Genomic DNA, 57671 nt, shown 5'->3' on the forward strand with positions numbered 1-57671 from the left:
TATTTTAGGAACTTGGCATAGAGATAGAGAAATGTCATTGTTTTTTATGAATATGAGTCAAGATGCACAATATATTGAGCGAAAACTTACTTTCGAATTGGAAAATCAAAAAGAAACATTGCTTAAGGAAAAACGAAATCTTAGTGACTTAGAAAATGACCTTTACTATCAAAAACAGAATCTAGCAAAGGAGGTCAATTCATGAGTTTGAATATGTATCTAGGGGAAGTACATACGCAAACACAAAGCATGAACGCTGTATGTACCGCTACCATTCAAGGTATGGAACAAGCTATTCAGTCGATTGATGCTTTTGCAATTGATACTGTTCTACAAGGGCAAACATATAGCAGTGCAAAAGCATTCTTTGCACAAACCTTTCGTCCATTAGCACAAGGAATCATTTACTTGTGTGAAGAACTAATCCGTCAGAATGATGCCTTTCCAAGTCAATTTCAATCACAGGTAGCTTCAACAGATGTCATCGAACAAGAAATACTAGAACAAATTCGAGGGATTGACCGAATGAAAGCAAGTATGGAAGCCATTACTCAAACTATGCCAATACCAGGTATGGACGCTATGGCGAATCTTTTTACTGTCATGAGACATAAACTTCAAGAAAAATTAAATCACCTATATGAATTTAATCAAACATCCAGTAATAACTACAGCACGGCCCTTCAACTAGCATCTAGTATTGCTACTGGTCTTGCCGAAGTTCAAAGTGGAAAAGGATTTAGTCCTGCAAGTGGCACGTTTAGTACACAAGGATTGAATATGGAGTGGACAACTTCTATCCAAGCGATTACAGAAGAAAAAAAACATCATTCTGAAGAAACCAGTATTATAGAAGAATCGTTGTTCGATAAACTTAAAGATACTGTTGAAAATAACGTAGAAGCGATGGATCAGTTGTACGAAAAATTTATTCGCCAGATAGAAAATACTCCTATTATCGGGCAATATCATAACTACAAAAAAGGGCAAAATGAAGCGGTTTTAGATGAACTTAAAGGAATATTAAACACAATTTTACATCCAATAGATAGTGTTGAGGGTGCTGTGTATGCTCTTTCTCACATCGACGAAACATTTGCTGCTGTAGAACAAGCTATTTCTGATTCGTGGGATCAAGATGTTGTAAATGGAGATTGGAATAGCAGAGCTAAATGGGTTGGAAATGTAGAGATGCAAGTTAAATTAGCAATTGCCGAATTATTTGTAGGAACAAAAGGTGCAGATAAAATTTCAACATTAGGTAAAGTATCAAAGTCAGGCAGAACCTCAAAACTTAGTGAAAGTGTAAACTTTATACAAGGTACTAAAAACGTAATAACTTTAGATAAGTATAAGCAAAGCGTTGACATGTTGAATAATATTCTAATGCCCAAAAATCAATTTGCTTATGCAGGTGGAAATAACATACGATCTAAATTTGATACACCCGACTTTGGAAAAGCTAAAGATACTTTCTTATTCTTTAATTCGTTTAAATCTCATCCTAATTCTATTTATAAAAACAATGGTACCGTTGAACATATATTTCACGGGAATATAAATAAAGTAGGAGCGGCAGGAGGATATCATCATAAAAGTATGATGGGAAAAGGTGAAATTTTACATATTATTGATCCTCCTGATGCAAACGGAGTATATAGGGCAAAAGTCAAAGTTGGTGATCAAGCAAAAGGAGCGCCGTCCACATTTTTTCCAGATGACTGGAGTCGAATACAAGTCTTAAAAGCTATTGAAGAAGCTTATGGAAATGCTAGATTTCAAACTGGCTCAAGTAATGCATATATTGGGGTAACTTCAAATGGAATGAAAATCAAAATGTTTCTTACTCCAAATAGAAAAATTATATCGGCATTTCCAATTTATAAAAGATAGGAGCAAGAAAAATGAAATATAATTATGAATTTATTGTTGGCCCATATGATACATTATTAATAAAATTACCTTCAGAAATATCTATAGTTGCAGATTTTTTAGCTTCTGATATACAAGGCGGGACCGCGGAACCATGGATTACAGAAATCGATCAAGTGTTAAACGGGAAGGAGGAATCCTCCAAATTCGGAGGGAATGCCTGTGACTTAGAAATAAAACCAGATTTCACACATATCTCAAATCGTTATGTTGAAGATGAAGATTATTCATGTACAATTGAAACTTCTGAGTTAAGAGAATTAATTTTAATATGGGAAGCAAAGAATCTAAAGTATGAAAAATAAGCCAATTCTTATGAATTGGCTTATTTTAGCTTCGTTTACTGTTACATAGTATGTTTTTCAACGTCAAGAAGCATTAGAAAAAGCAGGACAATAATATTAAATTGGCTGCTATTCGCAGGAATTTAAGCCTTGCACTTATGACTATTTGGGTGAGTAATCGATATGTTGTGCTGAAACATCAATATATCTTAAAAAGAATATTGAAATTGTCGAAAATAGAACAATTGCATTTAATAAAGCTAAAGACTTAGCTGGTATTCCTAAATCACAACAACCTACACGCCAATGGCAAGTAGGAGATGATATATCTAAAAAAGGGTATGAATCTAAGAACTTTGAATATAGTGCTAATCACACTCACCATGGGCGTTATTATGAATATGATACCCCTCAAGGTAAACGAGTTATTGTTGAGCATATTAATGATGGCGTATTACATACACATGCAGGTAAACCAAAAGATGGCGCTAATCCGTATACTTATGATTTTAAGAAGGAAAGATACTCTAACATTTACGGGTCTAATAACGATCATCACATTTATTATAACAAATGAGAGGCAGGAAAATTATGATATATCAAAATGAGAAGATTCGTAGAAAAAAAGCATTAATCAGTGCCAAAAAAGTCTTTAGCCGATTTTCAAATTTAGAACTTATTGAATTTGAAAATCCCGATTCTGAATGGATAAAACTGTTCGACACAGCATTGAAACAGTTTCGTAATATAGACTCTAATCCAACATTTCACATTCCTATTGGTGATGTTAAAAGTAAGTATATTTTATGGATTGAAAGTTCTTTAGGTTCTTTAAGTTTTTCAAATCATAAAACAGAATATTTTATATTAGTTCCTAATTGTTTAGAGCCGGTATGGGCAAATGTTAGAATATTGAATTTCACAAAATCTATCGAGGAACTTTGGGACATTTCTGAAACTAATGAATTTATAATTGCTGATAAGAGTACAGGGCAAATTGCACAAATATTTTCTGAAGAAGAATGTTATGAAATTCACTTTAAGCGCTGCAACACAGACCTAATTGACTCTTAAAAAAATTAATTTGTAAATTAATATTAGTATTAGGAATTTAAGCCTTGATTAGCTAAATGTTTTTCAAACTTTCTGAATAGATGAGTATAGCAACTTGTGTAAAGTGATTGAGCAAGCAGTAAAAAATATATTATACAAAAGAGCACCCCTTAATTAGTGAGTGCTCTTTTGTAACTCCTACTTCACATATACAAAGGCTTCATTTGCAGTACATAGTATGCCCTGACAGTTATTTAAGGTACTCGTACCACCAGTTTTTCTCATCCATCCAAGCTGTAATCTTATCAAGTTCACCGTTTGGCAATACTTCAGTTTGTAAATACGCTAGGCCAGTTAATGGATCAGAAACAACTTTCCCTTTCGTTCCACGCGCGTTCATAACGTTTGCGACTTCTTGAACCATTGAGATGCCAAACCCACCTGATTTAACGTATTGATAGCCACCGTTATTACTTACGTTACCACCAGATTTATTAGAAGTGCCTGATACTGATTGTCCAGTTAAAGCGAAAACGATTGAATTAGCAATCTTATCTACATCCCATTTGGCCATATCAGATTCGTTATCGATGAATCCAAGCTCAATAAGAATGGCAGGTGCTTTAGTGTTAGCCAATACATATAGCTCTTTTCGTTCTTTAGCACCTCGATTGCTCCATCCAATGTCTTTAGACAGTTGAGTTGAAACTTTAGAAGCAAGAGATTGCTGATCATAATAGCAAACCTCTACACCGTTAGCTGTGCCATTAAATGCGTTTAAGTGAAATGAAATAACAAGATCCACATCATGAGAGTTACAATTACGAACGATGTTTGATAAGTTTTGCGCTTGAGTTGCTCCTGCTTCGTCTGTATCATCATAAACTGTGTGTCCTAAAGAGCGTAATTTTGTAACAACTGCATCCTTCACCTGACGATCCATAATATGTTCTTTTCTATTTCCGTAGTTAGCACCTTGTACAATACTGTTATGTCCACCATGTAAACTATATTTAGCCATTACTCAACCTCTCCTTTTTTAACTTCATGTTTTTGTTTACCACCTAATATTTCAACTGCATTTGTTAAAGCTGAAGGTAATTTAATTCCCATACGACCAGCGTTTTCTAAAAGTGATAGCAATTCATTACCCATGAAGAAAAAGATAGTCGCTTCACGGATTGCGCTATTACTTCCAAATGCTGTATCTAACTGTGCTGCCACTCCAATCAAAAGAAAAAGCACCACCTTTTTGGCGATGCCTTTGAAACCTACTTTACTTTTTAATTCACCGTTATATCCTGCTGCAATTACGCCTGTGAGGTAATCAATCGCTGCCATAGTTACTAATATTTGCAACATTGCATCCCATCCTCCCAAGAAATACCCACAGAAGCCACCAAAGGTAGCTATAAACATTTTTATGAATACGTCGATACGTTCCACTTGTTTGCCTCCTTTTTTATACTAAATAATTGATTGAAAAATGAATAGTTTTGTCAGTAGTGATGTTGTATATTTTTACATTACCGCCAGTTTCTACGTTAAATTCACATATAGAATAAGGTGGACCGGCAATAATAACAACATCTGTTATTTGTTGGGCTGGTCGCAATGCAGTTGGAACATTGAATACAACTTGCCCTTCTTTTATATTCTTTAAAGAACCTATAACAGAAACTTGGTCGCCACTTCGTTTCGCTCTAGTAACTTGTCTTCCTTCAACGTTGGAAGCATTAGCTGTGTTGATTGACATCTGAATCCAATCCGTATCGGTAGTTCGTTTAAATCCTTGTACAGTAAAATCCCATCCCACAAAATCTTCTTTTGTGACATGATTTGTCCACCCTGTCCACCCGTTATTTCCGTTTAGATAATTTGTATAAAATCCACCTACACTATCTTTAGCGATTACAAAGCCAATATTATTCTGATTAAAATAAGAAATTCCCCTCCAAGGTTTGCCCGATGGGATTGTGTTTTGCACACCTGTAGCACAATAAATTGTATTCATCCCGGCACCTTTCGCGGCTATTTCATCAAGAATATTCTTTGTGGCATCACTAACAGAAATAGTTTGACCACCTGATTCAGTTGTGATCTTTGGTACTTGAACATCTTTAGCATTAATTAATGTTGTTAACTCTACAAATTTGTTGTTTGTATCTGTAATTTTCTTATTTGTATCATCAATTTCTTTTCGATATCCTTCCACATTTTCGAGTGCTTTATCAAACTCTGAAATATAGTTTTCTATTTTAATATTTCCTTCTCGTACATCTCTTTTTAAAGAAATCCGAATATCTGGCGTAGTCATTCGCTCTAAATCGTTTTTTTCTAAAACGAAATAAGCTGTCCAATCACCAGCCATCGAAACTGCTTCTTCTGACAATGTGTACTCAAAAGCTCCGTTATCTGCATCAATTATTTTTGCGTCATCTCTAATCAATTGTCCTAAATGATTCGTGGCTTCATATTTAACTGAATATCCCGTCAAATTTACTTTTTGCCCATTTCCCTTTAAATAAACAACAATTCTCAAACCATTTTTATCATTCTGGCGAGAACGTATTGTTTTTGTGAAAACTGGATCAGCTAAATCTATAGAAATTACCTCATCTCTCATGTGACCCATCTCCTTTCTCGAATCATCTCTTAATGCGATTAGGGGCCCGTTTAACACGTTTTGTTCTCACTCTATGTCTTACGTTACCTTTGGGTTGTATCGGCTCTAATTCTTTAATTCTAGCATCTGTTTTTGTAACGTATTCTTGGAAAGCCTTGGTCACCTGTGAAATCATCCCATATAAGCCTACACCTGTTTCTTCGGATTCGTTTGGAATGACAATACCATAATGAGTTGGAATGTCATTTGTCGTTAAAGTAGGTTCTCCTTCTCTACGATCCATCCGCATTTCATATAGTTTTGCCATATCTAATTTGAGGTTATATTGTTTTATATCCCAGTCCATTACTTTTTCTAACGCATCAAATTTAATTTCACGTATGTTCGTCTTATATTGAGCTTGCGAAGATACTTTAAAATCCCCTGCAATTATTCCACCATAGAATGAACCTGTACCAGATTTAACTTGAAGATACCCATTCTCATAATCCGAATTACGCAACATACAATATTGCATGATAATATCCGTGTCTCCACCAGAAGAAGTATCAAAAGATAATATTCTTTTACCGTTTTTATAGTAATAAAACTTTTGCCCAGCAGTGAAATGCATATTTCCATTTGTGGCTTCAGCGATAAAATCATTTTTTGCTTTTGCTCCAAAGTTTGTACCAGCTTGTAGGTTCATATATGACAATTGAGATTCAAGTTGCAAATATTCTTCTGCTTTTACGTTCATATCGCCATTTTGACCAAATTTAATAATGGCAGGAAAATATAAGTCTGTATTACTTCCACCAATATAACCTCGTGTAATTCCTATCCCTGCTGCTTTAGGATAAATATTTGAATACTGATAAAGTGCAAGGGCTCCTTGTGAAGCTGTATTGTCATTGTCTCCACCTATAAGTAAAGTGGGTTGTAATTCATTCCTCGAATTTTTGTAATATCCTAAAAACATACGAGTTATATCATTTTCCATAATTCGCATGAATTGTTTAGATATACTTACATAGTTTTTGGTATCATCCGATCTTAAAGTAGTACCACTAATCTCTCCGCCTTTAACTAAATTACCTCTAAGTGTTCCAGCTGTTATAAAATCAGCGACAATTCGCCCATCATATGTAATGGCAGTTTCATATGGGCCATATACTCCCCAAGGGGAATATCCTAATCCATTGATGTTCCACTGCCAAACCTTTGAAGCGGTCATTTCGGATTTTGTGTCCATTATCAAAATACGATCAGGATAAACCCTAACATGTCCCCCGAATCCAGAGTTAATAAGATTCGTCGCATTTTCTTTTGCTGCATCTAATATAGAACCAGGCATATCCTTTAATTCATCATGCATTTGATCCACTTTACCTGACATATCAGTGAAATTTTCTTTAAAGTTACCGATTGTTAAATTTATATATTCCTTCTTTATTGGATCATATTTATAAGAAATAACTTTAGCCTGAATATCGATATTGTCTTCCACATGCTTGACAGTAACGATATCCCCCATATATACACGTTGTAAAATAGCATAATCCTTATACTCTTCTGTTTGAGATAGTTCTTGAAATTCAACTTTATATGTCGCTTTAGGTTGGTCAACCTTTTGAACTTCAAACATATCATATGCTGCCCTACGCAAAAGTTTATAAGCTTCCTCTAAAGGAACTGCATCATCATTTGCGTTCTCACCAAGAGCTGCTTTTATATCTTTGAATTCCACGACTCTTATCTTTGGATGAGGATACTTATTTATAAGTGGACTGTTTACATACTTTTCTGGTAAAAATAATCCGTCAAATCCTTGTGGCATAATTTTAGTAATCGGGCTCTTCCAATCCACATCACCCTCATAGCCTAGTAAATCCTTTTTGTGTTGAATAACAACACCACGATCCATACCACGACTTTTGAGCATTTTAACATCAAAATTATCTCGTTTTAATTCTCCGCCCCACCGATTGATAAAAGAATTATCTAAGCTCGTATCTAACATTGCTTCAACTGGATTTTTCCTTACAATACGTGCACTTGCTATTGTTGGAATATCAGAGTAAAAAGTAAAAGGATGTTTATATTGGCATCCTGTTGATAAACGGCTCATTGCAGCATTACCGTTTGTGGTTTGAATGAAGATATCTTCTATTAAATTCTCTGTTAGATCATAAAAGATGTGATAACACTGTACAGTTAGCTCTCCCATACTCGGTTTAGGGTTCACAACACGGAATAACTGGTCACCATCTGGCGTGGGAACCTTAACGATACTCATACCATCGATATCTATTCCATATGGAGCGAATAACGGATAACTAAATGTAAATGCAAATAAACCGTTGAGCTCTTCCTCAACAGTTGCATTGTAAATATTCTTATCCAGAATACCGATTCCATTATGTGTGAAATCAGTCTCATTTGGTTTATATAACGTAATCATACATATCGCCACCTTGGCTCAATTAAAATTCTACTTACATTTCCAGACCATTCAATTGAATTTTCACCAACTTTAAATAGTGGAAACTCCCCTACTGTTTTCATAGGCAATGTTCCTTTATAAGCTATTAACAAATCAGAATCTACAATAACCGAATCGGTTACTCCTTTTATTTGGAATGTAACTTCATTTATCATAATTCTCAAGTCACCATTACCGAATACCTCTAACTTCGGAAAAGATTCAATATTACCAGGGTTTAAGATAGTTTCTGATTTTGATAATAGAAAAGGAACTGTTGGAACATATTCAAATGAATCTAGCGTAAATTCCACTTCAAACTCTCCATGTTCTTCAATATCATTAGTGATATCCCCGATTTTCACATGTTTTATTTTTCGATACACATCATCATCAGTAAAAAACAGTGTTTTTCCATTAATAAATAATGACTTAACACGTCTTATTAATGGTTTTATGTTTTCGTTTTCAAGCAAGTTAAATTTGACTTTAAAAGGGACATTTTTATAAGCCCCTTTCTTTGTAAGTGAACCGTGTCTACCAGGAACGATTATATGCTCTACTTCTTGTTCGGCGGTTGGAATAACTGGACGACCTACCATATATACTCCGAAACTACTTACTAATTCATTGTCAATTCCCATGTCCAGCAATTTAATTCCTCCCTATCCCTATTTTTGCATTACGTCCCCGTTGAGCAAGAACACTATCAATCTCTTCACCCATTAGTTTAATATCCCTATCATTCCTTACAACTGGATTATTAATATTGATAATTGTTGGCTCTTTTGACATAGTTGCTGCAATACCTTCACCGATTGCACCTAATGTCTTTGCATTTAAAGGTAAAGCTGCTTCTGGTCCTGCTTCTCCTGCTCCTTGGAGACGACCACCATTCATACCGAAAATAGTAGGACGTGTAAAAATACCACCTTTTGCACGCCACTGTACATCGAAACCAGTTGGATACTTAATTTCTTTTCCCATAATGGTCTTTGTGTCTGTTGTTAAACTAAAATGCGGAAGTTTAGGCATTTCAGGTTTAGGGATTTTCAGCTTCAAATTATCAAAGAATCCTTTGATTTTATCCATAAACTTTTCTACCTGATTCACAGCATCTTTTATTGGATCAATAATAAATCGTTTTGCAGCTTCAAACTTTTCTTGCGCTGCACTTTTCACAGAATCAAATTTTTCTCTCGCGGAATTATATAAGTCGGTAAATTTTTGCTTGGCTTGATTATACGTTTCAGTTACCGGATCAATCACATATTTTTTCACCAAATTCCAAGCTGAAAGTGTATAAGATTTTATTTTTTCCCAATTTCCTAATATCCAATTTGCTAAATCATTAAGCTTTTCTTTCGCTGTATTATAAGCTTCTTGAATCGGTTGTATAATATATTGCTTGCATAAAGCCCAGGCAATTTGTGTTACTAACTTCACCATTTCCCATTTTTCACTTAACCAGTTAACCAATTCGCCAATTTGCTTACTCATCCAGTCATACATTTCTCTCATGGGATCAATAATATATTTAGATATTAAAGCCCAGGCAATTTGCGCCCCTGCCTGTATTAATAACCACCCTGCTTCTAAAATGGTAGCAATCGCCGAGATAATTGGATCTAAGATTGTAAGAATGGTATTCCATGTATTAGACCATGCTTGAGTCAGTTGACCCCACAATTCAGAAGCTGTCGTAACAAGACTCGACCACCATGAAGATGCTGTTTCGACAATTCCAGACCATAAATCACTAAAGAATTGAGCAAATGGATCAAAGAAACTATGTGCCATTTCTAAAAATGACGACCATGCATCGGAAAAGAATGAAACTGTGGAAGACCAAGCATCTTGACATGTTTGAACCATACCAGACCACAATTCACCAAACCAATCTTTAAATTGTGACCACTTTTCTGAAAGCCAATCGGTTATAGCGCCCCAGTTCTGACATACTAAAATAATTGCTGTTATAACTGCTGCAAGACCTAAGATAATACCGATTATAGGTAGCAAAGCAACATCTAACGCCATAAATGAAATTGCTAATGCTGCTACAATAGGTGTTAGTATAAGGAATGCAACACTTAACCCTCCGAGTATCCCAACAAATAGCTGGATTGGTTCTGGTAATTTTGTAAACCAATCTATTAATGATTTAATCCCTTCAACTATTGGTGGTAAAACATCTTTAGCAAGTTCAGCCATCTTCTTTCCAAGTGGTTCTAAAGCTGCTTGCGTTTCCCTTAATGCTTTCTGAAATTGTTGCCCCAAAGATTCTTCTTGAAGCTTTTTCATTTCATCCATACGACCATTTACATCTCCAAGACCACCATTCACATCATTTAAACTTAGTACAGCTTCTGCTCCCATGTCTTCAAATTTTGTCCCCATGAGTGCTACCCCGATTTGATTCGCTTTGACTTTATCATCCATACCACGCAAATCGCCCAAAACAGCATTAAATACATCTGCTGCGGTTGCTTTCCCTTCGTTAAACGCCTTCCATACATTTTGTGTCTCTTTTGATAAGTCACCAAATCCATCAGAAACACCTTTAGATCCATCTTGTACACGGATACCGAACTCTTTCACAAGATCGTTAATGTAATCAAGGTTATAACTACCACTTGCCGTCCCATTCGCAAGAATGGTAAACATTTCATCAGCACTAAAACCAGCTTGCTTGAAGAGTGGTGCATATTCTGAAAGATTATCAAATAATTCATCAGAATAATTCAAACCACTTTGAGCACCTGCGGCAAGTAAATCGAATGTTTCTTGGGTCGATAGACCAAATTGAGACATTAATTGTCCTGCACCACGAGTGGCCTCATTTAAATCCACATCATAGAGCTTTGCAAGTGTTAAAACATTCTCCGATGCACCTTGAAGTTCTTCATGTGGAACATCTCTCATATTTTGATAGACTTTTATCAGCGCATTATCTACTTCTTCAAGATTTTCACCAAAACCCTTTTTCCAAGTATCGACTGCAATTTTTTGAAGGTTTTCTGCACCTTTTCCAGTCAATCCTAATGAAGCTTGAATTTTTCTTTGTGACCCATCAAATTCTATAGCGACACCTACAACAGATTTACCAAGTTCAATCAATTTCTCTGACATCCCTTGGAGTATGTCACTAGCTTCCAAGAGATTGTTTAAATCCATCTTCTTGTTTAACTCAGCCATACCATCCGCTGCTTGATCTCCACTCCGACCAACACTTTGTAACGAGTTCTCAAATTGCTTCAATGTAGTTTTAGCTTGATTTAATTTAGTTTCAAGTTGCTGTACTTCTGTTGAGTTCTCACCATATACACGCTTTGCTGCACTTAATTGCTGTTCTAAATTGTGGACGACTCTATCCGTCATTTCCATCTGCTGACGTAGTTGTTTCTGTGCTAATTCCAATTTATCTGCTTCACTAGCATTTTGACCCAATTCAGCATTTTGAAGCTTAAATGAACTTGTTAATCTCTTTTGCTCTGCTTCAAGTTTCTTAGAATTCTCTTGTAAATCAAGCAAAGTTCCACGTGCTTCTCTTGCTTCAGTTGCTTGCTCTGAAAGACCTTCGTTAACTCTTTTCATCGCATTATTAAGTGAAGTTTCAGCACGTTCCGCATCAAGCAATTTACCGTACATTTTATTGAGTTGTTCAGCGGTGGTATTAGTATCCTTAGACATTGCTTCAAATTCAGCACGTAACATCGATGTACGTTTCTTAGCTGCTTCCATTTGGATTTCTAACTTTTTCTTTTCAGCTGCTAATTTATCAGTCATTGTCGCATCTTGACCCATTGCTGCAATATGATTTTTATATTCTTTTGCTGCATTATTCATAACCATGTTAATTTGCTTCAATGTCTGAGCATACTGAACCTGACCATCCATCTTGAAATTAAGAACAACATTTCTTTCTTTATTCCCTGGCATTTTTTCACCTCATTCCTCAATAAAATGGTGTCTGATCTAACGTATAGACCTGTTTTGGTTTCTCTTCAACTAATGCATCCGGATTGTTATACCTAAGATGCATAATGTATTGTTTTAAAAAATGATTAGGAGTGATTTTCCAAAAGTCATCCATACTTAAACCCAGCAATGTGTTACCAACATAAAAATAAAAATCCCAGTCTAATTCAGACTGAGATTCCTTGGTAAACACATTCTTTACTTTTTTTCATCCTTCTTTAACTTCTCCATATCATCAACTTGGAAGTTCTGGCCGTTAAAGATATCCCATACTACTTGGAAGATACCAGGTACATCGTAAAGCGGAATTGCGTGCTTAATTTCCATAGGTGTACACTCTGTTCCACCACTTCGAACCATTGCATAAATTAAAGAGCGCATCAGTTTAGCTTCTTTTTCACCTAAAGAAAAGTTACCCTTCCCTACCATTTCATTCATTTCTTTTTCGAACTCATGATACGGTTTCCCATAAGATTCTTCCACATAAGGGAATGATTCAAACGAAAAAATAACAGGGATTTCTACACCCTGTACTTTGATTTTATTTATATTTATTTCAACATTAACTAAATCACTTAAACGTGCCATTTACATTCTCCCCCTACTGTCCTGTACTTGTTCCCAATGTATTTAATTGAGATTCATCACAAATAACTTGTTTCATAAAGTCTTTAATTTTAACGCCTGTTGCGGAATCACGAACTTCTGAAAAATCGACTTCCGTTACATCATTGAATAATAACGGGGTTGCTTCCATTACTAACGATTGGTCTTTAACCTCTGCTTCTTCAGTTGTTGTCGAGAACTTTTCTTCTGCTGGTGTAATTTGAACACGAGGATACCAACGACCAACACGAGAACCATCCGATAATGGAGCAACAAACCCTAAAGCGAACATTGGGAATTCTTTTACTGTTGCTTTATTAAATACCACACCTTTTTTTGCAACATATCCATAAATTGCATCTTTAACAACCTGTGGTAATGCTGCAAAACTTAAAGACAATGTGTATTTACTATTTTTACTTGCATTTACAAATAATTTATTACTTGCCCATTTTTGAACTGTCGTACTATTTCCTGCAATCCCAAGTTCAGTAATGATGTCCATTATATAAATATCTTTTTCGTATGTTGGAATTGCGAGATTTGTATCTTTTCCACCAGTCATCATTGCAATATATAATGATTCAATCCCCACTGGATATAATAAATCCTGCGCTTTTGTTGTCGTTGCCATTTATATCATCCTTCCATCTTATCTATTATTTTTTCTGCTAAAATATCGGCTACTTTGTCACCCTCTGTATCAAATGTGTTTTGAGAAAAGTGTAAGCCTTTCACACGACCTCTTCCATTCGCTTTTTTATGACCATGTTCAGCTAAATACCAATACCAAGCTCTATCTTCAAATTCCACAGAAACACGATCATTTTTTATAACGACTTTCAAGCTATTTTTTAAATGAGTTCTTTTGTTCTTGTTTGAGAGTTTAATATTTGCTTTTAATTTTGATGCAAAATATTTAGCTGCTTCCTCTAATACATCCATTTCTACTTGCTTATTAACTCTAAGCAACGTATTAATATCTTCTAAAGCATCAGCAAATCCATTATTGTTAGCAGCCATTAATTAATACACCTCACCGATGTTATGAATTGCGTTACAGTGTCATCATAGGGAATGCCAAAAAATGAAGCATATTCAACTCCATTTTCATTAAAAATTGCTGTTAATGGTTCATAATCTTTTTCAGTACCATTTGTAATTACTGCAATTTGATATAAAGGCATTGATTTAAGAACTTTAGATGATGCACGTTTATGCGTTTCATTCACGAATTCATACACAATGTAAGGATAATCTGTCTTTGTTGGGGCATTATCACGATAAACAGGAATTCCTGACTGTTTCATGAGATTTCTTAATTGCTGAAAATTAATTTGCATATGACAAATTCAACTCCATGATTCGTTCATCTTCACGAACATAAATTCTTTCAATGTTATAAATCGTATCTTTAATTTTGATACGGTAATCTTTCTGGTTTTCTTCAATTTCCCGATCTAAACGGATTTCAATCTTTTTCATGACTTCATTTCCATCTTGACGACTAAAGTGTTTGTCCGTAACTGTTACACCAATATTGTTATATTTGATGTTTCTCTCAAATGGATATCCCATTACAACACGGTCCGAATCTGGATCGATTATTTCACCAATTTTTAATAAATCAGCTAACCATTTTAATTTATTTATCTGTCTCTTCGGCATTGTAAACCTCCTGAATAAAGAAAGGTGTCATTGCATCAAGTGCCTGTCCTAGTTCCCTTTCAGCAATACGATATTCATAAAAAATACCTGCACACATAATAACAAGATATTCTTCTTGCTTACCTGTTGCATTTTGAACATATCTTTGACCTTGTTTTATATAAAAAGGGAGCATGGATTCTTCCATGCCCTCTTCCCAATGAATATGTTCTTTTAATTTATTTACTAAAGAATATTCCATATTAAACACCTATCTTTTAAACTTTTTTCAGACCAACTTCATAACGGTAAACAGCTGGTTCAAATGGAGAATATACTAATTGTCCATCTAATAAGTTATAAATTTGGAAACCAATTTTATTTTGTTTAGAGTATAGTTCGACTTTCTTCTCTAACTCCATCGCTCCAATAACATCTTGAATATGGAATGCTTTGAAATCACCAAAATAGAATACTGGTTTAGTTGGATCAGTACCATTTGCTGCATCAGTAAAATCTACATTATGTCCTAGTAATTTGTAACCAACGCCATCTGGGGCTTGGTATAGCATTGGACGACCTGTTGTATCTGTCATACCCTCTAAAACTGTTAATGCTGCACGGTTGATTAACCACATTGATTTTTTAAAACCTCTGTAACTGGTTGTCCTTTTAATTTAACTAACTGTTGGTATAGTTTTTGAGAATAACCCGCTACATTAGTATCAATGACTTCTGATTCATAATATTTCACAGATTTTTTAGCTAATGCACCTGGATTTTCATTGCCTGCATCATTTCCGTTGAACATATAGTTTGTTTCTTTACGAACATACGCCTTTTTCAACTCTTCAATAACGATATTTTCCACATTAATACCAGACATCTTCATTAATTTTTTCGTAACTGTCGCTAGAGCATCAAATTCTGCTGGATCAAGTAGGATTTCATCAAATTCGATATCAGTTTCAGGGATTTCATTACCAGAACCACGTTCGTGCTTGTTTACATTTGCGTTAGCTTTTTTAACTAAGACAGGATATTTAACATTACCATTCGTTTTATGACGGGTACCATATTTACGTAATAAATTTTCTTCTTGAGCATAAGTAATAATTTCAGAAGCAATTACTTCTGGAATAGTTACAGAACCATTTCCAGCTTCAATACCAAGTGAACGTGCTTCTACTTCACTAATTCGCCCAACTACAAAATTAGCAAAGGCTGAACGAATTTCTTCTTCTTTGATTTTAGTAGATTTATGACCTTTAGTAGAGAGTCCCGTTGCAATAGATGTCATTATGACTGAACGTTGTTCTTCTGAGATTTCAGTTGTTGCATTAGGATTTTCTTTTACCGCTGGATCTTCTTTTTTCTCTTCTTTAACTTCGTTCTTTTTCTCTGGATCTTCTTCTTTCTCTGCTTCTTCTAATTTAACTAATTCATCAGCAAGAGTTTGCGCTTCTTGGGTTAATAATTCTACTTCTGCCTTTACTTCTGCTAATTCTTCTGAACGAAATTCACCCTTCTCTACTTTCCCTTGTAATTCTTCCAAACGAGCTTTATTTCGTGCTTGAGATGCTTTTAAGATTTCTTTTAATTTCATGTTACATTTCCTCCAAAACATTTTTTATTTGTTTGATAAGATTATTTCTTTCTTCTTTTTCATCTTCCACAACTGTTTTTATAGCTGCTTCCTCACTTCTCATTTCAACCATAGCTGTATTTTCGCCCCTGGTTTCAATTGAAGTTGCAACATAGGCTGGTGTCATATCTAAAATAGAAACTTCTAAAAGCTCTAATTCTTCAATGGATCGTTTTTGAATGCCAGATTCTCCATCTTCCCAGGAATCTTTTTCAGAAACAAAACCAAATGACCAACCACGCAATTCTTTATTTTTTGCCTTCTCAATCACCTGTTCATCTGTAACTGTAGCAATGGCTCTTAAACCAATATTGTCTTCATACAATTCCAGGTTTCCATTTTCAATAGAACCAAGCTTTCTATTTTTGTTGTGATTAAAAAGCAAGTCCACATTTTTTGCTTTCTTCAATGCTTTTTCAAATGTTTTAGGAACAATTCTTTCTTTGAAATATCCTCTTGGAGAAGGAAGCATCCGACTTTCTCTATCCACAACATTTACATAGCCATCAAGTATAACTTGATCTCCTCGGACCTCAATTTTCATTTTCTTCACCTCCTCCTAATGAACCATCTGTTGCCTCTTTCTTACCGATTTCAGTTAAGTCATTTGAAATATAAATAGCTTGTGATTCCTTTGTATTTTGTTTAGGGAATCCAAGCATATCGGCAACATTATCAGGCGAAGTAATGGCTGTACGCACAAGGTTGTAACCAATATTTGTCTTGTTGCTATAAGTGACAAAATCAAGAATATTAATCTTGAATTTAATACGCTTGTCCGAATTTCGACCATAAAAAAGAAGACTCAAATGGTCTTCAAAATTTTTCATTATTGGTCTCACTGCTTTGTTGTGTATATACATCATTGCTTTTTCAATATCTTCTTTTATTAACTCTGTGTATGTATCCACATTTATGCCTAAAAACTTACCTAAATCCTTTTTATATACATTCAGATATGCAAGTGTCTTTTCATCGTCTAATGGACTTTTAAGCGTTTCGATCTCGTACCCTTTTCCCAAAGGAATCATCTTAACAGACCTTGCATCATCAATTGCTTCCAACTGATCTAAAATAGCATTAATGAGTTTAGACTGCGCTGCATTTTGTGGATTGATATGAGCATCTAACTTTAGTAGGAATGCTAACAGTCCACCTTTTTTATACTTATCAGTCAAAGTTTTCTCCGCTGACATAACACCTTCGAGTGTATCTCTTCCTAAATCAAGGATACCCTTCCCCCTTAAATGATCTGCACCAATATTTTTCACATGACGAATCATAAATGAAGGAATTTCTTCTCCACCGATATTAAAATGTTCTACTAAGTTAGTATCTAACTCTGTATAAACATTTGAAGCTAAATGTATTTGATCGCCATTTAATATCGGGAACGTTTCTCCCTCAAGTAAATAGGTGTTTGTCATTAATTTAATAAATTCAGATTGTGTTAGATAATTGTTAGGATTCCTTAAGATTTGAAGTGCAATATCATCTTTGATTTCATTACCATCTTTATCTTCCACAACGATATCAGCCAATAGCATTTGATTACTGATATCTTGTAACAACTCATAAACATCGCTAGATTCCAAGATATTTGAATCTGTTACATATACGCCACCATAACGAATACTTTTACCTAAAACATCATCAAAATAGCCACGTTTTTCAGCTTGTCGATATATATAATTTGAAAACCTATCCCTTAAACTCAATTTCTCACCGCCTTTCTATCTATAAATTTCACCAATTAACTTATCCATACCATGTTCATCTATATCATCCATTTGCATCATAGTTTCTTTATGAGCAACTAAAAAAGCAACAAATCCATCAATCTTCTTTTTGGACTGTCGCTTACTTGGCGCTTTCATTCCGTTAATATTTGTAACTACTACAACATTAAGTGCGCAATAAACAAATAAAGGATTGTCGGTAATCAAACGCTTTTCATAAATTAGTATTTCTGAATCATCAAGCATCGCATTCATAACATTTGGATACTGATTTACAGCAATACATTCAAGACCAAGATTCTCAAGTTTTTCAATTAACTTTTGAGACATCGCTGGATCATAGTTTATTTGTTGCACATCGTATAAATCCATACATTCAACGATATATTCCATAACTTGATCCTGGTCAATCATCTTTCCATCACAAAACGTAGCAAAACCACGTTCAACCATATCAGTATATGGCACATTATCTTCTTTTTCTTTAAAATCAATATTTTCATTAGGAAGGAAATACATCTGTTTTACTTTCAGAATCGACATTCCTTCATCATCATGTGAAGGGAAGTTTAAACTTACACATGTTAAATCTGTTGTTTTAGATAAATCCAATCCTAAATAACAAGTTTCACCTGTAAGATCACCCAAATCTTCTACAAGAACATGCTGTACTTGGTCATGCTCAAAATAATTATCAGCACCATTTACGAATACATTTAAATGTTTAGAAAGAAATTCAGCTTTTGAATGTGCGGATTGCTTTGCCTTTTTGAATTCAATTTCAAGTTGTTCCATTGTAACGGAAACACCAATATTCGGGTTAACCATTTCCCAAACTTTACGATCTTCCCAATCATAATTTTTATTTGGCTCCCAAATTGCAACAAACAAAGAATCATCATCATCATTTTCAAGAACAAGTTTCGCATATTTATAAACACGCATACCTACAGATGAAGCACCTTTACCAGCCGTTGAAATATTAAGCATCATTGGTTGTTCACGAGAAATCTGTGCTGACTTCAAATTATCGTACATGTCCATATTTTCTTGTGCATGGAGCTCGTCATTCAACACAAAATAAGGGTTCTTTCCTTCAAGACCCTTAGTGTTTTTCGTTAATACTTTGAATTTATTTTGATATGCAATTCCATCGATGCTATATCGATACATAGCACCACTGACAGTACCATTAACACCTTTATAAATTTGCGTGGGACTTGCCAAAGGTTCGGAGTTTTCTATCGCTTGTGCAATTGGTTCGGCTGCATTTTGTGCTTGTTCATAGTCTGATGCTGCACAATAACAATCCGCTCCAAGTTCAAGTTCTCCGTACATAGCATAGAGCAATGCACCTGCTGCAATAATTGTTTTTCCGTTCTTCTTTGGTAATTGAACATATGATTCACGAATAACACGGACTGTTTTTCCTTTTTCGTTTTTATGATACCAACCATACATATTCGCAAAAATAAACATTTCCCAAAGCTCTAATTCCATCAATTGACCTGCAAGTGGCCCTTTAACATGACGGATGAACGACTGAACGAAATCCAACATTTCATTTGCTCGATCTACATCAAACCAAATATCTTTACGCTTTTTCCACTTCTTATAACGCTCTACAGCAAGAATGATCGATTTCGGGTATTTCTTTTTATTACGCATGACGTTATTTGCATACTTATCAGCATAGTTAACGCCTGGTGTAATAATCATTTAGATTTCCGCCATTTATTCCGATGAGCTGCCAATTCATCTTTTGGTTCACTAGATTGATTATTCTCTGCACTTTTAGGCGTTTTTTGTACACTTTTCCCTTTATTCGTCATTCCTAGAGCATCTAGCATTTTATTCTTTTTATCATTCCAAGTTTCAACTTGTTGAGCAAGTGGGTGTTTCATTTCATTTGTTGCTCCTGCCTTGTTCTTATGCGTTTTTATAGCTGCAAAACCATCTAATTTCCATTCATCAAACATAGATTTATAAATAATAAAAGCATCTAAATAATTATCAATTAATGGTTCTAAAGAAGGTGTGAAAAGTTCTTCTGCAGTCAATAATTTTATGATTCTATTTCGCTCTTCATCCCTTGCAACATCTAGCATTTCCAGCTTTTTCTTCTTTGACATTCGAGCCATTTTCACACCCCCCTTCATTTTTAAAAAATGGTGCAACTATTGATGTGCCCCCTACGCTACCTATCCTCCCCAGAGGAGAAATTTTAATTTTTGATAGGGGGGCTTCCGAAATAACTTGGAAAAACTTTTTTTGGTTTATCTTCATTTTCTTCGATTGTATGACAAACTGGACAAAGTAATCTCAAGTTATTCTCTTCTAATTTAAGAGTTGGATCTTCTTTGATTGGTATTACATGATGAACATGAGCACGCCTACCAAAGACGAACCTTCCACATCGTTGACAGCAGCCGTTCTCTCTTTCGTATACCTTTGACCTAACATACTTCCATGCATCAGTACGATAAAATGGTTTGTTCTCATGATGATAGATATTCTTCTTGTCCTTCTTTTTCCTTGGTGGCTTATTGCGTTTATGCTCTTCACAATATCTTCCCTTACTTATCTTGTTACGGCAGCCGTTAAAGTCACAGTACTTCATGATAGTAATTCAATGATGTCTTCTTTCTTTTTAACATCGGCTGGAATCTCAATGTCTAACTCATCAGCATACTCACGTAACTCTTTCACAGTCTTGTTACTCAAGATAAGTTCAGTACCTGATTCACCAATTACTTGTCCCTCATTGTTTGCAGTGTAATATCCACCTGTTGCTAATTCTTTATCAGCAATCATACTCTCAGGATTAACAGTTACTTCGAATCCTGGTTCTTCACCAGTCGGAACAAATAGACTCTTCTTCTTTTCATTATCCCAATACTCTGTACCTGATATTGTTTTTCTGATTTCAGTAATCATTTACATTCTCTCTCCTGTTTATTTTAAATAGCCTTTTCATATCTTACAAAATAACCCTATTTTTGAAAATTAATTAAATCCATAAAGATTTTATATACTCATAGTGCAATAATAAAAGATAGAAAGGAGGTGACATCGTGCATGCTATTAACAATTTATTCATGCGTTCAGTTCACTTCTTTTATGAACATTTTATCTTATACTTAATCGCCCTAGCTCTTAATGCAACATTCAGTGTTATGCTCATGGATTTTACTCATGATATCCCTACTAGTAAAGGAGCAATTGGCTACCTATTTACTAATCCTGAATATATTATCACCTCAATCCTACTTTCATCTAGTATTGGATTGGTATGGATAATACTTTCGTTTTTACCACTTGCGATTGCTTATGATAGTACAGATAAACTTGCTAAATTGGTTAGAATTTTTCTGGTGGCTATTGGAGTTGCTTTAACAATTACAGGATTCATGTTTATTTGCCGAGCAATCAGCTTTTTCGGTCTCTTAATTATTGGTGGTCTTATGGTATTCTTTGCCCTAAAAGCGATATCAGAAGATTAATAATCATCTTATTCAAAAATACTCAAAAGTAATTTATTCCTTATAATACCTTTTGGGTATTTCTTTTTATCTACCGCCTATGTAATTTTCACATAATAAAGATTTATAGATTAACAATTTGTTCTAGCTCTTATTAATCTAATTCCTTAACTTCCTTCGCTTTGATGAATTGAATCATAAGCAGTAAACAAATTGTCACTCCTACACAATATCCAATGAAGCAACCTAACCAAAACATTCAATCACTCCTTACTTTCCTTAGCTACCTTCAAGAACTCTTTCAATCCATCCACGACTTCTTTGTTATTCTCTACAAGCTCACCTTTAACGTAGATATCTCCATTACTTTTCAAGGATACAATCTCTTGCTCACCAACTTTTAAAATGATACTGTCATGCGTTGTATCTCTTGCCAACTTATTCAATTCTCCATCATGCAACGTTAGATTCATCTCTACACCACCTATGTAATTTGTGCATAATAAAAAGCACTCCATAGGGAATGCTTTAATACATAACTATTAAACTTATAATCCTAACTTTTCACCAAAAATTTCTTTTAAATATTCTTCTAAAATATTCGTGTCAAATTTTCTTTCCGACTTTGTACTATACGGTTCTCCATCTCTAACAATAATTTGTTCTATCATTCCAGAATTTCTTTTAATGTCTAAAGTATTACTTTCTATATTTACACTGATTTCAAAGCACGTATCATCTATAGTGATTGATACCGTTTCCCCAGACATAATAATAAATTGATATTTTGGATTCTTCACAGTTCCAATTTCTTGTTTAATCTCATAGAAAAAATCAAAAAGCTCTTTATGTGCATCTATAATAATTTTTTCATCCAAATCTTCTCCTAGATATACCTTTGCTCGTTTTGCAAATTCAGTTTTAAAACTCATGCTCTCAACAACCCTTCTACAATTAATATTGGAATTATAAACCAATATAATTGTAGCATAAGTAGAATGTGGCTTCCTATTAAAACTATTAATAAAAGAGCAACCATGCATCAGTTGCCCTTTCGTCAAAATCTTATGTTATTACTATAATTACGGTAAATGAATTTTTACACCTCTTTCAATCGCCGATAATACACCACTCTCCTGTAGTTGCTTACCTTTATCTCAGAGTCAGCGATTGAAAGAAGAGCAAAAACTCTTCCTAATAACGGTATCATTCAATCAGTACCATCTGCTGGTTTCGGATTTTATCTGCCATCATTATAGATCGTTTAGACAAAATATAAAGGAATCTTTGTGAGTTGTGTTTTCCGCCACTTCTCACAATACAAATATATCACGTTAACTCCAAAACAACCGGCACATTTACTGCCAAAAAGCGGTCACGACTCTGCCATGTTTTTAATTAATTGTTGCTTTAATTCTGTTTAATAATTTTTGGTATAATTCGTTTTCTGTTGACCACTTAATATGACTAAATTGTCTAGTATCAAAATGAATATCTTTAAAATCGTCATCTTTACATGTCCATATAACAGTCTTACCTAGTCCCATCGCATAACCAGCTTCGAAATAAACTCCACCTCTGTGTCCGGTAAAATCTGCAATTACAAATTTACTTTGTCTTATTTTGACTATAATTTCATCAGTTATGTCATTATTATGTTCCGCTTCTTCAATTCTGATAGGCTGGTATCCTGCCTCTTTTATAGCTTTTGTGATTGCATTCTTATATGGACTATCCATTTTTGGACTAAACGACATCGCGACAAATGCCTGCTTAGTATCCGCTTCTCTTCCTTTTTCTAATTCTGCAATACGATTCCACCCTTTCGCTGTAACTGTAATATGTGCAGGGAAATCTGCTGCCGATAGCTTAGATATCTCAATCAGTTCGTCCTGAAATAGTTGGTTCGCTATATATTTCATTTCCAACAAGTGAACACTCTGTACAAAAAATAGAGATTTATCTGATTCACGAATATATACTGGGTCACCTGGAAATTTGGACAATTTAGCTAAGTTTATTAATGACTCATCCAACCTATCAGAAGCACTATCTGGATATTCACTTAATAGATCCTCTAAAAGATAAATAGGATACGGAAATTCTGAAAGATTTTTATCTGGTCGATTAAGAAAAATCATTATTTTTCCCATCCCTCTAATGGCTCTCTTTCTTAAAATTGCAGAAAGTTTTCTCTTCTGCTCTACATTTAATTCAAATCTCGCTTCTTCAGCCATGGAAAATGTACCACAATTCTCACATTTATATTGCTCTACACGTCCTCCTCCCACTCCCACTAATCGTTGTTCCTCAATAGAGTTTTGACAAACCGGACATCTTTCACTCATCACAATCACTACTTTCTTTTTTATAGCATAATCTTAACATATAAATAATTGACTTACCCATATCTTATATTTTGTGTAACTGCCCCTATCGCTGAATCGCTTGATATTCATAGCTTCATAATACTTTCCCTTTTGAGTTACACAACGCATAAAAAATGGGTAATTATAAAAACAAAAAAATAAAAAGGACGTTGCTATATTTTAAATCGCGTCATAGCTTTATCCATTGCATCTTGGTTTACACCAATATATCTTAATGTAACTTTCTCTGATGAATGATTGAATATCTCCATCAATAAAGCGATATTCTTTGTTTGCATGTACATATGGTAACCGAATGTTTTTCGTAATGTATGAGTGCCTATTTCCTTCAATCCAAACTCTTCTGCCGTGCTTCTGAGTATCTTATAAGCCATGCTGCGTCCAATTGGTCTATTCGTACCTTCACGACTTTTAATTGCATACTCACTGTCATCTCGTTCTTCAATGTACCAACGTAATTCTCTTTTTAACGCTGGAGTTAATTGAATCCGTTTCTGCTTGCCTGTCTTTTTTTCTCTCATTGAGATATGGTTACCTTTCAAATCGCCTATCCTCAATTTGAGAATGTCACTAATACGTAAGCCTGTATTAATTCCCGTTACAAATAAAATATAATTACGTTCATTGTTTTCCTTCAAATACTCTTTAATCTGCCGTATTTGTTCTAGATCTCGAATAGGCTGGACAAAATTCATTGTTCGTTCCCTCCATTACACTCTTCTGTTTCATATACTTCTAATCTAAGAGCAAAAGCTAAGTTGTAAAATGCTCTGGATTTCCAGCGGCGATAAGTACGTTCAGCCATTCCAATCTCGTTATAAACCATATAATCACATACGTCTTCTTCCTCTAAATAACGTTTATTAATAATATCCTTCTGAATATTTCCTGCACGTCCATTCCCTAAGCGATTTAAAAATTGATCAATACGGAATGACATGTTTTTAAGATATTGCTCACGTTTACTACGTTCTATATTCTCTAATGCTACATCTTCTAATGGATTCCCTACGGTATTTGTAGGGCCATGATATCGCACCCCATATGAAGGAGTTACTTTCATTTCTTCCCGAACCATTCCGAACTGTTTATAAATACGTACTTCTTCAAGTAATCTTTCTAGCTTTGATTGAGTAGCTGCACGATCTATTTTAGATAAGAAAGTTAATTGATCCATATATAAACGCTCCATGTCTATTTTTTAAATAAAAAAGCGGACACCAAACTACAGAGCAATACTGCTAATGCTCTTATAGTTCGGTGTCCGCTGGTTCTTCCAGTAGGACTATATATTCTATATGATTATTCAACTCATCCAAACGAAAAAGTAACGACCTTTTCATTTATTCAAAATTACTTTATAATGTAAGTGCTAATTAAAAGGATTATTCCTTTATTATTCACATCTTCTTATCGTCTAATTAAGAAGATGTTTTTTTATGCACAAAACGCTTCTTTTAGTTTGTCTAAAAGATATAATTGTCCTTTTCCTGTTAAAAGTGTTGTGGTCCTCGTTAAATCACCATCAATTGTATGAACAATACTTTCTTTTAATTGGAAAAATCCTCTGTCAATATAAACCTGCTGCGGATTATTTTTCTCTCTCCCTCTTTTAATCAGATACCCTTGCTCTCTAAGCCAATTAAACAATCTATTTCTGCCAATTCTTATGCCTGTATTAGCAAGAATCTTAGAAAACTCTCCAATGGTAATACTGTCACTAGAATGAGCAATTGATTTTGCGAAATTAGTATACGGTCTATCAACTTGAATTTGATTTTCTAAATGAATTCTTCTTTCACGCTCTTCTTTTAAATTAGTTGCTAGTTTAATAAGTGTATCTGGATCTAACAGTACCTCTTCAATCTTTTCAGCTGTTAAAAATCCGCCATGCTTACGAATTGAAGGTACCACTTCGATTGATAACTAATCTTGGAATGCTTCTGCAGCATCGTTACTCGCTTTAAACGCTAACTTGTAAACAAGTGATTCTGGTATTAAATCGCCTTTCCCAACATCTTGGGAAAGATATTTTTGTAAGTAGTTATTCACTGTTGTCCATCTAATATACGTTTTATCGCCTTTCACTTGGGTAAACCCCAAACTTTTAGCGACTTGTTCTACATCAAATAATACCTCTCCATTCTCAAGTTTAACCCCAACTTCAAATAAATTATTTTTAAATGTCTTTAGCATATCCCTTATCCTCCCTTTTCTGATTTTCAATCCTTAATACTTTTTGGTTGAACCATAAAATACTTAAATATAAATATTAAAAACGCAAAAAAGCGGACACCAAACTACAGAGCAATATTACTAATGCTCTTCATAGTTCAGTGTCCGCTGGTTCTTCCAGTAGGACTAAATGTGTAATTGGAATTATTATATCATCTTTTCATATTTTAGTAACTTTTTATTAACAAAGGATTATTTTGTTGAATTCTCTTCGTATTCGTGGATGCAAGCATCACACATCTCTGATACTTCATCGATCCAATCTGTTTCTTCTAAACAATTACTGCAGTGTTTCATTTCCCTCTTCCTCCCTTGAATAAAATTCAATATTTCGTCAATACTGTAGATAAGCCAGTCTCCAATTCCCCTGGAGTCGAGCAGTTAGTGAAAACTCACTGCTCTTTTTGTTTGTCTGAATAAAATTATAAATCCCGGTCATTCTATAGATAGGCTGTTAAACAGCTATAATCGATTTGTAGAAACCAAACTCTTTCCCTCTTTCCTTGGAGGCGAGCAGTTAGCTTTTGCTAGCTGCTCTTTTGTTTGAGATTAAAATAGCGTTTTGGTTTAAAATGATGCCCTATTCATTTGGACACATTTACCAGTATTTTTACCAAAAAATTCATGATATCGTTAATTAGTCGAGTACGTCATTACTTGACGATTACCCTTAGGAACCCCGCAGACAATCGGGGTTTCTTTTATTTAAATAACGATTTTGTTACACTTTTGTAACCCCTATGGTTAAATGCGTGTGTTAGAATTTATAAGAATTTGCAAATTTCCCTTTGCAAACCCATATATCTTCTGCCCTTGTGACCCCATAATACAAGGGCAGTTTTTAATAAAAAATAAGGATTTTATTTAAATTTCATAAAACCTATCTTTGCCTAAATAGGTTCAAAATTATCTATTTAGCATATATAATACTTTTAAGCAATTTAAATTCTATACATAAGTAATGGAGGCATTAAAATGGGGAGTGTCCCAAATTTACCATCACAACAATCAATCTCCAAAAAACAAATTAATCCTAACAAGAACCTACAAACGAATAAAAAGCTAAGACGTCGTCTTTTATTAGCGCTTGCTTTTATGCTACCTATGGTTATTTCCATTCAAATTTCCATTTATAAGCAAGAACAAATGATTCAAGAAAAACAAATTACACTTAATAAAGAAAAGAAAAGATTATCTGAATTAGAAATTACAGGACGTTATTTTGAAAACGATATTAAAACTTTAACAGAGAGTGAAGAAGGTATTTTAAAGTTCGCAAGGAAATTGTATGGATTCTCCAGACCTGATGAAACTATATTTCAAATAACTGAATAGCTTTTCAATACATAAGCGATTATCATTAATCATGGAACGATTTAATGATAATCGCTTTTTAACAAAATTCTATTAAATAACGCTTTTATATAAAATTCGTACACATTTTTGACACATCGAACATCACAATTACTTGAAAATTCGTGATAATATTAATTTGTCGAATACGCCAAATTTCGACACAGTACGACAATAGCCTCTCCCCTCCGAAATCCTTGCCCCCGCAGGGATTTCTCCTTATATTCATTAATTGTTCACTGAGTCTTCATCCTGAACAAAATTCAAGGTTTATTATTACCCCAATTTCCAACTTGTTTAAAAAAATAAAAGCTAGGCTAAATCAACTCTGATTCTCGTTTTTCAATACGAATTACTTTTTTATTCTTGTATATCAAGGACTGCTCACCATGACCACTTATCGGCGGCTCTATTTGACGAACTTGTCCATCTTTCACGATATAAACCATATTTTCAGCTAAAGAAATTTCCGCTCTCATTTCTGCAATATCTTCTTTAATAATCGCCACATTCACCACTCCCATGATATAATTACTTTGTCGAAAGTAGTCGGGAGTATTCTCGGCTTTTTTATTTGCTTATAAATACTGCACAACATTCTCCGGAACAAACGATTGTTCCAAGGATAGATGAAGCCGTATTGGAATCGGCTCTTTGCTATCCCTTGCTCGCTTACATATCTCTTCAGCTTCTTCCCAATCAAACTGTTTATCCTCCACTCGCTTATAACGCCAAATCCCAATTGTGTAATCCTCAAATAATTCGTAACGATCATCTGGCGCTGTCGTTGGTTTTAATTCGTCAATCGCCTTTGCTTGGCGTGGTATTTGTACAACAACGTCAGCAAAACGTAGTTTAGAATTTAACCGATGAACATGAGCCTTCTTAGGATCAAATGACACAACTCGTTCAACATCAAAAATTGTTAGCTGCTTTGTCATCGCTTGTTCCCTCCAATACCTGCAAGCTTGCAATTAAGATTCCTTCAAGCTGCGTTAATGTTAGTTGATCTAATGTTTGCCCATTAATTTCCGATAGTCCTAATCCCAATAATTTACGAATGATTGCTAGTTTTCTACGCTCTACTTCCTGACGTAACAACATGATTAGGCCTCCTGTTGGTGACTGAACTTCCGCTCTAAATTTACAAACTTACTAAACTCTTTAATGAATGCTAGTTCAACAACACCAACTGGACCGTTTCTCTGTTTCGCTAAAATGATTTCTGTTATGTTTTTATTTTCTGTTTCACGGTCGTAATAATCTTCACGATATAAGAATGCAATCAAGTCCGCATCTTGCTCAATTTGACCATTTTCACGTAAGTCTGAGAGTAACGGCCTTTTATCTTGTCTACTTTCAACAGCACGGCTTAACTGTGATAATGCAACCACACATACATTTAGCTCTCTTGCCATAAGTTTTAGCTTACGACTAATCTCACCAATCTCTTGCATACGATTTCCTTTGTGCTTTGGGTCACCTACAATAAGCTGCAAGTAATCAATTGCGACTAACACCTTTTTGTCTGGGTATTTGCGCTTTAGTTTCCTAGTCTTTGCGTAAATCTCTTGCATCGTTACATTGGCTTTATCGTATATTTCTAGTGGTAAATCATTTATCAAGCCCATAGCCTGACTAATCTTTTCCCAATCCTTTAAATTACATAGCTTTTTAGGGTTTTTTAATTTCGTAGCATCTATATTTCCAGTACTTGAGATCATACGCTTAAGTAACTGTTCTTCTCCCATCTCTAGCGAAAAGACTCCTGTTGCTGTATGAGCACTCGCTGCATGGAAAGCAATGTTTAATACAAATGCTGTTTTCCCCATCGAAGGACGGGCACCGACAATAATTAAATCGCCTTCTTGTAGTCCAGCTGTCATTCTGTTCAAATCATCGTAGCCAGTATTTATTCCCGTTAAATCTCCAACATCAACTTGCATTTTTTTATATAAATCAACGAGTGTTTCCTTTAGGTTAAAATCATCTGAATAACCTGTTTCTTCAATTGCGCTTAATTCATCAATCGATGTACTAATAGCGCTCATATCTCTTTCTTGCTGAAGACGATTATATAAATTACCAGCAACCTCTTGAGCATGTCTCATTTTCCAAGCTTCGATAATTAAACCTTCGTGATACGAAAAGTTTTTCGTCGTTGGAACAACTTCGGTTAAGTTTACAAAGAACGCAATACCACCAATTTGATTCATAAAACTGTCTTCGAATTTCCCCATGAGAGCAACAAGATCTATTGGGACTTCTGCATCCTCTAGTTCTCTCATCGCTTTAAAAATCGCTTGATGTGTTGGATTAGAAAACTGCTTTGGCTTTAGTTGGCAATCTTTAATTAAATCGCCTTCTTGGATAATGCTACCTAAAACACTTTGTTCGGCTTCTGCGTTACGAATCATATCGTTACTCATTGAACAGCCCACCCATTTTGTTGATTAAATGCTGCAAGTTCTGCATCCGTTGGAATGTTCTGTTCCCATGCTTGTTGCTGCTGTATTACGTTCTTAGTAGATTCTGATAAGCCTTTTTGTTGATAAGGAGCTTGCGTCGGCTGTTGCACCTTTGCTAATCGTTGAGTACGGAATGCTTTATCAGCTGCTTCAACATCTGCTACTGTTTTCAATCCTTTAAGATGCCAATCTCGTAAAATTGTATTTACGTAATTCATGTTTCTCGTATTCTTCTCTAAAGCAATTTCCATAGCTTTCACAACGAGCTCTGCATTTAAATCATCTATCCAAGCGTGAATACCATCTGCGATAAAAGGTGTAATGAATCCGAAGTTTTGCTCGTAAAAAGAAATTGGATTAACCTCAACAACTTCTTCCGCGTTTGCGCGTTCTTCTTGTTGTTGTTCTTTTTCTTTTTCTTCTTCTTTTTCTTCTTCCTTGCTAGGGTCTTGGAAGCCCCTTATAAGCCCCTCCAAACGTGCTGATAAATACTCCTTAATTCTTGGAATCTTAAAGTCTTGTTGCATTTCTAATTCCAAGCAAGTTTCATAGAAATCAACTAAAAAATCCTTATCCTTCACAGATTGAATTTCTTTTAAAACGCACTTTTCAATGTTCACATTTTTAATCGGATTGAATTTCAACCAGTTGATTAAGAACAATTCTTTTGTTTTTTGGTTGTAATTAATTTTCCCGTACTCTGCAAAGCGTTCTAATAACTTCATAACAGTTTCGCGGTTGTACCCTGTATCAGTTTCAATGATACGAAGTGGAAGCTCATAGATTCCTGATTGAGACGTCTTACTGTTTGTCATCAAATATAAGTAGAAATACTTTTCCTCCGGTGTAAGATCTAAAACAAATGAATCCTGCCAAAATGAAACATGTACTGGTCTATAAACTGCCATATTATTCATCCTCCCGTTTACATATCGCAAATCCGTCCTCTACACGTAATAAGCGATAATTCTCGTATCCTGTTTTGAGATATTGTTTTACTAAATAATTTAGGTGTTGCTCTGTTACCGCTTGCTGAAATACCTTAGGATTCAGCAACACTCTATGTAAGGTTTTGTCTAGAATCATGCAACACGCTCCGTTGTTATACGAATGCTAATTTGATATAATTAATCCTAAGATCTTTTGCAAAACCATTTATCTATCACTCTGCCAAGTGATAGATTTTTTATTTTCTACGTGTTACTAATGAGGCGTTAACTCCTCTTGCTCTTAAATCTTTAATCACTACACGATAACTCATCGATGCCTCATGTTCTTCTTTTGCATCACGAAGCATTTTAAATTCTTTCATACATCGTTCCAGTTCTTCTTCCCAATGATTTGATTCTTCGGCTGATTTTGCATAAAACATGTTATGAATACATGCAACCATACAGTTATGAACTTTATTCGCAAATGAAAAGTCTCCTGGGAGAACTAGATCATGAAGACGATCGTATTTATGTGTCATGAATTACATCTCCTTTCTATTTGAGTTGATGCTGTACGCATCGTTACAACCAGAAAGGAGCATTGTAGGGGATGGAGGAACAATCCCTTTCTGGTCATAACGACAAGCACAGTGGCTTGTCCAAATAATGAATAAAATGTTATAATTGCTTTGTAGAATTTATTGTTAGCTACTGTTCTCAGGCGGTAGCTTTTTCTTTTGCCCATTTATGTTTTAAAATGAATGATGCTTCGATAATTTTGATTCGAATCCCCACTAACTTCTTCTCTTGCTTTAACTCAACTGACTTTGAATCCTCACCTAGTATTTTCGCTATTTTTATTTCACCAGTTAACTTTGCATCATAACGAATTAGTTCCTTATATTCTCTTAAACTTGGTTTCTTGTAATCTACTGTCATTTTTCTTCCTCCTTTACAGCATCTTTGTTAAAGTCATTAAGCTATCCACCGATTGAATAATAACGTTCTCCGCCATAGCCTTTTGCAACCAACTTCTTTGTGTTTGCTCTATAATGCCAAAATGTACTTGTTCCAAAGCTTGTACTACACATTGAGTAGCTTGGATTGTATCGAAGATTTCTTTTGCATGAACTGCGTATTCATGTTTCTTTTTTTCATCAAGCTTCCATGACCTTGTTGCAACTTGTAAGTTCATGATTTCCTTTGCTGCTATAATCCCCTCTTCAGCCTGTTTAATGTAGTTGATCAATTGTAAATTCACATCTTGAGTTAAACGTGGATCTGTAGGTGGTAAGCCAACACCATAAATATGTTTAATCGCTTGTTGATTTAACTTTGCTCCTGTTGCATGACACCAATCCATCGCAAGCTCAAATTCTGGTTTAGAAAGTCCAGATTCAATACGAGTTAAGCGTTCATGTGTAATGCCAAGGTACTTAGATAGTCCTTTTTTCGTTTTCAGCTGAACATTATCACAACATTCTCTAGCATTCTGTAATAATTCCCCTATTGCTGAATTGCAGTATATGCTTGTTCCCATATCTGTTCGCCTCCATATTTAGTTTTCAAATGGTTACAATGAATTTAGTACATATGTAACTTGTCTATTTTTCATGTAAAAAGAGAGGAACTATTCCTCAATGTTTTCTTTCACTTGCATTTCTTTGATGATGGCCCAACCAGCCTTGTAATATGCTTGAAGGAGTTTATCAATATCCTTTTGCGATTTTGGCTCAGGAGCCACAACATGGACTTTCGTTTTTCCAAATTCATAAGTCGCTGCATATTCTTCCTGTTGGCTCATGGTGTCACCTCTTGAAGTGCTTTTTATATGTTTATGCGACGGATCTGTTGGTACTGCCATTTGAGTTGATGACATTTTCTCACCCCTTTGTACACTATGGTTTACATTTTAGTTAAAAAAGATCCTCTACACGCTTATTTAAAACTTTAGCGATTCTAATAGCAGCCCCGACACTAGGTTGTACTTTCAAATTTTCAATATTAGATAAATATGGCCTTGATACCTTCGCCTTTTTAGAAAGTAAGTCTTGAGACATATTCAATTGTTTACGAATTTTTGCTACATGGTTCATTCAATCACCACCTATGTATTCATTTGATTACAAAATAAATTGTACTCCATTGAATACACCTCGTCAACCATGAAGTACATTATTTTTTTAGCTTTTTTGTAAACGATAGATTACAATTGTATTCAAGGAGGGACAAGATATGAAAACATTAGGCATGATAATACGTGAATACCGTCAAGAACGTAACCTTTCATTAAGAGAATTTGCTACACGTTGCCAACTAAGCCATTCTTATATAGATAAATTAGAAAAGGGTATAGACCCTCGAAATGGAAAACCTGTTGAGCCAACATTAGCTGTCATTGAGCAAATTGCTAAAGCTATAAATAAAGATAAGACAAATTTATTAGAGGAAATTGGTTATCTTAATAGACCAAACGATATTAAATTATCTCCTAAAGATGAACGTGATATTGCACGTGACTTAGAAAAAACATTAAAGGATTTAGAAAACAGTGATGAAGCGTTAATGTTTGATGGAGAACCAATAGACGACCATACAAAAGAAATGATTCGTATTTCTCTGGAGAACTCAATGCGCATGGCAAAACAATTAGCAAAACAAAAATTCACTCCAAACAAGTATAAAAAAGATTGAACGGAGCGAGAAATGGAAATTAAAGAATACGCACTCAAAATCGTAGAAAAACATGAAACAACAAATCCATTTGAAATTGCTAGACGAAAAAATATTATAGTGTTGTTTGAAGACCTTGGGAATACTCTTGGTTTTTACAACACATACAAACGCTTTAAATTCATTCATATTAATAATCAAATCGACGAAACCACTCAACGTTTTGTGTGTGCTCATGAACTTGGACATGCTCTATTACACCCAAAAGCAAATACTCCATTTTTAAGAAATAAAACTCTATACTCTGTAGATCGATTAGAAATTGAAGCAAATACATTTGCAGTCGAACTTCTATTATCTGATGAAATGATTTCTGAATATCAGAATACTAATCTATCAATTCAAGAAATAGCAGAAATTCATGGCGTTCCAAGGGATTTTGCTCGTTTAAAAAATTTGTTACTGTACAATAATCATTTACGTTGAAATTATTACTTAATCGATACGATAGTTATTAAGTACAGGTATATCAGGTCATTTATACAAGCAATTACTAGATTTATATCGTAACTCTAAATCAAAAACTTAAGGAGTTGTGAAATTACTATGGATAAATTTATTGGACCAATTATTACTTTACTAATTGCCCTGATAACTAATGCTATTGCATTCTATCAATTTCGCATTAAATTTAAAACTTTCAACGAATTTGACAAATTGTTCCTGAATAAATCTGAGCAAAAAAAACTTACTGATTTTCAATTCCTTTCCGATTGGTTTCTATTGTTCTTTGCAATGTATTTAATGCCATTAATTGCATTCTGTCAATTTGAAAAACCATCCCATAATTGGAGTTTATACCTAGGGACGTTTGGGCTGCTATTTATGATGATTTCTATATGCTGTTTCGTACCCGTTTTTATTTACGCTTTTCAAAAAGACTTGCCGGTACAAAAATATTCTAAAGCCCGCAAATGGGGATTGGCGAATATGATATTAAGTTTAATTTGGTTCTATCCTATTTCTTATTTAGTGGTTACTAGTAAGAGTTGGCTGGCAATGCCTGCTATAATTTTATTTGCTCTTTTGTATAGTTTATTTTTAAACTTAGTTGCAAATCAAACAAAAAAGAAACCTTCTACTAAAGAATATCTAGTAGATATTCTCACTGAAGAAGAATTAAAACAAACTCCATTAATCCACGCTTATATTATCGATGATAAAAAATCAGTTTTATATCATGGTGGGGACCTCTCTAGAAAAACTTTTTATGTTTGCGATTTTTCTTCAAAAATATATTTAAAGTATACTCCATTTCAAGAACTCGATATAAACACAAATGAATTGAGAACAGAGAACGTTTCCCAGTGATCCAAAAACAACTTATACACAATAATTAACATAAAAATAAAAGGTGCGCCTCCCTTAAGAGGCCTTTCTTTTATTAATTATCATATTTATTTCTTCACAATGTTTGTTGTTCATATAATACATATTATTGAGGAGGTACTACTATGAAAACCGCAATCTACCTAAGAAAATCCCGTGCCGATCTCGAAGCCGAAGCACGTGGCGAAGGCGAAACGTTAGCAAAGCATCGCACTACCTTGCTAAAAATAGCGAAGGAAATGAACTTAAATGTTTTGTCTGTCCGTGAGGAAATCGTTTCTGGTGAGAGCTTAGTGAAACGCCCTGAAATGTTGGCGCTACTTGAAGAAATTGAAGATAACAAATATGATGCTGTTCTTTGCATGGATATGGACCGTTTAGGTCGTGGAGGTATGAAAGAGCAAGGAATCATTTTAGAGACGTTTAAACGCTCGAATACGAAGATTATGACACCTAGAAAGACTTATGACCTTAATGATGAGTGGGACGAAGAATACAGCGAATTTGAAGCGTTTATGGCACGTAAGGAGTTAAAGATTATTACACGCCGTATGCAACACGGCCGTGTCGCAAGTGTAGAGGCTGGAAATTACCTTGGCACACATGCACCATTCGGATATGATATCCATCGTTTAAATAAGCGAGAGCGTACTTTAACGATCAATTCAGAAGAAGCTTCTGTTGTAAGAATGATATTTGATTGGTATGCAAATGAGGATATGGGTGCTAACGCAATCAGAAGCAAGTTAAATGATCTTGGCTACAAAAGTAAGTTAGGTAATGAATGGAATCCCTACAGCATCTTGGATATATTGAAGAATAATGTGTACATCGGAAAAGTAACGTGGCAAAAACGAAAAGAAGTAAAACGTCCTGATGCTGTAAAAAGAAGTTGTGCACGCCAAGATAAGTCAGATTGGATTATTGCTGATGGCAAGCATGAGCCTATTATCTCAGAAAGTTTGTTTGAACAAGTACAGGAAAAATTAAATTCAAGATATCATGTCCCTTACAATACAAACGGAATTAAAAATCCACTGGCTGGTATTATTAAATGCGGTAAATGTGGTTACAGTATGGTCCAACGTTACCCGAAAAACCGAAAGGAAGCTATGGATTGTAAACACCGTGGCTGCGAAAACAAATCAAGCTATACTGAATTAATCGAGAAGCGTTTACTCGAGGCTTTAAAAGAATGGTATATCGATTATAAAGCTGATTTTGAAAAACATAAGCAAGATGACAAATTGAAAGAAACGCAAGTTATTCAAATGAATGAGGTTGCATTACGAAAGCTTGAAAAAGAATTAGTGGATGTCCAAAAACAAAAAAATAATTTACATGATTTATTAGAACGTGGCGTTTATACAGTCGATATGTTTTTAGAACGTTCGAATGTAGTTTCTGATCGCATGAATGAGATTACCGAAACGATGGAGAAGTTAAAGAAAGAAATTAAAACAGAAATTAAGAAGGAAAAAGTGAAAAAAGATACAATTCCTCAAGTGGAGCATGTTCTTGATCTGTACTTTAAAACAGATGATCCCAAAAAGAAAAACAGCCTCCTAAAGTCGGTTTTAGAAAAGGCTGTTTATAAGAAAGAAAAGTGGCAAAGACTCGATGATTTCGAACTTGTGCTTTATCCTAAGCTCCCTCAAGATGGCGACATATAAGCGTTCGTGCCTTGTCGTCACCTTGTTGGTGTAATTAGATTTACTCCATTAAGCCCTAAAGCATCATTCGTCGAAACAGCCAATACGACAGGCTTCCCATTTCTAAGCGTCGCTTTTGCTGCCATTAATACTGGAGAGTCTGTCATTGCATTTGCAAATTTACTCATCGAATTCCCTGTTAGTGGTGCAATCACCATGCAATCTAGTGGAATTTTCGGTCCTAGTGGCTCTGCGCCAACGATTGAATTAATTGCCTTAAAACCGGTTATTTCTTCGATCTTTTTAATCCATTCTTCCCCTTCGCCAAATCTAGTATTTGTTGATTGGACAGTATAAGAAACAACGGGACGTACTTCTGCACCTTCTGCAATTAACTTCTCTAAATGTGGCATAACTTCTTCATACGTACAATGTGACCCTGTAAATCCGAAACCAATTCGTTTTCCCTTCAAACTCATTTCTCATCATCCTCCTTTGCGATTGCATCTGCTATTAATAACTGAGAAAGAACATTCGCTAATATTTGTCCTGCTGTTTTCGGTGCAACAATCCCAGGAAGACCAGGTGCTAATAGTGCCTTCACTCCACGCTTCTCCGCATAGCGAAAGTCCGTGCCACCTGGCTTAGAAGCTAAATCAATAACTAGCGTATGAGCTGGCATTTTTGAAAGAACATTCGCTGTCACAACAAGATGCGGAATTGTATTAATAACAATATCGATATTACCTACTTCTTTCTCTATGTCTTGCATATGAAAAGGAGAAAACATCATTTCTGTAATACGAGCAATATGTTCCGAACGTCTCGCTCCAACTTTGACATGTGCTCCTAATGATTGAAAGGCTCTTGCAACACTCATACCAGTTCTACCAAATCCTAAAACCATTACATTCGATCCATGAATTGTGTAATCAGTATGTTGAATAACCATCATTAGTGTACCTTCTACGGTCGGAATAGAGTTATAGATTGCAACATCATCACGATCAAATAATTTTACAAGTTTGCGATTTGTAGTAGCTACGAGATTTTCCAAGTAAGGTGTACCAATACCTGAATATATAGTGAAGTTTTCTGGCGTCTTTTCAATTTGTTCTTTCGTTATGGAAACTTTCTCATTTGAAAAAATAGTATCTACTTCTCCTCTGGCATTCGTCCCTGCAACCGGCAAAATAATTGCATCTAAAGAAGTGAAATTTAAATCTTGTATACTTTCCTTTGCTGCCCCTGTGAAGCCATGATCTAACTGTTCAAACCCTATTAATGAAAGTTTCGCGTCCAGTTCGACTAACTTGCGAATTACTTCTAGCTGCCGTGCATCTCCTCCTATGACAGCAATATGCATCTCAGTCAACATTCCCTAATTCACCTTCTTTTTCTTTCATTTATAAGAAAAATGCCTACTTTTTCTTTTTCCTCCACATCATATGTAATGTACGAGTTTGAGGTGATTGAAAAACAAAAAGCACACGTGATTTATCTTCTTTATATAAAGATAAAAAAAAGACAACCAAAATGGTCATCTTTCACTATGATCTTGAATGGTTCGTAAGATCGCAAAGTATCATATCATTTCCAACCTTCTTTATTTTGCTCCATTCTACTCTCACTTCTTGCTGTTCTCTTTTAAAACCTCCCCATTTCCCAGCAGGTATAATAAGCGCTTGTATTTTTCCATCTCTCTCATCAATTTCTAAATCTGCATGACCTAAAACTCCCATTTTTTCTGCTCTTTCTAAATCCACAATCTCTTTGCCACTTAATTCACTTAAACGCATTAAATCTCCCCCTATCCTACTTTTTATGAAGGTTATCCTATAATAAGTACCTATTCTGCACATATAAAAAAAATAACCGTATCTCATATAAAAGAGATACAGTTATTTCCGAAAGCGAATGAATTACAAGATCGATTAAAGTTTCATTCCTTTTGGCAGTTTTCCATCTGGACTAATAAGTGCCGCAGAGAATTCATCGGTAAACATATTGCGAATTAACTCGTCTACATTTTGCTTTGTTACAGTGTTTACACTTTCAATAATCTCATCAAGAGAACGATGTTTACGAAGAAGCAATTCGTTTTTACCATTACGGCTCATACGACTATTCGTACTTTCTAAACTTAACATTAAGTTTCCTTTTAATTGTTCTTTACTGTTAACAAGCTCTTTTTCTGTAATACCTGTATTTTTCAACGTATTTAACGTTTCTTGCATTGTTTCATACAGTGTATCTAATTGTTTACTACCTGTTCCACCGTAAAGTGTTAACATTCCTGTATCTTCATAAGAAGAGTGATAAGAGAACACTGAGTACGCCAATCCACGTTGCTCACGTACTTCTTGGAATAAACGGCTACTCATACTACCGCCTAAAACATTATTTAATACAATTAAGTTATAAATATCTTCGTGTCCCATTTGCAAGCCTTTATATCCTAAACATAAATGAGCTTGTTCTGTTTCCTTCTTACGTGCTACTTTATTGAAATGGAAGATTGGGCTATGTACTTGTTCACGATTTGTTGTCCCTTCGTAACTACCGAAATATTGCTCTACAGTTTGTAAAAATGCTTCATCAATATTCCCTGCAATTGATACAACAACATTTTCAGGTGTGTAATGATCTTTCATATATTGACGTAACGTATCACCTGTAAATGTTTCAAGCGTTTCTTCTGTTCCTAAAATAGGATATCCAAGCGGATGCGTTTCATATGTTGCTTTCGTTAACATATCATGCACAATATCATCTGGCGCATCTTCGTACATTTTTATTTCTTCACATACAACATTCTTCTCTTTTTTCAGTTCTTCCTCATCAAATGTTGAATTAAAGAACATATCTGCTAAAACATCTAATGCATATTTAGCATGCTCATCTAGCACTTTCGCATAGTAACATGTATATTCTTTTGAAGTAAAAGCATTTACTTGTCCACCAATGCTATCAAATGATTCTGCAATCTCTCTTGCACTTCGCGTTTCTGTCCCTTTAAAGAACATATGTTCCAAAAAGTGCGAAACCCCATTATTTTTTTCATTTTCATTTCTTGAACCTGCGTGGATCCATATACCAATCGCAACCGAGCGTACAGTTGGTATATTCTCCATAACAATTCTTACACCATTTTTACACGTATATTTTTTAATCAAAAACTTTCCTCCTAATGCCAGTTTCTCTAAATAATTGCTATTATTTAATGATAACAAGTTTAGAGATGAATGTCATGCAAATGTATTTAATCCACACGTTTTTCATCTAGTAATTCTGTAATATTCCCCACTTTATATCCTTGTTCCTTTAAATTTTTAATCATAGTATCTAGCGCTTCTGTTGTAGATGAAGTAGGATGCATTAGCACAATAGCACCTGGATGTATTTTTCGCATTACTCTCTGCAATAGCACACCCGGTTCTGGCCGCTTCCAATCAATTGTATCTACAGTCCACATAATCGTCCCCATTTGGAAATCATCCGCTATTTTTACTACCTCATCCCGAAAGCTTCCACTTGGCGGAGCAAACCATCTCACTTTCTGATTTGTAGCTGCTTCTATCATTCGATTCGTTTTTTGTAATTGATCTCGTATTTCATCTGTAGACAGCGTTTTCATATTAGGGTGTGTGTAAGAATGATTTCCTACTTCTTGATTTGCATCGACAATCATTTTGGCAAATCGTAAGTTTTCTTTCACCCAGCGTCCTTCTAAAAAGAAAGTCGCCTTCACATCATGTTTTTTCAATATCTCTAATATACGTGGCAAATACTCATTACCCCAGGCCACATTAATTGTTAATCCCACCATCTTTTTATTTGGATGTCCTCGATAAATGGGAGCTGGTGGTAAATCTTCTAAGTGAACACTCGGTGATACTTCCTTAAATTCAAGTTGTTTTTGATCAAACTTCTTGATTTTCTTCATATTATTATAGGACGCTTCTATATCCACTTGTTTTCCATTATACCCAGGCGTCGCCTTCCAAATCTTATCAATCATCGCATTTTGCGGCATAATCTCGTACTGTTTTACATGCTTTTGAATCTCTTCATGCAAGTTATCCTGCGCAAAAACGGAATAAGAGCCACAACCCATATATAAAGAAAATATAAATATGTACGCTAATATACGAGCTTTCATATAAACCCTCCCATTAACTATAAAAAAGAAACCATTTTCTTCTTATCTTTGTTAATTTGAGCGTTATGATGAAAACTATACCTATACTCACATAAAAATCTAAATAAATCACATTTTTTACATAACAAAAAAAGCCAGCTAAACTGGCTTTCACTTATTGTTGCTCTTGTGCGTTTTCTTCTTTAGCTGCTTCTTCTTTAGCTGCTTCTTTTTCTTGCTCTTCTTTTAGCAATACTTTTCTAGATAAGTTTACACGACCTTGTTTGTCAATCTCGATAACTTTAACTGAAATCTCATCACCGATTTTCACAACGTCTTCTACCTTACCTACACGCTCAAGTGCAAGTTCAGAAATGTGAACAAGTCCATCTTTACCGCTAAATAATTCAACGAACGCACCGAATTTTTCAACGCGTTTAACTTTTCCTAAGTAGATTTCGCCTACTTGTACTTCGCGAACGATATCTTCGATAATTTTCTTCGCTTTTTCATTCATCTCTTGATTAATTGATGAAATGAATACTGTACCATCTTGCTCGATGTCAATTTTAACGCCAGTTTCTTCAATGATTTTATTGATTTGTTTACCACTTGGTCCAATAACATCACGAATTTTATCTGGGTTAATTGCCATTGTAATAATCTTCGGAGCATACGCAGATAACTCAATGCGAGGTTCAGCGATAACAGATAACATGTGATTTAGAATGTGCATACGACCAACTTTCGCTTGTTGTAATGCTTCTTCTAAAATCTCACGAGATAAACCATCGATTTTAATGTCCATTTGTAGTGCAGTTACACCTTTTGCAGTACCTGCTACTTTAAAGTCCATATCACCTAAATGGTCTTCCATTCCTTGAATATCTGTTAAAATTGTGTAATGCTCACCAGATTTCACTAGACCCATTGCAATACCAGCAACTGGTGCTTTAAGTGGTACACCCGCATCCATCATCGCTAATGTACTACCGCAAATACTCGCTTGTGAAGTAGAACCATTTGACTCTAATACTTCAGATACAAGACGAACTGTATATGGGAAATCCTTTTCAGATGGAAGTACAGGTTCAAGAGCACGTTCTCCTAGTGCTCCGTGACCAATTTCACGACGACCTGGTCCACGCATTGGTCTTGTTTCACCAACACTAAATGAAGGGAAATTATAATGGTGCATAAAGCGTTTTGACTCTTCTACACCTAGACCATCTAAAATTTGCACATCGCCTAATGCACCTAATGTACAAATACTTAATGCTTGCGTTTGTCCACGTGTGAATAGACCAGAACCATGTGTACGAGATAAAATGCCAACCTCTGATGCTAAAGGACGAATTTCGTCACCTTTACGACCATCTGGGCGGATTTTTTCAACTGTAATAAGACGACGTACTTCTTCTTTTACAATTTTATATAAAATCTCACTTACTTGTCCTAATGTATCAGCATCAGCTTCCTCAGCTTCGTAATGCTCAATTACACGCTTTTTCACTACGCTAATTGCATCTTCACGTGCATGTTTTTCGTGCACTTGAATTGCAGAATGCATATCTGTCTCAGCCATTTCACGTACAGCTTGGTTCAAATCAGCATCCACTTCATAAAGTTTCACTGCTGTTTTCTCTTTACCGACAGCTTGTACAATCTCTTCTTGGAATGCAATTAGACGTTTAATTTCATCGTGTCCAAACATAATTGCTTCTAACATTGTTTCTTCAGGTACTTGATCCGCTCCTGCTTCAACCATGTTAATTGCATCTTTCGTACCAGCTACAACAAGGTGCATATCACTTTGTTCTTGCTGTTCTACTGTTGGATTAATAACGAACTCGCCATTAATACGACCAACTGTCGCACCTGCGATTGGACCTTCAAATGGAATATCTGAAATAGATAATGCTAATGAAGAACCAAGCATAGCTGCCATCTCAGAAGAACAGTCTTGATCAACACTCATTACGATGCTGACAACTTGTACTTCATTACGGAAACCATCTGCGAAAAGTGGACGGATTGGACGGTCAATTAAACGACTTGCTAAAATTGCTTTTTCACTTGGACGGCCTTCGCGCTTAATAAAACCGCCTGGGATTTTTCCAACTGCATATAAACGCTCTTCATAGTTTACTGTAAGCGGGAAGAAATCTACATTTTTTGGCTCTTTTGATGCAGTTGCTGTAGATAGAACTGCTGTGTCGCCGTATCTTACTAATACTGCTCCGTTTGCTTGTTTTGCAAGCTGACTTGTTTCAATTGTTAGCTGACGACCAGCTAAATCTATCGAGAAGACTTGCTTTTCCTGACTCATTTAAGTACCCCTCTCAATTTAAAATATTCAATTCTTCTATGTAAATGGATAGTATATCACAATATTCTTTCCTCTAGTATTGCCGAAAATTAAGTAAGCTATAAAGAGTAGAAGATATATTTTTACCTAACAAAAAAGCGGGAATATTCCCGCTTCTTTGACTATCGACGTAAGCCAAGCTTTGTGATTAATTCACGGTAACGTGTGATATCGCTATTACGAAGGTAAGTAAGTAAGTTACGACGTTTACCAACCATCTTTAATAGACCACGACGTGAATGATGATCCTTCTTGTGAGTACGTAAGTGCTCGTTTAGAGTGTTAATTTGCTCCGTTAGGACAGCAATTTGAACCTCTGGAGAACCAGTATCAGTCTCATGAGTTCTAAATTGTGCAATGATTTCATTTTTACGCTCTTGTGCTAAAGCCATCCTATTTCACCTCCTAATAATTAAACCCCCAGTTACCTAGCAAGCATCGGTGAGTCGCAATGCCAAGTAATGGTTGTCATAAAGTACATAACATAGAATACTACTTTTCATTTGAAAAAGCAAGTATATTCTTTACGCTCGCAAAATATTCTTGGGCAACCTTTTTATCTTGAGCGATTTGCGCAACTAACTCATCAATTCCATTAAACTTTTTTTCTTCTCTTATACGCATGTGCCATTCCACTGTAACACTTTGATCGTATATGTCTTTATTAAATTCAAATAGATGCACTTCAATAGATAATTGACGCTCATTCTCTTTGAAAGTTGGTTTATATCCGATATTACATACACCATCATGCCATTCATCATGAACCTTCAACCTTACCGCATATACACCTACAGGTGGCAACAAATATTCATCACTTAAACCTACATTTGCAGTTGGGAAACCAATTTGACGTCCACGCTTATCACCGTGTACAACTGTTCCTTCTACCGTGTAAGCTCTCCCTAAAATAGATGGAATTTGTTCCATTTCACCGTTTCGAATTAACTTTCGTAATGAAGTAGAACTTACTTTTTCTTCTTGATATTCAACTTTTTCGATCACGGTCTGTGTAAACTCCCCTCTTGCATGAAATGGTAAAGTCTCCATCTTCCCTTTTCCTAAACGTCCATATGAATAATCAAAGCCTGCTACTACATGCTTTACATTTAAACCAATAATATACTCATCGACAAACTGCTGTGGTAATAATCCAGCAAATGGCTCATCGAATTTCACCACATATAAGATATCAATTCCTAAACTTGCGATGATTTCTTCTTTAAGGCGCATCGGTGTAATATACTCCACATGCGCTTCTTTTTTTCCTAATACAACAGATGGGTGTGGATGGAACGTCATGACAGCACTTTTACATCCTCTTTCATCCGCTATTTTTTTCGCTGTTCGAATCACACGTTGATGTCCTAAATGAATGCCATCAAAATATCCTAATGCCATTACAGTAGGTGGTAATTCTATTTTATTTTGTTCATGTGGATGAGTTAAATGAATAAGTTTCACGCTTGAATTCACCTTTTTCTGTAATAATCCTTCCAATAATTCATTATAGCTTTAGTTCTTGATTATTCACAAGTACTTTCATTGGCTTTAGCATTCCAGGGTGTTTTGGGTGATGTTCATAAATTGCTAAGCAACGATCATTTTTATCAAATACTGTAATAAATGGTGCTGTTGTTTCTAATTCATTCTTTAAGAACATACCGTTCTTTATTTTTTCAGCTTGCTTTTCATCTACAACCATTTTTGGAAACTTACTTAGCGCCTCATCAATTGAGATGAAAATAGACTCTACTGTTCCATTTTGCACGTTTTCTTCAATTTCTTCAAATGATATGCAATCTTCTAGTAAAAATTCACCAGATGCTGTTCTTACAAGGTGAGACATATGTGATGGAAATCCAAGTTTTTCACCTATCATTACTGCTAGTGTTCTTACATATGTTCCTTTACTACACGTTACACGGAAACGAAATGAAATATTTTCCCCTTCAAAAACTTCACGTTCATCAAGTAATACAAATTCATGAATTGTAATTGTACGAACTGGACGTTCAACTTCTTGTCCTGCCCTTGCATATTCGTATAGTTTTTTCCCGTTAACTTTTACAGCTGAGAACATCGGCGGCATTTGTTCAATTGTCCCTGTTAATTCCGCTAGTACCTCTTCTACTTCTTTACGCGTAATGACACGATTTACATCTTGTTTCTCCACAACTTCACCAGAAGCATCTTCTGTTGTTGTTGAAAATCCTAATGTCACTTCACCTTCGTATGTTTTTGTTTCACTTGTTAAAAATTGCGCAATTTTTGTTGCACGCCCAACGCAAATAGGTAATACTCCTGTTACATCTGGATCCAGTGTCCCTGTATGACCAATTCGTTTCTCACGCAATATCTTTCTTAATTTGAACACACAATCATGTGATGTCATTCCCTTTGGCTTATGTAATAATACTACACCTTCCATATACTCACCTCATCATTATTCTTTTGTAGTAATTGCAATTATGCAAAACTTATTTTACATTGAAAAAATGGATAGACAAATGTCTATCCATTATTCTTCACGTTTACCGTCTTTATTAATTTCATGTAAAAGTGTATCAATTCGATGACCATATCCGATAGACTCATCAAACTCAAAGGTAATTTCTGGTGTTTTACGAAGACGAATACGTTGGCCAATTTCTGAACGAATAAAGCCTTTTGCCTTCGCTAAACCTTTTAATGTATTTTCTTTCTGTTCTTCGTCACCTAAAACAGAAATGTATACTTTAGCAATTTGTAAATCTCCACTCACTTGTACATCTGTTACTGTAACAAATCCAATACGTGGGTCTTTAATTTTACGACTGATAATGTCGCCTAATTCTTTTTTCATTTGCTCGCCCACACGGTTCGCACGTAATTTCATAACTCTTCACCTCATTCAATACCATTCCAAATGTGTTATCGTACGTTCAATTTCAGGAAATGAATCGATATACTCAAGTACACGATTCATTTCTTTTTCACAGACAACACGATTTGAGGATACGGAAACAATTGCAATTTCTGTACGTTGCCATACATCTTGATGCCCAACTTCAGAAACAGCTACATTATAGCGCTGTTTCACACGAGTTAACACACGTTGCAAAATTGCTCGTTTCTCTTTTAAAGAATGCACATCGTAAATCATACACTCGAATGAGAGTGAAGCGATAATCATCGCTTCACTTCTTCCATAACGTATGCTTCAATGATGTCCCCTTCTTTAAGATCATTATATCTCTCAATTGTAATACCACACTCATAGTTTTGTGCAACTTCTTTTACGTCGTCTTTGAAACGTTTTAACGTATCAAGTTTTCCTTCGAAGACTACTACGCCATCACGGATAATACGAACGCCACTATCACGTGTAATTTTACCGTCTATTACGTAACAACCTGCGATTGTTCCAACTTTTGTTACTTTGAATGTTTGACGAACTTCCGCTTGACCGATTACTTTTTCTTCGAATTCTGGATCCAGCATACCTTGCATTGCTGATTCAATTTCTTCGATTACTTTATAGATAATACGGTGTAAACGAACATCAACTTTCTCTAATTCAGCTGTACGCTTCGCATTCACATCAGGGCGTACGTTAAATCCAATTACAATTGCATTAGATGCAGAAGCTAAAATAATATCAGATTCTGTAATCGCACCTACGCCTGTATGGATAATTTTTACTTTTACGCCTTCAACATCAATTTTACGAAGTGATGCTGCCATTGCTTCTACAGAACCTTGTACATCTGCTTTCACAATTAAGTTAATTTCTTTTACATCGCCCTCTTGGATTTGTTGGAATAAATCTTCCAGGCTGAATTTAGATTTCTCACCACGTTGTGCAACTAACGCTTCTTGTGCACGTGATTCACCAATTTGACGAGCTTTCTTCTCATCAGCGAATGCCATGAAACGATCTCCCGCTTGTGGCACTTCATTTAAACCTGTAATTTCAACAGGAGTTGATGGACCAGCAACTTTTACACGACGACCAATATCACTTACCATTGCACGAACACGACCGAATGATGTTCCAACAACAATTGGATCTCCAACTCGAAGTGTACCGTTTTGAACAAGTAATGTCGCGATAGTTCCTTTACCTTTATCAAGCTGTGCTTCAATTACAGTACCAGCTGCATAGCGATTTGGATTTGCTTTATATTCTTCTACTTCACTCACAAGAAGGATCATTTCTAGTAAGTTGTCAATTCCCTCGCCTTGAATCGCAGAAATTGGTACGAAAATCGTGTCTCCGCCCCAAGCTTCTGGAACTAATTCATATTCTGTTAATTCTTGCATTACACGATCAGGATTTGCCGCTGGTTTATCCATTTTATTCACAGCAACAATAATTGGTACTCCAGCTGCTTTCGCATGGCTAATCGCTTCAACTGTTTGTGGCATAACACCGTCATCAGCTGCAACAACAAGAATTGTAATATCTGTTACTTGTGCACCACGAGCACGCATTGTTGTAAATGCCGCGTGACCTGGTGTATCTAAGAACGTAATTTTCTTATCATTTACATCAACTTGGTATGCACCGATATGCTGAGTAATTCCACCAGCTTCGCCAGCAGTTACTTTTGAATTACGGATAGAGTCAAGCAATGTTGTTTTACCATGGTCAACGTGTCCCATAATTGTAACAACAGCTGGACGTTCTTTTAAGTTTTCTTCATCATCTTGCTCATCGATGAATGTTTCAAATTCAGTTTCACTTACAACTACTTCTTCTTCTACTTCAATACCGTAATCAGTAGCAATTAACTCAATTGTATCTTTATCTAAGTCTTGATTAATTGTCGCCATAATTCCTAGCATGAAGAGCTTTTTAATAATTTCAGATGGCTCTTTGCTTAACTTTTTAGCAAGGTCACCTACTGTAAGGCTTCCAGAGAAAGTGATTTTATCTGGTGTTTCTACTATTGGTGTTTGTTGTCTTCCAGCAAAGTTATCTTGACGTTTATCTTCATTTGCTTTGCCTTTTTTCTTATTCTTATTGCTGTTCTTTTTACTGCGAACAACTTTCTCTTCTACTTCAAACTCATCTGCAACAGAAGGTTTTTCCGCTCCAGCGCTATATTGATTATCTAATTTGTTTACTACTTCATCTTCTAACATTGTCATATGATTCGAAACCTCGATATTCATCTCTTTTAGTTTTGTCATAAGATCTTTACTTGAGATATTATTTTTTTTTGCATATTCATGTACTCGAATTTTACTCATACCTTCACCCCCGGTAATTTGTATCGAGCATGCTACGTAGCTTTTTCGCAAAGCCTTCATCTAAAACAGCTACAACGACTCGCTCGTCTCTCCCAATCGCATGCCCTAATTGTTGTCGATTTTCGACTTTTCTCATTGGTATGTTGTAGTACGTGGTTTTATCAATGATACGTTTTGTAGTGTTCGCTGACGCATCTTCAGAAAGCAATACTAGCTTTGCTTTGCCACTTCGTACTTCTTTTAAAACGAGTTCTTCACCCGAAATAATTTTTCGAGCGCGGTTTGCTAGTCCTAAAAATGATTTCCAATCAGACACTTATTTCGACTCCTTCTCAACAAGCTCAAGAAGCTCTTCGTACAGAGAACTGTCGATTTTCGCTTTTAGATGATGTTCCAAAATGTTTTTCTTTTGGGCTTGAATAATGCTTTCTTTATCTTTTGATAAATATGCACCTCGTCCTGATTTTTTTCCTGATAAATCAATAGACACTTCGCCCTCTTTGGAACGAACAATGCGAACTAGCTCTCGTTTTGATTTCATCTCTTGCGTCGCAATACATTTTCGTAACGGAACTTTTCGATTGCTCATACTCATCACCTCTATTCGATTTCGTCTTCAGCTGAATCGAATCCGAATGCGATTACGCTATCTTCTTCTGTCACAATACCAAGTTGTTTCGCATCAGACTCACTTTTAATATCAATTTTCCAGCCTGTTAATTTAGCTGCAAGACGCGCATTTTGTCCACGCTTACCAATCGCTAATGAAAGCTGGTGGTCTGGAACAACAACAGTTGTTGCTTTCTCTGCTTCATCTACAAGTACTTTAACAACCTGTGATGGACTTAAAGCATTTGCAACATATTCAACTGGGTCATTCGACCAGCGAACGATGTCAATCTTTTCACCTTTTAGTTCATCTACAACGCGTTGTACACGTTGTCCTTTCGGTCCTACACAAGAACCTACTGGATCAACATCGATATTCTCTGCATATACAGAAATTTTAGAACGGTCGCCTGCTTCACGTGCTACAGAGCGAATTTCTACAGTTCCATCATAAATTTCTGGAACTTCCATTTCGAATAAACGTTTTAAAAGACCAGGATGTGTACGTGATACGTAAATTTGTGGTCCTTTTGTTGTCTTTTCTACTTTTGTAATAAATACGCGAATACGATCATGTGGTTTATATTGCTCATTTGGCATTTGCTCACTTACAGGTAATAAAGCTTCTACTTTACCTAAGCTTACATAGATGAAACGAGCATCTTGGCGCTGTACAATACCAACCATAATGTCTTCTTCACGATCACTAAATTCTGAATAAATTACACCACGTTCCGCCTCACGAACTCGTTGTGTTACAACTTGTTTTGCAGTTTGCGCTGCAATACGACCAAAATCTTTTGGCGTTACTTCAATTTCTAGTACGTCACCATCTTGGTAGTTTGGATTAATTTGTCTTGCCTCTTCTACAGAGATTTCAAGACGTGGATCAAACACATTATCTACAACGTCCTTACGTGCTAAAACTTGAATTGTTCCCACTTCTGGGTTAAAGCTCACACGAACGTTTTGTGCTTGGTTAAAATTGCGTTTATAAGCAGAGATTAATGCTGCTTCAATCGCATCAATAATAATATCTTTGCTAATACCTTTTTCTGACTCTAATACGAGCAAAGCATCTAACAACTCAGTGCTCATGAAGATCCCCCTTCTTACTAAAACGTAACAGCAAGTCGCGCATTTGCAACTTTATCCATTGGAATTTGGATTTCTTTTTTACGTGTTTTAATTGTTAATAGTAGTGTAATTGTATTACCGTCGTAGGAAAGTAGCTTTCCTTCAAACATCTTCTCACCATCAATCGGCTTATATGTTTTAATTGCCACTTGTTTTCCTACCGCTTGCTGGAAGTCTTTCTCTTTCTTTAATGGACGTTCCGCTCCAGGAGATGATACATCCAAAAAGTAAAGATGAGGAATTGGATCCTCTTTATCTAAAGCTTCGCTTAAACGTTCACTTACCGCACCGCATTCTTCAATTTCGACTCCCTTTTCAGAATCGATGAATACGCGTAAGAACCAGTCTTGTCCTTCTTGCACATACTCTACATCTACAAGTTCAAGATTTAACTCTTCAACGATTGGCTGCGCAAATGCTTCTACAATTTCTGTGACTTTCTTATCCATAAACAGCCTCCTTCCTGCCGCCATGTACCATCTACAAGAAAAGATCCCGTTCATAAAGACGGTCTATCTTATTCTTTCTCGTTAGCTAACAAAAGCCCCTGCCGTTAAGCAGGGAATATCTGTCTTAGTATTACCAAATTTAAGAAGTAAAACTTGTAACAAAATATGTATATACGACAGAAATATCTTTACTATCTACATAAGCAAAATGTAGATAGTAACACGAAAGAGTGGGTTTCCCCACTCTCTTTTTCGCAAAATATACATGACATGGTTATCTCGGTTTATAGTATACCATAGCAAATGTTGATTTGCAAAGATTTTTCCTACCTATTAGAACAGTGACAATTGGTTTTGATCCGGTAAATCTCCTAGACAACCTTGACCATCTAAATACTCAATAATCGTTTTAGAAACCTTACTGCGCTGCTGTAAGTCTTCTTTTGATAAGAAATCACCATTTTTACGAGCTTCAACAATACTGAAAGCTGCGTTTGTACCAAGACCGGGAACTGCATTAAATGGAGGAATTAAAGTATCCCCATCAATTATAAATTCGGTTGCATGCGAGCGGTATAAATCAACCTTTTGGAATGAATAACCACGCTCACACATTTCAAGTGTCATTTCTAGTACCGTTAATAAACTCTTCTCTTTCGGTGCTGCATCCAATCCTTTTTGTGCAATTTCATCAATTTTTACACGTATGGATGCTGAACCTTTCGCCATCGCCTCTACATCAAAGTCATCTGCACGAACTGTAAAATATGCCGCATAGAATAAAAGTGCGAAATGTACTTTAAAGTATGCAATACGTACAGCCATAAGTACGTAAGCAGCCGCATGGGCTTTAGGGAACATGTACTTAATCTTCTTACATGAATCAATATACCAACCTGGTACATTGTTATTTCTCATTTCCTCTTCCCATTCTTCTGGTACACCTTTACCTTTACGCACCGACTCCATGATTTTGAAGGCTAATGATGGATCCAAGCCTTGATAAATTAAATATACCATGATGTCATCACGACAACCGATAACTTCACTCAGTGTACACGTACCGTTATAAATTAATTCATTCGCATTACCTAACCATACATCTGTACCATGGGACAGTCCAGAAATTTGGACAAGCTCTGAAAACGTCGTTGGTTTCGTTTCTTCTAACATTTGTCTTACGAATTTCGTACCAAACTCTGGTATACCAAGTGTACCTGTTTTACAGTTAATTTGTTCTTCCGTTACCCCTAAAGACTCTGGACCAGAGAAAATTTTCATTACTTCTGGATCATCCGTTGGGATTGTTTTCGGGTCAATACCACTTAAATCTTGAAGCATACGAATAACAGTCGGATCATCGTGTCCTAATATATCAAGTTTCAATAAATTATCATGAATTGAGTGGAAGTCAAAGTGCGTTGTTCTCCACTCAGCACCTATTGAATCAGCCGGAAACTGAATTGGTGAAAAGTCAAAAATATCCATGTAATCTGGTACAACGATAATACCACCTGGATGCTGTCCGGTCGTACGCTTTACACCTGTACATCCCGCAACTAAGCGATCAATCTCTGCATTTCGAATTGTTAAGTTATGATCATTAGCATAGCCTTTCACATACCCATAAGCGGTTTTTTCCGCAACCGTACCAATTGTTCCTGCGCGGTATACATAATCTTCACCGAACAGTAATTTCGTATAGTTATGGGCGCGCGGTTGGTATTCTCCGGAGAAATTCAAATCGATATCCGGTACCTTATCCCCTTTAAATCCAAGGAACGTTTCGAAAGGAATGTCATGCCCATCTTTCACATATGGAACATTACATGTTGGGCATTCTTTATCTGGTAAATCAAAACCAGAACCTACAGAACCGTCATTAAAGAACTCTGATTGTTTACACTTTGGACATACATAGTGCGGTGGTAATGGGTTTACTTCTGTAATTTCCATCATCGTTGCAACAAACGATGAACCTACCGATCCACGCGAACCTACTAGATAACCGTCCACTAATGATTTTTTCACAAGCTTATGTGAAATTAAATAAATAACGGCGAATCCATGTCCAATAATACTTTTCAATTCTTTTTCCAAACGAGCTTCTACAATTTCCGGTAGTTCATCTCCATAGATACTTCTTGCCATTATATAGCTCATATCACGTGTTTCATCATCAGCACCTTCAATTTTCGGTGTGTATAAATCATCTTTTACTGGACGAACATCACCAATTAATGATGCGATCTTGTGTGTATTTGTCACAACAATTTCTTTTGCTTTGTCTTCACCTAAGAATGAAAAACAATCTAGCATTTCATTTGTTGTACGGAAATGTACAGGCGGTAATGAATGGCGATTTAACGGATTAGCTCCTCCCTGCGAACTGACTAAAATTTTCCGATATATCGCGTCCTCTGGATCTAAATAATGCACATTCCCAGTAGCAACAACTGGCTTATCTAACGTCTCACCTAGTTTTACTAAGTTAGAAATTATTGTTTTTAACTGTCCTTCATCTCGAACGAGTTCACGTTCCACTAAATGACGTAACACTTCTGGAGGCATAACCTCAATGTAATCGTAAAACTGTGCAATTTCTTCTACTTCTTCAGGCGCTTTTTGCATCATAGCTTCAAATACTTCACCTTTGTCACAAGCTGTTCCTACTAAAATGCCTTCGCGATATTTTTTTAATAGTGATCGTGGTACACGTGGTACACGATAAAAGTAATTCAGGTGAGAATATGAAACAAGTTTATATAAGTTTTTCAACCCAACATCTGATGTGGCAAGTAACGTCATATGACTTGGACGCCCACGTTTATACGCATCCCCTTGTCCCATACTATCGTTTAGTTTATCGTGATATTCAAATCCCTTTTCAATCACATCTTTTAACATCTTCACAAGTAAATATCCCGTTGCTTCTGTATCATAAATCGCACGGTGATGTTGCGTTAATTCAATATCAAGCTTTTTACACATCGTATTTAATCGATGATTTTTCATTTCTGGGAATAAGAACCGTGCAAGTTCTAACGTATCAATAACTGGATTTTTCGTTTTTTCTATCCCAGCCTTTTTAAAACCTACGTTAATAAAGCCCATATCGAAGCTTGCGTTATGAGCAACAAGTGTATGGTCACCCATCCATTCCTCAAACTTTTTAAACACTTCGTCCACTTCTGGTGCATCAGTTAACATATCATCTGTAATACCTGTTAATTCAATAATCGTCGCCGATAATGGTTGATGAGGATTTGCGAAAGATTCAAAGCGATCAATAATTTCTCCACCTTTTACCTTTACAGCAGCTAACTCAATGACTGTATCATATACAGCAGATAACCCTGTTGTCTCAACGTCAAAGACAACATATGTTTCTTCTGCAAGTAGACGATGTGCTTCGTTATATGCTATCGGCACACCATCATTAACTAAATTTGCTTCTACACCATATAGAACTTTAACTCCAGCCTTTTTACCAGCAGAATATGCTTCTGGGAACGACTGTGCAACAGCATGGTCTGTAACTGCAATAGCCTCATGCCCCCATTTTCCGGCTTGGGCAACGAGCTTAGAAACAGAAGTAACAGCATCCATTTGACTCATTGGAGTATGAAGATGAAGTTCTACTCTTTTTTCCCCTTCTTTTGCTTTATCTTTACGAGAAGGTCCCGTTATTTCATTTATATCATTTGCGATCATAACTAAATCACGCACGAATGTATCATTTTGAACTGAACCACGCGCTTTTACCCAAGTTCCTTTTTTCAAAGATTGTAACATCGGGATATCTTCTTTATCACGTGAGAACATCTTAATCATAATAGAGTCCGTATAGTCAGTTATCTTTAAAGTTAATAATGTACGTCCACTACGAAGTTCTTTCGTCTCTACATGGAAAACATACCCTTGAACGGTTTTTCTTCTTTCTTCATCTTGAATTTCACGCAGCGGCGTAATCTCTTCATCTGGCTTAATAAGATAACCAAGCACAACTGGTCCTTCATGAACAACATCACTTTCTTCAGCTTGCCTTTTAGCCATCTCTTCCATAGCCTGTATAACTCGTTGACGATCTTCTTCCTGTGTTTGCTCACGAAACTTTTGCATTTCTTCTGCATTTTGCTTTATATGTGTGTCTAACTGAAAACGCGGGAATCCAAAAGCTTCGTATTGATCACCTACTGGTTTCGCAACGTTTTTCTTTAAAGTAGTAGATTCCAGCTCATTATTCACATTTAATAGCAACTTCACGCCATTGACCTGCGGAAGTTGCTTCTTTAAGTACGCGAACATAGGTGAAAATGTAATTCGTTCTGTACAAAGCGGCCAATATGCCTTCACTTCTTCTTCTGTAAATTGTTTATTCTCTGCTTCTAATGCAAATGTTGTTCTTGCAATATGAGAAAATGATTGCTTAAGCTTTGTTTCTAGCAACTCATATAATTCTGTCGGCAAAATACGTGGCACTTGTAAGTCAAAATGCCAACTTTTATTCGCTTTATCAATAACTAGCTTTTCAATACCACCGCCATGTAAATATTGATTTATAAGGTCTTCTGGTATTTGCAACTGTTGGAGCAAAATTTGAAATCGCTCTTGTTGTTCATTTGTTAATGACATAAGCACTCTCCTTCCATTTGCTATTATAAATTGAAACGTACTACAAAGAAAGATTTCTTCCTTCTTCTTTTACAAAATACGTTTACAAAGAAAGAGAAGGTACCTCATTACGAGGTACCTCTTCTTATTTTAAAATATTAGCAATATATGTTTGAAGTTCTTCTACTTTCACTTCTTCAGACTCGCCTGTAGCACGTACTTTCACTTCTACAATACCTTCGTCTGCTTTTTTACCAACTGTCACGCGAACTGGAAGGCCGAATAAATCTGCATCTGCAAATTTAACACCTGCACGTTCTGCACGATCATCTAGTAATACTTCGTACCCTTGTTCTTGTAATGAGTTGTAGATATTTTCACCCATTTCACGTTGTGCATCAGATTTCATATTTACTGGAATTACATGCACATGGAACGGTGCAACAGCTTTTGGCCAAACTAAACCGTTCTCATCATTAAACTGCTCTGCGATTGCTGCCACTGTACGAGATACACCGATACCGTAACAACCCATAATAAGTGGTTTTGTTTTTCCGTTTTCATCTAAGAACGTTGCGTTCATTGCCTCACTATAACGAGTTCCTAATTTGAATACATGACCAACTTCAATTCCACGTGCGAAAAGAATTGTTCCATTTCCATCTGGAGATTGGTCTCCTTCTTGGATGAAGCGTAAATCCGTATATTGACTTACTTTAAAGTCACGTTCTGGATTTACATTTACATAATGGACCCCTTCTTCGTTCGCTCCTGAACATCCGTTGACAATTGATGCTACAGCATGGTCAGCGATAATTTCGATATCCCCTGTAACACCAATCGGTCCTAAAGAACCCACTTCACAGTTTAATAACTCTTTTATTTCTTCATGTGAAGCAAGCTCAACGACTGAAGCTCCGTATACATTCTTCACTTTTACATCATTGACTTCATGATCGCCACGAACAAGTACTACTACTAATTTCGCATCTACTTTAAACACCATAGATTTAATGCATTTTTCCGCTGCGATATTTAAGAATGCAGATACTTCTTCAATAGCTTTTTGATCTGGAGTTGCTACTTTTTCAAGTGCTTTTTCGGCTTCATCACTCTTCGTATACATAGCAACAACAGGAGCCATTTCAATATTTGCCGCATAATCAGATGTATCAGAATACGCAATTGTATCTTCACCTACATCAGATAACACCATAAATTCGTGTGTATCTTTTCCACCCATTGCTCCAGAATCAGCGATAACTGCACGGAAATTCAAACCACAACGAGCAAAGATATTAGAATACGCTTTGTATAAACCGCTATATACTTCATCCAAACTTTCTTGTGTTGCATGGAAAGAATACGCATCTTTCATTAAAAATTCTCTTCCGCGTAATAAACCGAAACGTGGTCTTTGCTCATCACGGAATTTTGTTTGAATTTGATATAATGTTAATGGTAGTTTTTTGTATGATTTAATTTCATCACGTACAAGATCTGTAATTACTTCCTCATGAGTTGCCCCTAGCGCAAACTCGCGAGCATTACGATCTTTCATACGCATTAATTCTGATCCGTAAGAATACCAACGACCTGATTCTTGCCATAATTCAGAAGCTTGCATAGCTGGCATTAATAGTTCTACTGCCCCTGCGCGCTCCATTTCTTCACGAACAATACGTTCTACTTTGTGTAACACTTTTAAACCAAATGGTAGAAAACTATAAATACCAGAAGCATTTTGACGCATAAACCCTGCGCGAAGTAATAATTGATGACTCTTAATTTCAGCGTCTGCTGGAACTTCACGTAATGTAGGACTGAATACCATACTTTGTTTCATTTATTCGCACCTCTTCATTTTACTCTTACACGCAATAAAATCCCTCACCTCGAGTTAGGTGAGGAATTTTATTCTATGAGCTCTATTTCATTATAAACTTCTTCTTATTTTACAAGAAAAACTTACGGATGTCATTCCATGTTACAACTAACATAAGCAACATTAATAATGCAAACCCAATAAAGTGAACCATTCCTTCTTTTTGACGATCAATTGGTTTTCCTCGTAATGCTTCAATTAAGAAGAAGAACAAACGTCCACCGTCTAAAGCTGGGACTGGTAATAAATTAAATAAACCAAGGTTAATACTTAAAACTGCCGCTAAACTTAGTACACGCGTAAATCCATAATCTACAACTTGATCTGTTAGATTATAAATTCCTACTGGACCTGACAACTCATTAATAGAAAATTGACCCGTTACTAATTTCACAAGAGAATCAAAAATTAGTTTCGTCCATTCGTATGTTTGTTCAAACCCTGATTTAATAGAACCCATCACTGTTTTCTCTACAGGAGAATAAACACCAATTCTACCAACTTCGTCTTTTCCTTCTTTATCAAGCGTTGGTGTTACTTTCACATTAAATTGCTCACTATCACGCTTTACATGTAACGTAATTTCTTTATTTGGGTTTTCACGTACAATCGTTACAACATCTTTCCATGTACTAGTGTTTTTCCCATTGATTGCTTGAATTGTATCGTTTTCTTTTAA

General features: G+C 35.6%; 64 protein-coding genes and 2 pseudogenes (1 of these 66 running past the window's edge). 11 read left to right on the forward strand and 55 right to left on the reverse strand.

All coding sequences use genetic code 11. The annotated features are described in order from the left end of the window. From CQ058_RS20285 to CQ058_RS20305, 5 genes are all read left to right on the forward strand, one after another. On the forward strand, positions 1-205 hold a 205-nt coding region (locus CQ058_RS20285), incomplete at its 5' end, for a DUF3958 family protein (RefSeq protein ID WP_142396374.1). After that, positions 202-1893: an EndoU domain-containing protein gene (locus tag CQ058_RS20290; RefSeq protein ID WP_002192698.1), complete on the forward strand. Its 1692-nt coding sequence runs from the start codon at positions 202-204 to the stop codon at positions 1891-1893. The genes CQ058_RS20285 and CQ058_RS20290, both read left to right, overlap by 4 nt. An 11-nt stretch (positions 1894-1904) precedes the next feature. Further along, positions 1905-2237, forward strand: a complete 333-nt coding sequence (locus tag CQ058_RS20295) for a hypothetical protein (protein ID WP_002192697.1) — start codon at positions 1905-1907, stop codon at positions 2235-2237. Positions 2238-2541: 304 nt separating this feature from the next. Then, positions 2542-2793, forward strand: a complete 252-nt coding sequence (locus CQ058_RS20300; RefSeq protein ID WP_232308080.1) for an HNH/endonuclease VII fold putative polymorphic toxin — start codon at positions 2542-2544, stop codon at positions 2791-2793. Positions 2794-2807: 14 nt separating this feature from the next. Further along, complete coding sequence (locus tag CQ058_RS20305) at positions 2808-3290, forward strand: hypothetical protein (RefSeq protein ID WP_002192696.1); 483 nt, start codon at positions 2808-2810, stop codon at positions 3288-3290. 229 nt (positions 3291-3519) lie between these two features. On the opposite strand, the gene CQ058_RS20310 is transcribed toward CQ058_RS20305, so the two are convergent. The 19 genes and pseudogenes from CQ058_RS20310 to CQ058_RS20405 all read right to left on the reverse strand — a co-directional run bounded on the left by CQ058_RS20310 (position 3520) and on the right by CQ058_RS20405 (position 20914). Then, a complete protein-coding gene (locus tag CQ058_RS20310; RefSeq protein WP_105589947.1) occupies positions 3520-4290 on the reverse strand; it encodes an N-acetylmuramoyl-L-alanine amidase in 771 nt (256 codons plus the stop codon). Next, complete coding sequence (locus CQ058_RS20315) at positions 4290-4715, reverse strand: phage holin family protein (protein ID WP_002192693.1); 426 nt, start codon at positions 4713-4715, stop codon at positions 4290-4292. Before CQ058_RS20315 ends, CQ058_RS20310 begins: the two co-directional genes overlap by 1 nt. Before the next feature lie 16 nt (positions 4716-4731). Then, positions 4732-5895, reverse strand: a complete 1164-nt coding sequence (locus CQ058_RS20320) for a BppU family phage baseplate upper protein (protein ID WP_002192692.1) — start codon at positions 5893-5895, stop codon at positions 4732-4734. Between the two features lie 22 nt (positions 5896-5917). Next, positions 5918-8338 (reverse strand): phage tail spike protein, encoded by a 2421-nt coding sequence (locus CQ058_RS20325; protein ID WP_002192691.1) that lies wholly within the window; start codon positions 8336-8338, stop codon positions 5918-5920. Then, positions 8335-9012: a hypothetical protein gene (locus CQ058_RS20330; protein ID WP_002192690.1), complete on the reverse strand. Its 678-nt coding sequence runs from the start codon at positions 9010-9012 to the stop codon at positions 8335-8337. Before CQ058_RS20330 ends, CQ058_RS20325 begins: the two co-directional genes overlap by 4 nt. A gap of 1 nt (position 9013) precedes the next feature. Then, positions 9014-12301, reverse strand: coding sequence for a phage tail tape measure protein (locus CQ058_RS20335; RefSeq protein WP_105589948.1), 3288 nt, complete (start codon positions 12299-12301; stop codon positions 9014-9016). A gap of 237 nt (positions 12302-12538) precedes the next feature. After that, the gene (locus CQ058_RS20345; protein WP_002192687.1) at positions 12539-12928 is read right to left on the reverse strand and encodes a hypothetical protein; all 390 of its coding nucleotides are present in this window, start codon (positions 12926-12928) and stop codon (positions 12539-12541) included. Between the two features lie 13 nt (positions 12929-12941). Next, a complete protein-coding gene (locus CQ058_RS20350; RefSeq protein ID WP_002192686.1) occupies positions 12942-13580 on the reverse strand; it encodes a major tail protein in 639 nt (212 codons plus the stop codon). Positions 13581-13585: 5 nt separating this feature from the next. Continuing rightward, positions 13586-13969, reverse strand: coding sequence for an HK97 gp10 family phage protein (locus CQ058_RS20355; protein WP_002192685.1), 384 nt, complete (start codon positions 13967-13969; stop codon positions 13586-13588). Beyond that, positions 13969-14289, reverse strand: a complete 321-nt coding sequence (locus tag CQ058_RS20360; protein WP_002192684.1) for a hypothetical protein — start codon at positions 14287-14289, stop codon at positions 13969-13971. The genes CQ058_RS20355 and CQ058_RS20360 overlap by 1 nt, the downstream gene beginning before the upstream one ends. Beyond that, positions 14279-14614, reverse strand: coding sequence for a hypothetical protein (locus tag CQ058_RS20365; RefSeq protein ID WP_002192683.1), 336 nt, complete (start codon positions 14612-14614; stop codon positions 14279-14281). Before CQ058_RS20365 ends, CQ058_RS20360 begins: the two co-directional genes overlap by 11 nt. After that, positions 14592-14855 carry a hypothetical protein gene (locus CQ058_RS20370; RefSeq protein ID WP_002192682.1) on the reverse strand — a complete coding sequence of 88 codons (264 nt, stop codon included), beginning with the start codon at positions 14853-14855 and terminating at the stop codon, positions 14592-14594. The genes CQ058_RS20365 and CQ058_RS20370 overlap by 23 nt, the downstream gene beginning before the upstream one ends. A gap of 16 nt (positions 14856-14871) precedes the next feature. After that, a pseudogene (locus CQ058_RS20375) lies at positions 14872-16199 on the reverse strand (phage major capsid protein). 1 nt (position 16200) lies between these two features. After that, positions 16201-16782 (reverse strand): HK97 family phage prohead protease, encoded by a 582-nt coding sequence (locus CQ058_RS20380; protein ID WP_002192680.1) that lies wholly within the window; start codon positions 16780-16782, stop codon positions 16201-16203. Beyond that, positions 16772-17956 (reverse strand): phage portal protein, encoded by a 1185-nt coding sequence (locus tag CQ058_RS20385; RefSeq protein ID WP_002192679.1) that lies wholly within the window; start codon positions 17954-17956, stop codon positions 16772-16774. Before CQ058_RS20385 ends, CQ058_RS20380 begins: the two co-directional genes overlap by 11 nt. A gap of 15 nt (positions 17957-17971) precedes the next feature. Further along, positions 17972-19696 (reverse strand): terminase large subunit, encoded by a 1725-nt coding sequence (locus tag CQ058_RS20390; protein WP_105589949.1) that lies wholly within the window; start codon positions 19694-19696, stop codon positions 17972-17974. Then, the gene (locus tag CQ058_RS20395; protein WP_131929453.1) at positions 19693-20118 is read right to left on the reverse strand and encodes a P27 family phage terminase small subunit; all 426 of its coding nucleotides are present in this window, start codon (positions 20116-20118) and stop codon (positions 19693-19695) included. The genes CQ058_RS20390 and CQ058_RS20395 overlap by 4 nt, the downstream gene beginning before the upstream one ends. A gap of 83 nt (positions 20119-20201) precedes the next feature. After that, a complete protein-coding gene (locus CQ058_RS20400; RefSeq protein WP_002192675.1) occupies positions 20202-20597 on the reverse strand; it encodes an HNH endonuclease in 396 nt (131 codons plus the stop codon). Next, positions 20594-20914, reverse strand: a complete 321-nt coding sequence (locus tag CQ058_RS20405) for a hypothetical protein (RefSeq protein WP_002192674.1) — start codon at positions 20912-20914, stop codon at positions 20594-20596. The genes CQ058_RS20400 and CQ058_RS20405 overlap by 4 nt, the downstream gene beginning before the upstream one ends. 137 nt (positions 20915-21051) lie before the next feature. Between CQ058_RS20405 and CQ058_RS20410 the strand changes: the two genes are divergently transcribed. Beyond that, entirely contained in the window at positions 21052-21480 is a 429-nt protein-coding gene (locus CQ058_RS20410) for a hypothetical protein (protein WP_002192673.1), read from the forward strand. A 242-nt stretch (positions 21481-21722) separates the two neighbouring features. Here CQ058_RS20410 and CQ058_RS20415 read toward each other — a convergent pair whose 3' ends face one another. The 7 genes from CQ058_RS20415 to CQ058_RS31535 all read right to left on the reverse strand — a co-directional run bounded on the left by CQ058_RS20415 (position 21723) and on the right by CQ058_RS31535 (position 26045). Next, the gene (locus tag CQ058_RS20415; protein ID WP_002192671.1) at positions 21723-21932 is read right to left on the reverse strand and encodes a hypothetical protein; all 210 of its coding nucleotides are present in this window, start codon (positions 21930-21932) and stop codon (positions 21723-21725) included. A 75-nt stretch (positions 21933-22007) separates the two neighbouring features. After that, complete coding sequence (locus CQ058_RS20420) at positions 22008-22391, reverse strand: DUF3942 family protein (RefSeq protein WP_002192670.1); 384 nt, start codon at positions 22389-22391, stop codon at positions 22008-22010. Between the two features lie 462 nt (positions 22392-22853). Beyond that, entirely contained in the window at positions 22854-23807 is a 954-nt protein-coding gene (locus CQ058_RS20430) for a nucleoside 2-deoxyribosyltransferase (RefSeq protein WP_002192669.1), read from the reverse strand. A 194-nt stretch (positions 23808-24001) separates the two neighbouring features. Then, positions 24002-24544: a site-specific integrase gene (locus tag CQ058_RS20435; protein ID WP_002192668.1), complete on the reverse strand. Its 543-nt coding sequence runs from the start codon at positions 24542-24544 to the stop codon at positions 24002-24004. Continuing rightward, the gene (locus tag CQ058_RS20440) at positions 24541-25026 is read right to left on the reverse strand and encodes an ArpU family phage packaging/lysis transcriptional regulator (protein WP_002192665.1); all 486 of its coding nucleotides are present in this window, start codon (positions 25024-25026) and stop codon (positions 24541-24543) included. The genes CQ058_RS20435 and CQ058_RS20440 overlap by 4 nt, the downstream gene beginning before the upstream one ends. A 260-nt stretch (positions 25027-25286) precedes the next feature. Then, positions 25287-25763, reverse strand: a complete 477-nt coding sequence (locus CQ058_RS31530; protein WP_181150773.1) for a phage antirepressor KilAC domain-containing protein — start codon at positions 25761-25763, stop codon at positions 25287-25289. Positions 25764-25775: 12 nt separating this feature from the next. Further along, positions 25776-26045 (reverse strand): BRO family protein, encoded by a 270-nt coding sequence (locus tag CQ058_RS31535; RefSeq protein ID WP_142396378.1) that lies wholly within the window; start codon positions 26043-26045, stop codon positions 25776-25778. A gap of 1014 nt (positions 26046-27059) precedes the next feature. Between CQ058_RS31535 and CQ058_RS20450 the strand changes: the two genes are divergently transcribed. Then, positions 27060-27419 carry an FtsB family cell division protein gene (locus tag CQ058_RS20450; protein ID WP_002142892.1) on the forward strand — a complete coding sequence of 120 codons (360 nt, stop codon included), beginning with the start codon at positions 27060-27062 and terminating at the stop codon, positions 27417-27419. Between the two features lie 335 nt (positions 27420-27754). On the opposite strand, the gene CQ058_RS20455 is transcribed toward CQ058_RS20450, so the two are convergent. From CQ058_RS20455 to CQ058_RS20500, 10 genes are all read right to left on the reverse strand, one after another. Then, positions 27755-27946: a DUF3954 domain-containing protein gene (locus tag CQ058_RS20455; protein WP_002192662.1), complete on the reverse strand. Its 192-nt coding sequence runs from the start codon at positions 27944-27946 to the stop codon at positions 27755-27757. Positions 27947-28015: 69 nt separating this feature from the next. After that, positions 28016-28378 (reverse strand): hypothetical protein, encoded by a 363-nt coding sequence (locus CQ058_RS20460; RefSeq protein WP_002192661.1) that lies wholly within the window; start codon positions 28376-28378, stop codon positions 28016-28018. After that, on the reverse strand, positions 28353-28541 hold the full coding sequence (locus CQ058_RS20465; RefSeq protein WP_002128777.1) for a hypothetical protein: 189 nt from the start codon (positions 28539-28541) through the stop codon (positions 28353-28355). The genes CQ058_RS20460 and CQ058_RS20465 overlap by 26 nt, the downstream gene beginning before the upstream one ends. A 2-nt stretch (positions 28542-28543) precedes the next feature. Then, the gene (dnaB, locus tag CQ058_RS20470; RefSeq protein ID WP_002192660.1) at positions 28544-29866 is read right to left on the reverse strand and encodes a replicative DNA helicase; all 1323 of its coding nucleotides are present in this window, start codon (positions 29864-29866) and stop codon (positions 28544-28546) included. Continuing rightward, the gene (locus CQ058_RS20475) at positions 29863-30813 is read right to left on the reverse strand and encodes a DnaD domain-containing protein (protein ID WP_002192659.1); all 951 of its coding nucleotides are present in this window, start codon (positions 30811-30813) and stop codon (positions 29863-29865) included. The genes dnaB and CQ058_RS20475 overlap by 4 nt, the downstream gene beginning before the upstream one ends. A gap of 278 nt (positions 30814-31091) precedes the next feature. Beyond that, a complete protein-coding gene (locus tag CQ058_RS20480) occupies positions 31092-31376 on the reverse strand; it encodes a hypothetical protein (RefSeq protein ID WP_105589950.1) in 285 nt (94 codons plus the stop codon). Between the two features lie 178 nt (positions 31377-31554). Further along, positions 31555-31776 carry a hypothetical protein gene (locus CQ058_RS20485; protein ID WP_002165166.1) on the reverse strand — a complete coding sequence of 74 codons (222 nt, stop codon included), beginning with the start codon at positions 31774-31776 and terminating at the stop codon, positions 31555-31557. Positions 31777-31789: 13 nt separating this feature from the next. Continuing rightward, positions 31790-32377: a hypothetical protein gene (locus CQ058_RS20490; RefSeq protein WP_002192656.1), complete on the reverse strand. Its 588-nt coding sequence runs from the start codon at positions 32375-32377 to the stop codon at positions 31790-31792. Positions 32378-32467: 90 nt separating this feature from the next. After that, positions 32468-32716 carry a hypothetical protein gene (locus tag CQ058_RS20495; RefSeq protein WP_002192655.1) on the reverse strand — a complete coding sequence of 83 codons (249 nt, stop codon included), beginning with the start codon at positions 32714-32716 and terminating at the stop codon, positions 32468-32470. A gap of 37 nt (positions 32717-32753) precedes the next feature. Continuing rightward, positions 32754-32933 carry a helix-turn-helix transcriptional regulator gene (locus tag CQ058_RS20500; protein WP_002192654.1) on the reverse strand — a complete coding sequence of 60 codons (180 nt, stop codon included), beginning with the start codon at positions 32931-32933 and terminating at the stop codon, positions 32754-32756. A gap of 139 nt (positions 32934-33072) precedes the next feature. Between CQ058_RS20500 and CQ058_RS20505 the strand changes: the two genes are divergently transcribed. The 4 genes from CQ058_RS20505 to CQ058_RS20520 all read left to right on the forward strand — a co-directional run bounded on the left by CQ058_RS20505 (position 33073) and on the right by CQ058_RS20520 (position 36572). Continuing rightward, positions 33073-33531: a helix-turn-helix domain-containing protein gene (locus CQ058_RS20505; protein WP_002192653.1), complete on the forward strand. Its 459-nt coding sequence runs from the start codon at positions 33073-33075 to the stop codon at positions 33529-33531. A gap of 12 nt (positions 33532-33543) precedes the next feature. After that, positions 33544-33996 (forward strand): ImmA/IrrE family metallo-endopeptidase, encoded by a 453-nt coding sequence (locus tag CQ058_RS20510; RefSeq protein WP_002192652.1) that lies wholly within the window; start codon positions 33544-33546, stop codon positions 33994-33996. Between the two features lie 120 nt (positions 33997-34116). Further along, a complete protein-coding gene (locus CQ058_RS20515; RefSeq protein ID WP_002192651.1) occupies positions 34117-34881 on the forward strand; it encodes a hypothetical protein in 765 nt (254 codons plus the stop codon). Positions 34882-35024: 143 nt separating this feature from the next. After that, positions 35025-36572, forward strand: coding sequence for a recombinase family protein (locus tag CQ058_RS20520; RefSeq protein ID WP_105589951.1), 1548 nt, complete (start codon positions 35025-35027; stop codon positions 36570-36572). 32 nt (positions 36573-36604) lie between these two features. Here the strand turns inward: CQ058_RS20520 and dpaB are convergent. From dpaB to rseP, 19 genes and pseudogenes are all read right to left on the reverse strand, one after another. Next, positions 36605-37030: pseudogene (dpaB, locus tag CQ058_RS20525) on the reverse strand (dipicolinate synthase subunit B); the annotation flags it as partial. After that, positions 37027-37929 carry a dipicolinic acid synthetase subunit A gene (gene dpaA / locus CQ058_RS20530; RefSeq protein ID WP_002088148.1) on the reverse strand — a complete coding sequence of 301 codons (903 nt, stop codon included), beginning with the start codon at positions 37927-37929 and terminating at the stop codon, positions 37027-37029. The pseudogene dpaB and the gene dpaA, both read right to left, overlap by 4 nt. Positions 37930-38101: 172 nt before the next feature. Next, positions 38102-38350 carry a YlmC/YmxH family sporulation protein gene (locus CQ058_RS20535; RefSeq protein ID WP_002014571.1) on the reverse strand — a complete coding sequence of 83 codons (249 nt, stop codon included), beginning with the start codon at positions 38348-38350 and terminating at the stop codon, positions 38102-38104. A 135-nt stretch (positions 38351-38485) separates the two neighbouring features. Further along, complete coding sequence (locus tag CQ058_RS20540) at positions 38486-39727, reverse strand: M16 family metallopeptidase (RefSeq protein WP_002088150.1); 1242 nt, start codon at positions 39725-39727, stop codon at positions 38486-38488. An 86-nt stretch (positions 39728-39813) separates the two neighbouring features. Continuing rightward, complete coding sequence (locus CQ058_RS20545) at positions 39814-40713, reverse strand: polysaccharide deacetylase family protein (RefSeq protein ID WP_002033683.1); 900 nt, start codon at positions 40711-40713, stop codon at positions 39814-39816. Between the two features lie 154 nt (positions 40714-40867). Then, positions 40868-43021, reverse strand: a complete 2154-nt coding sequence (gene pnp / locus CQ058_RS20550; RefSeq protein ID WP_002033682.1) for a polyribonucleotide nucleotidyltransferase — start codon at positions 43019-43021, stop codon at positions 40868-40870. Positions 43022-43182: 161 nt separating this feature from the next. Next, complete coding sequence (gene rpsO / locus CQ058_RS20555) at positions 43183-43452, reverse strand: 30S ribosomal protein S15 (protein ID WP_002190497.1); 270 nt, start codon at positions 43450-43452, stop codon at positions 43183-43185. Positions 43453-43552: 100 nt separating this feature from the next. Next, positions 43553-44524 carry a bifunctional riboflavin kinase/FAD synthetase gene (gene ribF / locus CQ058_RS20560; RefSeq protein WP_002128800.1) on the reverse strand — a complete coding sequence of 324 codons (972 nt, stop codon included), beginning with the start codon at positions 44522-44524 and terminating at the stop codon, positions 43553-43555. Positions 44525-44567: 43 nt separating this feature from the next. Further along, complete coding sequence (truB, locus tag CQ058_RS20565; RefSeq protein ID WP_002033681.1) at positions 44568-45491, reverse strand: tRNA pseudouridine(55) synthase TruB; 924 nt, start codon at positions 45489-45491, stop codon at positions 44568-44570. 90 nt (positions 45492-45581) lie between these two features. After that, positions 45582-45938, reverse strand: a complete 357-nt coding sequence (rbfA, locus tag CQ058_RS20570; RefSeq protein ID WP_000776437.1) for a 30S ribosome-binding factor RbfA — start codon at positions 45936-45938, stop codon at positions 45582-45584. A 15-nt stretch (positions 45939-45953) separates the two neighbouring features. Next, complete coding sequence (locus tag CQ058_RS20575) at positions 45954-46235, reverse strand: DUF503 domain-containing protein (protein WP_002088157.1); 282 nt, start codon at positions 46233-46235, stop codon at positions 45954-45956. Next, complete coding sequence (gene infB, locus CQ058_RS20580; protein WP_002014558.1) at positions 46232-48298, reverse strand: translation initiation factor IF-2; 2067 nt, start codon at positions 48296-48298, stop codon at positions 46232-46234. Before infB ends, CQ058_RS20575 begins: the two co-directional genes overlap by 4 nt. A gap of 4 nt (positions 48299-48302) precedes the next feature. Next, a complete protein-coding gene (locus tag CQ058_RS20585) occupies positions 48303-48614 on the reverse strand; it encodes a YlxQ family RNA-binding protein (protein ID WP_001286519.1) in 312 nt (103 codons plus the stop codon). After that, positions 48615-48887 carry an RNase P modulator RnpM gene (rnpM, locus tag CQ058_RS20590; RefSeq protein ID WP_002088161.1) on the reverse strand — a complete coding sequence of 91 codons (273 nt, stop codon included), beginning with the start codon at positions 48885-48887 and terminating at the stop codon, positions 48615-48617. Between the two features lie 11 nt (positions 48888-48898). Continuing rightward, a complete protein-coding gene (gene nusA, locus CQ058_RS20595) occupies positions 48899-50005 on the reverse strand; it encodes a transcription termination factor NusA (RefSeq protein WP_002014554.1) in 1107 nt (368 codons plus the stop codon). 17 nt (positions 50006-50022) lie between these two features. Then, positions 50023-50493, reverse strand: coding sequence for a ribosome maturation factor RimP (gene rimP / locus CQ058_RS20600; protein ID WP_002088165.1), 471 nt, complete (start codon positions 50491-50493; stop codon positions 50023-50025). A 333-nt stretch (positions 50494-50826) separates the two neighbouring features. Then, positions 50827-55128, reverse strand: coding sequence for a PolC-type DNA polymerase III (locus tag CQ058_RS20605; protein ID WP_002190498.1), 4302 nt, complete (start codon positions 55126-55128; stop codon positions 50827-50829). 124 nt (positions 55129-55252) lie between these two features. Next, positions 55253-56953 carry a proline--tRNA ligase gene (locus CQ058_RS20615; protein WP_002192648.1) on the reverse strand — a complete coding sequence of 567 codons (1701 nt, stop codon included), beginning with the start codon at positions 56951-56953 and terminating at the stop codon, positions 55253-55255. Positions 56954-57062: 109 nt separating this feature from the next. Continuing rightward, a protein-coding gene (gene rseP / locus CQ058_RS20620) for an RIP metalloprotease RseP (RefSeq protein WP_002088169.1) crosses the window boundary here: on the reverse strand, positions 57063-57671 show its end. Its footprint extends 648 nt past the window's final position; only the last 609 of its 1257 coding nucleotides appear in the window; its start codon lies off the right edge, out of view — the gene reads right to left on this strand; its stop codon occupies positions 57063-57065.

This window comes from Bacillus sp. MYb56, assembly GCF_002976445.1.
In the GTDB taxonomy this organism is placed as follows: domain Bacteria; phylum Bacillota; class Bacilli; order Bacillales; family Bacillaceae_G; genus Bacillus_A; species Bacillus_A mycoides.

Excerpts from the sequence above, each read along its gene's own strand:
- CQ058_RS20615 (WP_002192648.1), bottom strand. The coding sequence starts at position 56,953 with ATGAAACAAAGTATGGTATTCAGTCCTACATTACGTGAAGTTCCAGCA.
- nusA (WP_002014554.1), bottom strand. The coding sequence starts at position 50,005 with ATGAGCACTGAGTTGTTAGATGCTTTGCTCGTATTAGAGTCAGAAAAA.
- CQ058_RS20380 (WP_002192680.1), bottom strand. The coding sequence starts at position 16,782 with ATGAAAATTGAGGTCCGAGGAGATCAAGTTATACTTGATGGCTATGTA.
- CQ058_RS20535 (WP_002014571.1), bottom strand. The coding sequence starts at position 38,350 with ATGCGTTTAAGTGAATTAAGTGGCAAAGAGATTGTGGATTTAGAAAGA.
- CQ058_RS20310 (WP_105589947.1), bottom strand. The coding sequence starts at position 4,290 with ATGGCTAAATATAGTTTACATGGTGGACATAACAGTATTGTACAAGGT.
- CQ058_RS20365 (WP_002192683.1), bottom strand. The coding sequence starts at position 14,614 with ATGCCGAAGAGACAGATAAATAAATTAAAATGGTTAGCTGATTTATTA.
- CQ058_RS20415 (WP_002192671.1), bottom strand. The coding sequence starts at position 21,932 with ATGAATCTAACGTTGCATGATGGAGAATTGAATAAGTTGGCAAGAGAT.
- pnp (WP_002033682.1), bottom strand. The coding sequence starts at position 43,021 with ATGAGTCAGGAAAAGCAAGTCTTCTCGATAGATTTAGCTGGTCGTCAG.
- CQ058_RS20450 (WP_002142892.1), top strand. The coding sequence starts at position 27,060 with ATGGGGAGTGTCCCAAATTTACCATCACAACAATCAATCTCCAAAAAA.
- CQ058_RS20575 (WP_002088157.1), bottom strand. The coding sequence starts at position 46,235 with ATGATTATCGCTTCACTCTCATTCGAGTGTATGATTTACGATGTGCAT.
- CQ058_RS20395 (WP_131929453.1), bottom strand. The coding sequence starts at position 20,118 with ATGGCTCGAATGTCAAAGAAGAAAAAGCTGGAAATGCTAGATGTTGCA.
- CQ058_RS20515 (WP_002192651.1), top strand. The coding sequence starts at position 34,117 with ATGGATAAATTTATTGGACCAATTATTACTTTACTAATTGCCCTGATA.
- CQ058_RS20430 (WP_002192669.1), bottom strand. The coding sequence starts at position 23,807 with ATGAGTGAAAGATGTCCGGTTTGTCAAAACTCTATTGAGGAACAACGA.
- infB (WP_002014558.1), bottom strand. The coding sequence starts at position 48,298 with ATGAGTAAAATTCGAGTACATGAATATGCAAAAAAAAATAATATCTCA.
- CQ058_RS20335 (WP_105589948.1), bottom strand. The coding sequence starts at position 12,301 with ATGCCAGGGAATAAAGAAAGAAATGTTGTTCTTAATTTCAAGATGGAT.
- CQ058_RS20520 (WP_105589951.1), top strand. The coding sequence starts at position 35,025 with ATGAAAACCGCAATCTACCTAAGAAAATCCCGTGCCGATCTCGAAGCC.
- CQ058_RS20360 (WP_002192684.1), bottom strand. The coding sequence starts at position 14,289 with ATGCAAATTAATTTTCAGCAATTAAGAAATCTCATGAAACAGTCAGGA.
- CQ058_RS20420 (WP_002192670.1), bottom strand. The coding sequence starts at position 22,391 with ATGAGTTTTAAAACTGAATTTGCAAAACGAGCAAAGGTATATCTAGGA.
- CQ058_RS20460 (WP_002192661.1), bottom strand. The coding sequence starts at position 28,378 with ATGACAAAGCAGCTAACAATTTTTGATGTTGAACGAGTTGTGTCATTT.
- rnpM (WP_002088161.1), bottom strand. The coding sequence starts at position 48,887 with ATGAGCAATCGAAAAGTTCCGTTACGAAAATGTATTGCGACGCAAGAG.
- CQ058_RS20405 (WP_002192674.1), bottom strand. The coding sequence starts at position 20,914 with ATGATTACTGAAATCAGAAAAACAATATCAGGTACAGAGTATTGGGAT.
- CQ058_RS20500 (WP_002192654.1), bottom strand. The coding sequence starts at position 32,933 with ATGAACCATGTAGCAAAAATTCGTAAACAATTGAATATGTCTCAAGAC.
- dnaB (WP_002192660.1), bottom strand. The coding sequence starts at position 29,866 with ATGAGTAACGATATGATTCGTAACGCAGAAGCCGAACAAAGTGTTTTA.
- CQ058_RS20435 (WP_002192668.1), bottom strand. The coding sequence starts at position 24,544 with ATGAATTTTGTCCAGCCTATTCGAGATCTAGAACAAATACGGCAGATT.
- dpaA (WP_002088148.1), bottom strand. The coding sequence starts at position 37,929 with ATGTTGACTGAGATGCATATTGCTGTCATAGGAGGAGATGCACGGCAG.
- CQ058_RS20325 (WP_002192691.1), bottom strand. The coding sequence starts at position 8,338 with ATGATTACGTTATATAAACCAAATGAGACTGATTTCACACATAATGGA.
- truB (WP_002033681.1), bottom strand. The coding sequence starts at position 45,491 with ATGGAAGGTGTAGTATTATTACATAAGCCAAAGGGAATGACATCACAT.
- CQ058_RS20320 (WP_002192692.1), bottom strand. The coding sequence starts at position 5,895 with ATGAGAGATGAGGTAATTTCTATAGATTTAGCTGATCCAGTTTTCACA.
- CQ058_RS20545 (WP_002033683.1), bottom strand. The coding sequence starts at position 40,713 with ATGAAAGCTCGTATATTAGCGTACATATTTATATTTTCTTTATATATG.
- CQ058_RS20505 (WP_002192653.1), top strand. The coding sequence starts at position 33,073 with ATGAAAACATTAGGCATGATAATACGTGAATACCGTCAAGAACGTAAC.
- CQ058_RS20345 (WP_002192687.1), bottom strand. The coding sequence starts at position 12,928 with ATGGCACGTTTAAGTGATTTAGTTAATGTTGAAATAAATATAAATAAA.
- CQ058_RS20475 (WP_002192659.1), bottom strand. The coding sequence starts at position 30,813 with ATGGCAGTTTATAGACCAGTACATGTTTCATTTTGGCAGGATTCATTT.
- CQ058_RS20370 (WP_002192682.1), bottom strand. The coding sequence starts at position 14,855 with ATGGAATATTCTTTAGTAAATAAATTAAAAGAACATATTCATTGGGAA.
- CQ058_RS20485 (WP_002165166.1), bottom strand. The coding sequence starts at position 31,776 with ATGACAGTAGATTACAAGAAACCAAGTTTAAGAGAATATAAGGAACTA.
- CQ058_RS20390 (WP_105589949.1), bottom strand. The coding sequence starts at position 19,696 with ATGATTATTACACCAGGCGTTAACTATGCTGATAAGTATGCAAATAAC.
- CQ058_RS20480 (WP_105589950.1), bottom strand. The coding sequence starts at position 31,376 with ATGACACATAAATACGATCGTCTTCATGATCTAGTTCTCCCAGGAGAC.
- CQ058_RS20490 (WP_002192656.1), bottom strand. The coding sequence starts at position 32,377 with ATGGGAACAAGCATATACTGCAATTCAGCAATAGGGGAATTATTACAG.
- CQ058_RS20510 (WP_002192652.1), top strand. The coding sequence starts at position 33,544 with ATGGAAATTAAAGAATACGCACTCAAAATCGTAGAAAAACATGAAACA.
- CQ058_RS20350 (WP_002192686.1), bottom strand. The coding sequence starts at position 13,580 with ATGGCAACGACAACAAAAGCGCAGGATTTATTATATCCAGTGGGGATT.
- CQ058_RS20400 (WP_002192675.1), bottom strand. The coding sequence starts at position 20,597 with ATGAAGTACTGTGACTTTAACGGCTGCCGTAACAAGATAAGTAAGGGA.
- CQ058_RS20355 (WP_002192685.1), bottom strand. The coding sequence starts at position 13,969 with ATGGCTGCTAACAATAATGGATTTGCTGATGCTTTAGAAGATATTAAT.
- rimP (WP_002088165.1), bottom strand. The coding sequence starts at position 50,493 with ATGGATAAGAAAGTCACAGAAATTGTAGAAGCATTTGCGCAGCCAATC.
- CQ058_RS20440 (WP_002192665.1), bottom strand. The coding sequence starts at position 25,026 with ATGGATCAATTAACTTTCTTATCTAAAATAGATCGTGCAGCTACTCAA.
- CQ058_RS20495 (WP_002192655.1), bottom strand. The coding sequence starts at position 32,716 with ATGTCATCAACTCAAATGGCAGTACCAACAGATCCGTCGCATAAACAT.
- CQ058_RS20295 (WP_002192697.1), top strand. The coding sequence starts at position 1,905 with ATGAAATATAATTATGAATTTATTGTTGGCCCATATGATACATTATTA.
- CQ058_RS20290 (WP_002192698.1), top strand. The coding sequence starts at position 202 with ATGAGTTTGAATATGTATCTAGGGGAAGTACATACGCAAACACAAAGC.
- rpsO (WP_002190497.1), bottom strand. The coding sequence starts at position 43,452 with ATGGCTTTAGCACAAGAGCGTAAAAATGAAATCATTGCACAATTTAGA.
- CQ058_RS20305 (WP_002192696.1), top strand. The coding sequence starts at position 2,808 with ATGATATATCAAAATGAGAAGATTCGTAGAAAAAAAGCATTAATCAGT.
- rbfA (WP_000776437.1), bottom strand. The coding sequence starts at position 45,938 with ATGAAATTACGTGCGAACCGTGTGGGCGAGCAAATGAAAAAAGAATTA.
- CQ058_RS20465 (WP_002128777.1), bottom strand. The coding sequence starts at position 28,541 with ATGTTGTTACGTCAGGAAGTAGAGCGTAGAAAACTAGCAATCATTCGT.
- CQ058_RS20605 (WP_002190498.1), bottom strand. The coding sequence starts at position 55,128 with ATGTCATTAACAAATGAACAACAAGAGCGATTTCAAATTTTGCTCCAA.
- CQ058_RS31535 (WP_142396378.1), bottom strand. The coding sequence starts at position 26,045 with ATGCTAAAGACATTTAAAAATAATTTATTTGAAGTTGGGGTTAAACTT.